The 57,671-nt window shown below is 61.5% G+C and carries 47 protein-coding genes and 6 pseudogenes (2 of these 53 cut by a window edge); 26 read left to right on the forward strand and 27 right to left on the reverse strand.

Annotated features, from left to right (window positions below; genetic code table 11):
- Together HAV18_RS17560 and HAV18_RS17565 are read right to left on the reverse strand one after the other, a co-directional pair.
- A protein-coding gene (locus HAV18_RS17560) for a hypothetical protein (protein ID WP_166958012.1) crosses the window boundary here: on the reverse strand, nucleotides 1-88 show its start. Its footprint begins 185 nt before the window's first position; only the first 88 of its 273 coding nucleotides appear in the window; its start codon is at nucleotides 86-88; the stop codon falls past the left edge of the window.
- Between the two features lie 548 nt (nucleotides 89-636).
- Complete coding sequence (locus HAV18_RS17565; protein ID WP_078041937.1) at nucleotides 637-813, reverse strand: CsbD family protein; 177 nt, start codon at nucleotides 811-813, stop codon at nucleotides 637-639.
- A gap of 423 nt (nucleotides 814-1,236) precedes the next feature.
- Between HAV18_RS17565 and HAV18_RS17570 the strand changes: the two genes are divergently transcribed.
- Entirely contained in the window at nucleotides 1,237-1,383 is a 147-nt protein-coding gene (locus HAV18_RS17570) for a DUF3096 domain-containing protein (RefSeq protein ID WP_006413561.1), read from the forward strand.
- 187 nt (nucleotides 1,384-1,570) lie between these two features.
- Here the strand turns inward: HAV18_RS17570 and HAV18_RS17575 are convergent, their stop codons facing one another.
- Nucleotides 1,571-2,860 carry a cation:proton antiporter gene (locus HAV18_RS17575; protein ID WP_166958014.1) on the reverse strand — a complete coding sequence of 430 codons (1,290 nt, stop codon included), beginning with the start codon at nucleotides 2,858-2,860 and terminating at the stop codon, nucleotides 1,571-1,573.
- A gap of 476 nt (nucleotides 2,861-3,336) precedes the next feature.
- Here HAV18_RS17575 and HAV18_RS17580 point away from each other — a divergent pair, with 476 nt between their 5' ends.
- On the forward strand, nucleotides 3,337-3,501 hold the full coding sequence (locus tag HAV18_RS17580; protein ID WP_166957921.1) for a hypothetical protein: 165 nt from the start codon (nucleotides 3,337-3,339) through the stop codon (nucleotides 3,499-3,501).
- Between the two features lie 23 nt (nucleotides 3,502-3,524).
- Here HAV18_RS17580 and tkt read toward each other — a convergent pair whose 3' ends face one another.
- The 3 genes from tkt to HAV18_RS39925 form a co-directional block, all read right to left on the reverse strand.
- Nucleotides 3,525-5,600 carry a transketolase gene (gene tkt / locus HAV18_RS17585; protein WP_166958016.1) on the reverse strand — a complete coding sequence of 692 codons (2,076 nt, stop codon included), beginning with the start codon at nucleotides 5,598-5,600 and terminating at the stop codon, nucleotides 3,525-3,527.
- An 81-nt stretch (nucleotides 5,601-5,681) separates the two neighbouring features.
- Nucleotides 5,682-6,467, reverse strand: coding sequence for a PRC-barrel domain-containing protein (locus tag HAV18_RS17590; protein WP_166958018.1), 786 nt, complete (start codon nucleotides 6,465-6,467; stop codon nucleotides 5,682-5,684).
- 332 nt (nucleotides 6,468-6,799) lie between these two features.
- Nucleotides 6,800-7,318 (reverse strand): hypothetical protein, encoded by a 519-nt coding sequence (locus tag HAV18_RS39925; RefSeq protein WP_243771682.1) that lies wholly within the window; start codon nucleotides 7,316-7,318, stop codon nucleotides 6,800-6,802.
- A 114-nt stretch (nucleotides 7,319-7,432) separates the two neighbouring features.
- Here HAV18_RS39925 and HAV18_RS39930 point away from each other — a divergent pair, with 114 nt between their 5' ends.
- Together HAV18_RS39930 and HAV18_RS17600 are read left to right on the forward strand one after the other, a co-directional pair.
- On the forward strand, nucleotides 7,433-7,615 hold the full coding sequence (locus HAV18_RS39930; protein WP_243771683.1) for a hypothetical protein: 183 nt from the start codon (nucleotides 7,433-7,435) through the stop codon (nucleotides 7,613-7,615).
- A gap of 225 nt (nucleotides 7,616-7,840) precedes the next feature.
- The gene (locus HAV18_RS17600; RefSeq protein WP_166958020.1) at nucleotides 7,841-8,272 is read left to right on the forward strand and encodes a PRC-barrel domain-containing protein; all 432 of its coding nucleotides are present in this window, start codon (nucleotides 7,841-7,843) and stop codon (nucleotides 8,270-8,272) included.
- A 108-nt stretch (nucleotides 8,273-8,380) separates the two neighbouring features.
- Here the strand turns inward: HAV18_RS17600 and HAV18_RS17605 are convergent, their stop codons facing one another.
- From HAV18_RS17605 to HAV18_RS17620, 4 genes and pseudogenes are all read right to left on the reverse strand, one after another.
- Complete coding sequence (locus HAV18_RS17605) at nucleotides 8,381-9,100, reverse strand: Crp/Fnr family transcriptional regulator (protein ID WP_166958022.1); 720 nt, start codon at nucleotides 9,098-9,100, stop codon at nucleotides 8,381-8,383.
- A gap of 330 nt (nucleotides 9,101-9,430) precedes the next feature.
- Nucleotides 9,431-9,730 (reverse strand): annotated as a pseudogene (locus tag HAV18_RS17610) (YSC84-related protein); the annotation flags it as partial.
- Between the two features lie 393 nt (nucleotides 9,731-10,123).
- Nucleotides 10,124-10,294: pseudogene (locus tag HAV18_RS17615) on the reverse strand (transposase); the annotation flags it as partial.
- A 112-nt stretch (nucleotides 10,295-10,406) separates the two neighbouring features.
- Nucleotides 10,407-11,270, reverse strand: coding sequence for an N-acetylmuramoyl-L-alanine amidase-like domain-containing protein (locus HAV18_RS17620; RefSeq protein ID WP_166958026.1), 864 nt, complete (start codon nucleotides 11,268-11,270; stop codon nucleotides 10,407-10,409).
- Between the two features lie 1,907 nt (nucleotides 11,271-13,177).
- On the opposite strand from HAV18_RS17620, the gene HAV18_RS17625 reads away from it, so the two are divergent.
- The 8 genes from HAV18_RS17625 to HAV18_RS17660 are packed head-to-tail and all read left to right on the forward strand — an operon-like array spanning nucleotide 13,178 to nucleotide 23,724.
- A complete protein-coding gene (locus HAV18_RS17625; RefSeq protein ID WP_347814766.1) occupies nucleotides 13,178-14,308 on the forward strand; it encodes a cytochrome P450 in 1,131 nt (376 codons plus the stop codon).
- Between the two features lie 56 nt (nucleotides 14,309-14,364).
- The gene (locus HAV18_RS17630; RefSeq protein ID WP_166958028.1) at nucleotides 14,365-15,126 is read left to right on the forward strand and encodes a bifunctional 2-polyprenyl-6-hydroxyphenol methylase/3-demethylubiquinol 3-O-methyltransferase UbiG; all 762 of its coding nucleotides are present in this window, start codon (nucleotides 14,365-14,367) and stop codon (nucleotides 15,124-15,126) included.
- Between the two features lie 45 nt (nucleotides 15,127-15,171).
- On the forward strand, nucleotides 15,172-16,683 hold the full coding sequence (locus HAV18_RS17635) for a radical SAM/SPASM domain-containing protein (RefSeq protein ID WP_166958029.1): 1,512 nt from the start codon (nucleotides 15,172-15,174) through the stop codon (nucleotides 16,681-16,683).
- Nucleotides 16,680-18,407 (forward strand): carbamoyltransferase C-terminal domain-containing protein, encoded by a 1,728-nt coding sequence (locus tag HAV18_RS17640; protein ID WP_166958031.1) that lies wholly within the window; start codon nucleotides 16,680-16,682, stop codon nucleotides 18,405-18,407. The genes HAV18_RS17635 and HAV18_RS17640 overlap by 4 nt, the downstream gene beginning before the upstream one ends.
- Nucleotides 18,401-21,022 carry a pyridoxal-phosphate dependent enzyme gene (locus HAV18_RS17645; RefSeq protein ID WP_166958033.1) on the forward strand — a complete coding sequence of 874 codons (2,622 nt, stop codon included), beginning with the start codon at nucleotides 18,401-18,403 and terminating at the stop codon, nucleotides 21,020-21,022. The genes HAV18_RS17640 and HAV18_RS17645 overlap by 7 nt, the downstream gene beginning before the upstream one ends.
- Nucleotides 21,012-22,265 carry a hypothetical protein gene (locus HAV18_RS17650; RefSeq protein WP_166958036.1) on the forward strand — a complete coding sequence of 418 codons (1,254 nt, stop codon included), beginning with the start codon at nucleotides 21,012-21,014 and terminating at the stop codon, nucleotides 22,263-22,265. The genes HAV18_RS17645 and HAV18_RS17650 overlap by 11 nt, the downstream gene beginning before the upstream one ends.
- Nucleotides 22,262-22,930 (forward strand): isoprenylcysteine carboxylmethyltransferase family protein, encoded by a 669-nt coding sequence (locus tag HAV18_RS17655; RefSeq protein ID WP_166958038.1) that lies wholly within the window; start codon nucleotides 22,262-22,264, stop codon nucleotides 22,928-22,930. The genes HAV18_RS17650 and HAV18_RS17655 overlap by 4 nt, the downstream gene beginning before the upstream one ends.
- Nucleotides 22,927-23,724 (forward strand): aspartate/glutamate racemase family protein, encoded by a 798-nt coding sequence (locus tag HAV18_RS17660; RefSeq protein WP_166958040.1) that lies wholly within the window; start codon nucleotides 22,927-22,929, stop codon nucleotides 23,722-23,724. The genes HAV18_RS17655 and HAV18_RS17660 overlap by 4 nt, the downstream gene beginning before the upstream one ends.
- Here the strand turns inward: HAV18_RS17660 and HAV18_RS17665 are convergent.
- From HAV18_RS17665 to valS, 6 genes are all read right to left on the reverse strand, one after another.
- A complete protein-coding gene (locus tag HAV18_RS17665; protein WP_166958042.1) occupies nucleotides 23,695-24,714 on the reverse strand; it encodes a cupin-like domain-containing protein in 1,020 nt (339 codons plus the stop codon). The genes HAV18_RS17660 and HAV18_RS17665 overlap by 30 nt on opposite strands.
- A gap of 44 nt (nucleotides 24,715-24,758) precedes the next feature.
- Complete coding sequence (locus HAV18_RS17670) at nucleotides 24,759-25,493, reverse strand: PIG-L deacetylase family protein (protein WP_166958044.1); 735 nt, start codon at nucleotides 25,491-25,493, stop codon at nucleotides 24,759-24,761.
- Nucleotides 25,494-25,575: 82 nt separating this feature from the next.
- Entirely contained in the window at nucleotides 25,576-26,538 is a 963-nt protein-coding gene (locus HAV18_RS17675) for a GNAT family N-acetyltransferase (protein ID WP_166958046.1), read from the reverse strand.
- Complete coding sequence (locus tag HAV18_RS17680) at nucleotides 26,531-27,730, reverse strand: aromatic ring-hydroxylating dioxygenase subunit alpha (protein ID WP_166958048.1); 1,200 nt, start codon at nucleotides 27,728-27,730, stop codon at nucleotides 26,531-26,533. The genes HAV18_RS17675 and HAV18_RS17680 overlap by 8 nt, the downstream gene beginning before the upstream one ends.
- 74 nt (nucleotides 27,731-27,804) lie before the next feature.
- Nucleotides 27,805-28,845, reverse strand: a complete 1,041-nt coding sequence (locus HAV18_RS17685; RefSeq protein ID WP_166958050.1) for a TauD/TfdA family dioxygenase — start codon at nucleotides 28,843-28,845, stop codon at nucleotides 27,805-27,807.
- Between the two features lie 74 nt (nucleotides 28,846-28,919).
- Complete coding sequence (gene valS, locus HAV18_RS17690; protein WP_166958052.1) at nucleotides 28,920-31,529, reverse strand: valine--tRNA ligase; 2,610 nt, start codon at nucleotides 31,527-31,529, stop codon at nucleotides 28,920-28,922.
- Nucleotides 31,530-32,387: 858 nt separating this feature from the next.
- Here valS and HAV18_RS17695 point away from each other — a divergent pair.
- From HAV18_RS17695 to HAV18_RS17705, 3 genes are all read left to right on the forward strand, one after another.
- The gene (locus tag HAV18_RS17695) at nucleotides 32,388-33,614 is read left to right on the forward strand and encodes an MFS transporter (protein ID WP_166958054.1); all 1,227 of its coding nucleotides are present in this window, start codon (nucleotides 32,388-32,390) and stop codon (nucleotides 33,612-33,614) included.
- Nucleotides 33,615-33,803: 189 nt separating this feature from the next.
- On the forward strand, nucleotides 33,804-33,941 hold the full coding sequence (locus HAV18_RS40280; RefSeq protein WP_347814767.1) for a DUF1016 N-terminal domain-containing protein: 138 nt from the start codon (nucleotides 33,804-33,806) through the stop codon (nucleotides 33,939-33,941).
- A gap of 360 nt (nucleotides 33,942-34,301) precedes the next feature.
- On the forward strand, nucleotides 34,302-35,672 hold the full coding sequence (locus tag HAV18_RS17705; protein WP_166958778.1) for an MFS transporter: 1,371 nt from the start codon (nucleotides 34,302-34,304) through the stop codon (nucleotides 35,670-35,672).
- A 157-nt stretch (nucleotides 35,673-35,829) separates the two neighbouring features.
- Here the strand turns inward: HAV18_RS17705 and HAV18_RS17710 are convergent, their stop codons facing one another.
- Nucleotides 35,830-38,595, reverse strand: coding sequence for a UPF0182 family protein (locus HAV18_RS17710; RefSeq protein WP_166958056.1), 2,766 nt, complete (start codon nucleotides 38,593-38,595; stop codon nucleotides 35,830-35,832).
- Nucleotides 38,596-38,917: 322 nt separating this feature from the next.
- Between HAV18_RS17710 and HAV18_RS40385 the strand changes: the two genes are divergently transcribed.
- Nucleotides 38,918-39,142, forward strand: a complete 225-nt coding sequence (locus tag HAV18_RS40385) for a DUF1810 family protein (protein WP_166958058.1) — start codon at nucleotides 38,918-38,920, stop codon at nucleotides 39,140-39,142.
- Nucleotides 39,143-39,320: 178 nt separating this feature from the next.
- On the opposite strand, the gene HAV18_RS17720 is transcribed toward HAV18_RS40385, so the two are convergent.
- Nucleotides 39,321-39,551: a hypothetical protein gene (locus HAV18_RS17720; protein ID WP_166958060.1), complete on the reverse strand. Its 231-nt coding sequence runs from the start codon at nucleotides 39,549-39,551 to the stop codon at nucleotides 39,321-39,323.
- Between the two features lie 200 nt (nucleotides 39,552-39,751).
- On the opposite strand from HAV18_RS17720, the gene HAV18_RS17725 reads away from it, so the two are divergent.
- Complete coding sequence (locus HAV18_RS17725; RefSeq protein ID WP_166958062.1) at nucleotides 39,752-41,194, forward strand: sensor histidine kinase; 1,443 nt, start codon at nucleotides 39,752-39,754, stop codon at nucleotides 41,192-41,194.
- A gap of 13 nt (nucleotides 41,195-41,207) precedes the next feature.
- Here the strand turns inward: HAV18_RS17725 and HAV18_RS17730 are convergent, their stop codons facing one another.
- Nucleotides 41,208-41,681 carry a thioesterase family protein gene (locus tag HAV18_RS17730; RefSeq protein WP_166958064.1) on the reverse strand — a complete coding sequence of 158 codons (474 nt, stop codon included), beginning with the start codon at nucleotides 41,679-41,681 and terminating at the stop codon, nucleotides 41,208-41,210.
- Nucleotides 41,682-41,925: 244 nt separating this feature from the next.
- Here HAV18_RS17730 and HAV18_RS17735 point away from each other — a divergent pair, with 244 nt between their 5' ends.
- Nucleotides 41,926-42,864: a response regulator gene (locus HAV18_RS17735; protein ID WP_166958066.1), complete on the forward strand. Its 939-nt coding sequence runs from the start codon at nucleotides 41,926-41,928 to the stop codon at nucleotides 42,862-42,864.
- 548 nt (nucleotides 42,865-43,412) lie between these two features.
- On the opposite strand, the gene HAV18_RS17740 is transcribed toward HAV18_RS17735, so the two are convergent.
- On the reverse strand, nucleotides 43,413-45,140 hold the full coding sequence (locus HAV18_RS17740; protein ID WP_347814768.1) for a cell wall anchor protein: 1,728 nt from the start codon (nucleotides 45,138-45,140) through the stop codon (nucleotides 43,413-43,415).
- 10 nt (nucleotides 45,141-45,150) lie between these two features.
- Between HAV18_RS17740 and HAV18_RS39940 the strand changes: the two genes are divergently transcribed.
- Nucleotides 45,151-45,489 (forward strand): hypothetical protein, encoded by a 339-nt coding sequence (locus HAV18_RS39940; RefSeq protein WP_243771726.1) that lies wholly within the window; start codon nucleotides 45,151-45,153, stop codon nucleotides 45,487-45,489.
- Between the two features lie 248 nt (nucleotides 45,490-45,737).
- On the opposite strand, the pseudogene HAV18_RS39945 reads toward HAV18_RS39940, so the two are convergent.
- A pseudogene (locus HAV18_RS39945) lies at nucleotides 45,738-46,070 on the reverse strand (hypothetical protein).
- Nucleotides 46,071-46,591: 521 nt separating this feature from the next.
- Between HAV18_RS39945 and HAV18_RS17750 the strand changes: the two are divergent.
- The 3 genes and pseudogenes from HAV18_RS17750 to HAV18_RS39950 all read left to right on the forward strand — a co-directional run.
- Entirely contained in the window at nucleotides 46,592-46,996 is a 405-nt protein-coding gene (locus tag HAV18_RS17750) for a host attachment protein (protein ID WP_166958070.1), read from the forward strand.
- Between the two features lie 39 nt (nucleotides 46,997-47,035).
- Nucleotides 47,036-47,302, forward strand: a pseudogene (locus HAV18_RS17755) (IS256 family transposase); the annotation flags it as partial.
- A gap of 68 nt (nucleotides 47,303-47,370) precedes the next feature.
- Nucleotides 47,371-47,550: pseudogene (locus tag HAV18_RS39950) on the forward strand (ISNCY family transposase); the annotation flags it as partial.
- A gap of 899 nt (nucleotides 47,551-48,449) precedes the next feature.
- Here HAV18_RS39950 and HAV18_RS17760 read toward each other — a convergent pair.
- From HAV18_RS17760 to HAV18_RS17770, 3 genes and pseudogenes are all read right to left on the reverse strand, one after another.
- Nucleotides 48,450-48,932: pseudogene (locus tag HAV18_RS17760) on the reverse strand (type VI secretion system tip protein VgrG); the annotation flags it as partial.
- A gap of 281 nt (nucleotides 48,933-49,213) precedes the next feature.
- Nucleotides 49,214-49,480, reverse strand: coding sequence for a hypothetical protein (locus HAV18_RS17765; protein WP_208102007.1), 267 nt, complete (start codon nucleotides 49,478-49,480; stop codon nucleotides 49,214-49,216).
- Nucleotides 49,481-49,495: 15 nt separating this feature from the next.
- A complete protein-coding gene (locus HAV18_RS17770) occupies nucleotides 49,496-50,275 on the reverse strand; it encodes a Fic family protein (protein WP_243771684.1) in 780 nt (259 codons plus the stop codon).
- 581 nt (nucleotides 50,276-50,856) lie between these two features.
- On the opposite strand from HAV18_RS17770, the gene HAV18_RS17775 reads away from it, so the two are divergent.
- The gene (locus HAV18_RS17775; protein ID WP_166958072.1) at nucleotides 50,857-51,171 is read left to right on the forward strand and encodes a helicase; all 315 of its coding nucleotides are present in this window, start codon (nucleotides 50,857-50,859) and stop codon (nucleotides 51,169-51,171) included.
- A 984-nt stretch (nucleotides 51,172-52,155) separates the two neighbouring features.
- Here HAV18_RS17775 and HAV18_RS39660 read toward each other — a convergent pair.
- Both HAV18_RS39660 and HAV18_RS17785 read right to left on the reverse strand, forming a co-directional pair.
- Entirely contained in the window at nucleotides 52,156-52,353 is a 198-nt protein-coding gene (locus HAV18_RS39660) for a hypothetical protein (protein ID WP_208102008.1), read from the reverse strand.
- A 28-nt stretch (nucleotides 52,354-52,381) separates the two neighbouring features.
- A complete protein-coding gene (locus tag HAV18_RS17785; RefSeq protein WP_166958074.1) occupies nucleotides 52,382-53,113 on the reverse strand; it encodes a GntR family transcriptional regulator in 732 nt (243 codons plus the stop codon).
- Nucleotides 53,114-53,240: 127 nt separating this feature from the next.
- Here HAV18_RS17785 and pcaB point away from each other — a divergent pair, with 127 nt between their 5' ends.
- From pcaB to HAV18_RS17800, 3 genes are read left to right on the forward strand one after another with little or no spacing between them, the layout of a single operon-like run.
- Nucleotides 53,241-54,614, forward strand: a complete 1,374-nt coding sequence (gene pcaB / locus HAV18_RS17790; RefSeq protein ID WP_166958784.1) for a 3-carboxy-cis,cis-muconate cycloisomerase — start codon at nucleotides 53,241-53,243, stop codon at nucleotides 54,612-54,614.
- Between the two features lie 27 nt (nucleotides 54,615-54,641).
- Nucleotides 54,642-56,051 (forward strand): cation:dicarboxylate symporter family transporter, encoded by a 1,410-nt coding sequence (locus HAV18_RS17795; protein ID WP_166958076.1) that lies wholly within the window; start codon nucleotides 54,642-54,644, stop codon nucleotides 56,049-56,051.
- A 26-nt stretch (nucleotides 56,052-56,077) separates the two neighbouring features.
- On the forward strand, nucleotides 56,078-57,466 hold the full coding sequence (locus HAV18_RS17800; RefSeq protein ID WP_166958078.1) for a lyase family protein: 1,389 nt from the start codon (nucleotides 56,078-56,080) through the stop codon (nucleotides 57,464-57,466).
- A gap of 163 nt (nucleotides 57,467-57,629) precedes the next feature.
- Here the strand turns inward: HAV18_RS17800 and HAV18_RS39665 are convergent, their stop codons facing one another.
- Nucleotides 57,630-57,671: the 3' end of a hypothetical protein gene (locus HAV18_RS39665; protein WP_208102009.1), read on the reverse strand. The gene runs 123 nt beyond the window's last position; 42 of the gene's 165 nt are visible here — the last part of the coding sequence; the start codon falls outside the window, past its right edge — the gene reads right to left on this strand; the stop codon is at nucleotides 57,630-57,632.

The following is a 57,671-nucleotide window of genomic DNA, read 5'->3' on the forward strand; positions in this document are numbered from 1 at the left end:
GAGCGTGGGGATCACCGAACGGCGGGAAGAGCATTTGCGAATAGACGCGGAGTTCGTGTCCGCGATACTCGAGCGTGGGGATGGTCATGGTGCGCTCCTGACAGAGCAACCGTTGGCGCCGAAGGATTCAAAGGCGCCGATGCCTCGACAACAAACCGGCAGATATCTCGACTGTGCGCGCTTGACACCGGTTTCGCAAGACAAACATCGGATGACGAAATATATTTCGATGCCGATAAGTCAACGGATTGCGGGGCGGCATCAACGACGGTATCGGAAGAACCCGCTTTCAAATAGTCGATACCGTACAGACGCACCCGTGTCGCCCGGTTCACGATGAAGTCAACACCGAGGAGGCCGCCATGTGCATCCCACTTTCACCCGAGGTCGTCGAGACCCTCAGATCGCTTGATCGAATTCCCGATTCCCAAGCCGTTATTCCCCGCGCCATAGCCAATGAACTCTTGACTCACGGGCTTGCATACGAGTCGCGCACCGGCGGCACGATCAATATGACGGCCGCTGGACGGCTGTGGCTGAATCGGTGCGCCGACTAGCGAGCACGCGTGACGACTATCCGTCACAGGAGTACGTCGCCCGATCGCGCGGCGCGTCGGAACCCTTCGCGCGAACCCTCTACGGCCGCCTCTTGAATTGCGCTTTCGCGTCACCGAATGACGCTTGTGTCTTGCCGACGACCTGCTCGACCTTGCCCTGCATTCTGGTCGTTCGATTGCCCATGATCCTGCCGACCATCTCCTTCAACTTGCCTTTTGCTTCCGCGATGCGGCCTCTCACCTGATCCCTGTTCATCACACTGCTCCTTGACATGGGTCGCCTGTTTCACCGGTGCGACATCCCGAACCATCGAGGCGTCGTATCGGACGCTTCAGCGCGGAACAACCAGCGCGCCCGAAGGCATCCTGCGCGCGATCGAGAGGGAAGTCGGTACGATGCCGTACGCGAATCGGCGCCGGCTCGCCGGCGTATGCACGCGGGCGGCGATCGGGTCGATCGCCGCGAAGAGGGGGGGCATGTGATCCGCATTGCGCGCTTGGTACGCTTTCGTACCGCATTAGCGTTCACCTGTGTGTAGCGTCAGGGATATCCACGAACAATCTGAGGGAAGCATGCTGCGACGAACATCGAAGGTCTCCAGGCTCAAGTCGCTGTAACACGCGGCAAAGGCAGGGAGGCTTTTTATCCCTGTGTTGTTTTCAATCTTGCGGAGGGCGTATGCACATTCTCACGAGCGCGGGCCCACTGGTTTCGCTGATCGCCGGCATTCTGATTCTTGTGGTGCCCCGTCTGTTGAATTACATCGTTGCGATCTACCTGATCGTCATCGGATTGCTCGGGCTGTTCGGAGGACATCTCCACTGAACCGTGTATCCCACGAAACAGCAGGTGACGAACCTCGCACGCGGCACCCGCGATGACCCGCGTGCGTCCGGTACGTTGCGGGACAGACTCCACGCCCGCGTCCGTCTACTTCGATATCGAAAGCGTCGATGCATGTCCCGAACCGTTCGCCCGACGCAGGCATCGTGCCACTGCGCCGGCCATGGGCTCATGCAAAACGGCGCATGAGCGGCGTGGCTGAAATGCCGTGCAGCACGATCGATACGGCAATGATGGTCAGTACCCAAGGAACCAGCGGCAACAGTTCCGCGCGCGGCCCTTGCTCGATCGCCAGCGTCAGGTAATACAGGGAACCCACGCCGCGAATGCCGAACCAGCTGATCAGTCGGCGCTGGTGGCGCGACGCCCGGGAGCCGATCAGTGCGAGCCGGGTGGCGGCCGGCCGGATGAAGAACAGCAGTGTCGCGACCACGGCCGCGCCTGCCCAGGTGAGCATGTCAGCCCAATAGCGGGACACAAGTGCGCCGATCAGCAGGATCAGCACCGCTTCGGCGACGTGTTCGAGCTCGATCGTGAATCCCATCACCGATTCCGCGACGAAGGCATGGGCTTTGTCAGGATCGGTGGCGGTGGCCTCGACATTCTCGCTGTCCACGACGCCGACCGTCTCTTTCGACGTCTTTCGGCCGCTCGTTCGATGCTCGACGCGCCGCATCGCGACGCCCGCGGCGAACACGGCCAGGAACCCGTAGCCATGAATGGCGAGCGCCACGCCGTACGACAGCATGATCAGGCCCAGCGCGAAGAACCCTTCGAGGCCGAGCGCCTGTCCGTGACGACTGCGCAGGAATGCAACGAGCCGGGCGGTGACGAAGCCGAGCAGCCAGCCGGCGCCCACACCGGACGCGATGCCCCATGCAATGCCGCCGACCATGCTCCAGTGAAGCGCCGACGTCGCGCCCGAACTGCACACAAGCAGGCCGAGCATCGCGCACGGGTAGGCCGTGCCGTCGTTGATCCCGCCTTCGCCGGACAACGAAAAGCGCACCAGTTCGACGTCACCCGCGTCGCGTACGCCGACGTCATGAGCGAGCACGGGGTCGGTCGGCGCGATCGTCGCGCCCAGCAGTACAGCGACGCCGAGACTCAAATGCAACACCAGCACGCCGAGCGCGGCGATCAACGCGACGGTGAAGATCATCGCGACCACGCCGAGCCGCAGCGGCAATATCCAGCGAGGATCGGCGGGCGGGACGCGCAGCCTCAGGCCGATCGCGAACAGCGAGATCAGCAGGCCGATTTCGGCGGCGATGCGCAAGCGCGTGACGTCATCCGGCAAGGTCATCGACAGCAAGCCGGTGCCGGCCGGTCCGATCAGGAAGCCGATCCCGAGATACACCATGGCCGCGCTCAGCGGCAGGCGCTCGAGCGACGATCCGATGAGTCCCATGACAATCAGCAGGGCTCCGAAGATGAGGCATCCGATCGTTTCAGTCACTTTGCATACCCGGCATGAATCGCGCCACGGAATGACGATACGCCGCTCGTACCACGTTCGCAGCGAGCCGATCCGGCGTCTGTCCGATGGCGGACAAAGGATCGGGCGCGGCCATTGCGATCGCAGGGACGCGTGCCTGCGGCTGAAGCGGCCGGGAAGGCTTGCCCGAAGCGGCACGCATGCTCTGTACGGTAGCGGGCAGAGTGGGGCTGCGTCTCGTCATAGAGTGCTCGTCGATCCTCACGACAACCGGAGCATTGCCATGGCCACCACCGCAATCGAGGGAGACCTGCGTTCACTTGAGCGACTCATTGAACGCGTCACGCTCGGTGAACCTGCGCCATTGGCACGCTGGCGAATTCGGCTGGAGTCGATTCTGGAATACGGTGGCCTGACGCCCTCGGAACGCTCGCATTTCGTCAGCATCATCGCCCTTATCCTCATGCTTGAGCGTCGAGCGGGCAGGCCGGCCGCACATGGAGCCTGTCCGGCCATCCGGTACCGAGGATCTCTACCGGATCCATGCGGAAAGCTTCAACGGCGATGATCACGGGGCGCGCATCGTGTCCGATGCCCGGTCGATGGTCGACGCGGGGCTCGATGCGGGTACGCGCCAGGCCGGTGGCGGCTCGAACGCCTGATACGCACACGTGCCGTACACGATTTAGGCTAGCAGTTTCAGCGCGCGGTCGCAGACGTTCTCGACCGTGAAGCCGAAATCGCGCATCAGCTCGGCGCCCGGCGCCGACGCGCCGAAACCCTCGACGCCGAGCACGTCGCCCCGATCGCCGACATAGCGGCGCCAGCCTTGCGATACGCCCGCTTCGATCGCCAGCCGCGCGCCGACCGACTTCGGCAGCACGGCGTCCTGATACGGCTGGGACTGGGCGTCGAACAATCGCCAGCAGGGCAGCGACACCACCCGGACCGCCACGCCGCGCGCGAGCAGTTCGACTTGCGCCGCCAGTGCGAGCGCGACTTCCGAGCCTGTCGCGATCAGAATCAGCGTGGGGTGGCCATCGGGGGCATCGGCCAGAACGTAGCCGCCGCGCCGCAAACCCTCGGCCGGCGCAAACCGCAAGCGATCGACGGTCGGCACGTCCTGGCGCGTCAGGACCAGCGCGGTCGGCTGTTCCCGGGCTTCGAGCGCCACCCGCCACGCAACGGCGGTCTCGTTGGCATCGGCCGGGCGAATCACCAGCAGGCCCGGGATCGCGCGCAGGCCGGCAAGCTGCTCCACCGGCTGATGCGTCGCACCGTCCTCGCCGACGGCCAGGCTGTCGTGCGTGAACACATAGATCACCTGCAGGCGCATCAACGCGGCGAGCCGGATCGGCGGACGCATGTAGTCGGAAAAGATCAGGAAGGTCGCGCCGAACGGCAGGATGCCGCCATGAGCCGCCAGGCCATTCAGGATCGCGCCCATCGCATGCTCGCGCACGCCGAAATGCAGATTGCGGCCGCTGCGGCTCCAGCCGCCGCCGTCGGAACCTTGCTGGTCGAGCGGGCTCACGCCGGCAGCCTCGAAATCGCCGAGCCCGGTCAGTGCAGTGAAGGTGGAGGGATTCAGATCGGCGGAGCCGCCGACCAGCGAAGGGACGCGGGAGGCGAGTGCATTCAGCACCTTGCCGGAGGCAACCCGCGTCGCCATGCCTTTCGGATCGGCCGGAAAAACCGGGATATCGCGGTCCCACCTGTCGGGCAGCGTGCCGCGCACCGTGTTCAGCAGTGCAGCGACCAGCTCGGGAAACGCGTTTGCATACGCTTCGAACCGCGCATTCCAGTGATCTTCCCGTGCGCGCCCCTCCGTCAGCGCGCGACGAAAATGCGCGAGCGCCGGTGCGGGGATATGAAACGCAGGGTCGGGCGGCCAGCCGAGGTTGTGCTTGGTCAGACGCACCTCGGCGTCGCCCAGCGGCGATCCGTGAGCCAGGTACGTGTCTTGCCGGTTGGGCGAGCCGTAGCCGAGATGCGTGCGCACAAGGATCAACGACGGACGCAGTGGCTCGGCACGCGCGTTGACCAGCGCCGCGTCGATGGCGGCCAGATCGTTGCCGTCGTCGACCGTTTCGGTATGCCAGCCGTAGGCGTCGAACCGTCGCGCGCGATCTTCGGTGAAGGTGAGGGCCGTGCCGGCGGACAGCGTGACCCGATTGTCGTCGTACAGGCAGATCAGCTTGCCGAGCTGGAGATGGCCGGCAAGCGATGCGGCCTCCGCTGCGACGCCTTCCATCAGGTCGCCGTCGCTGACGAGCGCGTAAGTGTGGTGATCCACAATCTCGAAGCCGGGGCGGTTGTAGCGCGCAGCGAGATGCGCTTCGGCCATCGCCATCCCGACGGCGTTGGCGAAGCCTTGGCCGAGCGGACCGGTCGTCGTCTCGACACCCGGCGTGAGGCCGCGCTCCGGATGACCGGGCGTGAGGCTGCCCGATTGCCGGAAGCGCTCGATCTGATCGAGCGGCAGATCGTAGCCGGTCAGGTGAAGCAGGCTGTACAACAGCATCGAACCATGTCCGGCCGACAGGATGAAGCGATCGCGATCGAGCCACGCCGGATTGGCGGGATGATGCTTGAGATGGCGCATCCACAACACATAGGCCATCGGCGCGGCGCCGAGCGGCAAACCTGGATGGCCGCTCGCCGCTTTCTGCACGGCATCGATCGACAGGAAGCGCAGCGTGTTGATGCAGAGCGCGTCGAGTGCCGAACCTTCTATTGACGGGAAATCGGTTGAGGTCATGCGACTGCTCCCTGGCGTCCGGTCACGCGATATCCCGCACGGGATCGTGGTGGCGTTGGTTAACCATTGCGCGGATCTGCGTTATCGGTCTCCGGACCAATAGCCGTGCTTGCCGTAGAACTCATGCAACGCGATCTCGTAGCTGCGATGAACGAGCTGCGAGTCGTCGTATCGGGGGCTTCGGCGGATTGCGTCGCGCGTGAGCGTGGCCGATACCGTTTCCGTGGGCCAGTCCACCTGGTCGAGCCAGTGCGTCGCGATCAGCACTTCGTTGCCGGTCGACCACCAGCTCGACGTGTCGATCGCCAGATAGCGGATCACCCACGCTTCATCGTCGTAAATGAAGTCGGATACGTGACCGATATGTCCGTCCGTGGCTTCGAGCCGATATCCGTCGACCTCGCCGGTGCTGCGCAGATGCGTATCCGCCGCTGCACTGGCCGGCGCGTTGTGCGAGAACAGCGGATTGCCGGCGTCGGGGTCCTGCGACGGCCCGGCGGGATCGAAAGCCGGGTACGCGCCCATCCCCCAAAGGTTCGGACCGCCCCAGTAGGTCGGGTAGTTGTAGTAACGCAGGTACTCGATCTCGTGCTGACGGGATACCGGCTTGTGCGTGTCCAGATTCGGGCTGTCTCTCACCTGCTGTTGCGTGAGGCTGACGTATAGCGTGCGGGTTTCGGGATCGGCGTGCGTGACGGAATACGGCGAGACCAGCACCTGCCTGTCGTGCAGCCAGTCGCCCGTCTCGACGACGAGGTAGCGGATGCACCAGTTGTCATCGTCGAAGTAGGCCTGGTGGATGTGCCCGATATCGCCGTCCTTCGCTCGAACCGTGTCTCCGTGCAACCTTCGGATGCTTCGTAACATGATGTCCTCGCCAGAGCGATGCTCGGCACTTCGGTGATCCGGCCGACCTGCCTGCCGTGCGGTGGCATCCAGCCGTTCGTCCGCCGATGCGGAGCGATTCCTGCCGAGCGCGTCCACCCGGATAGCCGGCATGTTTGAGACGCTACACGCGCCGCATGGCCGATGCGGTACGAAACCGTACAAAGCACGCATCGGGGCGAGCGCGGCGAGCGGTCCCGTACGGCCTGTCGCGACACATCCTCTCAAGCATCATCATCAGGATCGCGAAGCAGTGAGGATTGCCATGTCGACGTACTGCCGGACGAGCAGGGCTGCCTGACCCGGTTCGTGCGTCAACGCAGCCGCAGCGGCATGAACAGCGAGACGCCCGGCGCCGGTGCCGGCGCGTAAACCATCGGAGGCGGGCCATAGGGATTAACATCGCCCCCGTCATAGCCGCCGCCTGCATACCGGCGATGATCGTAATGATGACCGCCCTGATGCGACATACGCTCGTGATTGCCCTGGTCCCCGCTGTGATTCATTCTCTCCGCATGCAACTGCGGTGCGGCGACCAGGCAGCCGAGCGCAACGATCAGGCCGACGATTCGCATGCCCGATCCCGGCACCATCGTGGTTCGACGTGCATGTCCGATAGAAACGTCCAGCTCGGTAGCGTAGCTATACGCGGGACGTGCGGGCTCAGTCTGTCCGATGCCGGACGGTGTGCCGGTGCGCGTGGCGAGCGGAACCGGAACTGGCCCTGCGCTTGCGCGGACCGGCATGCGCGTTTGTCGGCGTTGCGAACGTGCTCGACTTTCGTTGTCCGGTGTCTTGCGGCAGATCACGATCGTGCTCAGCGGAATTTTCAAATCGAGCCTATGCTGGCGTCGTAATCGGCGGCATCCCACGCTGGCGGGCCGTCCGCACGTGGCCAGTCGAATCCGGGCCAGCCTCGTCCGACAATCCGTTCCACGGAGGCGGTTATGCGCAACAGGTATCGAGAGCAGCATACGAACGGCGGCAAGAGCGAACGCAATGTCGACGAGGCGGTCGAGGGGACGTTTCCCGCCAGCGATCCGCCGTCGATAGGCGGTGTTACCAGGATAATTGCCAGCCCGGCCCATCGAAAGCATCACCGGAAGTCGTCGCACATCAAGCACCGCTAGTGCAGGTTGCGCGGCGCGGGTCCGCACCTTGCGCAGACGACGGCGCCATGCCGTCGTGACCAGGTTCCATCGAGTCGAACCGATATTCCGGATGTGTCCAGGTACGGAACCGTACCGACTTCCGATGCCGGTGCGCGCAGCGTTTTCTCGTACGTCGAGTGTCATTGTCAATGTCGAGACCGTGCGCGAAATGGATATTCCGGGATCTTGTCCAAGGAGGACATCATGAGGATGCTCAACACCCCCGATCCATCCGGGGAGGGCAGCAAGGGGGCAAGCATTGTCGAAGGCGGCACCGTCGATGTGCCCGGCCGTATGGTGACGACCGCGGATGCCCTGAAGGGCAGTAAGATCATCGCGTCGGGCGGTGAGGATATTGGAAATGTTTTCGACATCGTGCTCGATCTGCACCACGGCAGAATTGCCTACGCGGTTGCTTCCAGCGGAGGTGTGGGCGAGATGCTTTGCGCCATTCCGTGGAGTGCGATGAAATACGATATCGACGATAAATGTTTCCATCTGGATGTGACCGCCGCGCATGTCAAAGGCACCCCGGGCTTCGACGACGAGCACTGGCCGGTGATGACGCAGTCACAGTGGGGATTGTCGCTTCACCAGTACTACAACCGGACGCCGTACTGGGTCGTTCGAGGCTAGCCAAGCGATAGCGTCGAAAACGGCAAGGTGTCGATCCTCCGCCTCCACGCGATCGGAAGCGTCAAGGGCGTCTGCGGGGACGGCCGGTATGCTGCGGCGCCGCAGCGGCTAGAGTCGCTTCAGGTCGGGAAGCAGGCGATCGAATTCGCGTTTGACCACGCTGTAGCATTCGCACACGCGCTTTTCGAGCCCCGGCCGGTCCAGCACCTCGATATGACCGTAGTTGTAGCGGATGAGGCCCGCGTCCTGCAGCTTCAATGCCGCTTCCGTCACACCTGACCTGCGCACGCCCAGCATGTTGGCGATCAGCTCCTGCGTCATGCGCAACTGGTTCGACGGCAGGCGGTCGAGACTGAGCAGCAACCAGCGGCACAGTTGCTGATCGATCGAGTGATGCCGGTTGCACACTGCGGTCTGAGCCATCTGCGTGATCAGCGCCTGGGTATAGCGCAACAACAGGCGCTGCATCGCGTTGCCGCGCCGGAATTCTTCTTTCAGGATGCTCGCGTCGAGCCGGTAGGCTTGCCCCGCGCTTTGCACGACGGCGCGACTCGGCGTCGTTTCGCCGCCCATGAACAGCGACACGCCGATCATTCCTTCATGGCCGACGATCGCGATTTCAGCAGACGAGCCATCCTCCATCACATACAGCAGCGACACGATCGACGTGGTCGGAAAATAGACGTGATGAAGCTGGCCGCCCGACTCGTACAGCACTTTTCCCAACGGCATCTCGACGAGCGTCAGGTGTGCGGTGAGGAGGGCGCGCTCGTTCTCCGGCAGCGCGGCAAGCAGGTGATTTTCGGTGATGGGCGGGTTGTCCTGCATGCGTGGCTCCTGCGCCTGCGCCCGGCTGACGATGAAGAATCCGGCCGATGTGGGCGCTGCGGGAATCGGCGGAAGGAGCCAACCATCATATCTTGCCGATCCGACGACCAGGCGGGACAGTGGCGGCAATATGTCCCCTTTCTTGATGAATTCGGGACGACCGTTCGAATACGAATCGACCTTCAAAAAATTATAGTGCCGACACATGTCTGATCAAGGTTCGCGCAATCGCGCATCGCTCGATGCGGAACCGATATTTCACGGAGCGGTTGACGGGAAATATCGGTCGGCAGGCAGGCTCGTTCGCCCAGCCGGCCTTGAGCGTGAGCGCTACAGCGCCGTCGGCTTCGTGGCCTTCGTTCCTTCAAGCGTCACGCCCGCCCTCAACCCGCTGTTCGTCAGCACGAACGCTTCGATCGGCACGGTCGCGGTGCTGGTTTCGACATTGCCGTTCGCGCCGACCGTCAGGACTGGCACCGATACGTCGGCGCCTGAAGACCAGCCTTCGCTGCTACGGAAGCGATCGAGCGCATCCGTGGTCATGAGCAGGAAGATGATGGCTTTCGATTGCGCACCGATCTGCAGACCGATCGAGCCGGTCGTGGTGCTGTAGTGCCCGACCGTGCTGCCGGGTGGACCATCCTGCTGACGTATCCACTGTTCTTCTGGCAGGCGTCGCAGGAGGTCGAGAAACTTCAGGCGAGAAACGGACAGCAGGAGCTGACGACAAAGCCGTCGCACGGGCCGGCAAACCTGAGCCATACGGGAACAGTTTTACGCAAAAGAGCGGCAGCGGCCCGTGGATTCCATTTTGAATCATTTTAACTTTACATAATGCTGATGATCAATTTTTTTATTTGTAGTAGCTAAGTTCAAATGTCCGCTTCGGGCTAAGTTCAGATGTCCGTTTTTCGACCTGTCGTAAGCTGCCCGACCGCTGGCAATCCAGCGCCGGAGGCTGCCACGATGACGATGCGCGAGCTGGACAGGTTCATGGCCATTCAGGACGTCGCGGACGGCAAGCTTCAGCCGGCGCAGCTCCGAGGGTGACAGCCCGCCGTACTTCGTCCGCCAGTTGTAAAACGTCGCGTCGCTGATTCCCATCTTGCGGCAGACCTCCGCGACAGGCGTGCCCAGCTCGGCCTGCTTCAACGCGTATGTGATCTGCTCGTCGGTGAACTTGCTCTTCTTCACGGCATGACCTCCTAGTCTCAACGATAACTTCATGCCGGAATTTTCCACTTTCAAATGGGACGGTTTTGTGGGCTGGGGTCAGCATGATGTGTCCGAGCGGACACGAAGGCGACTATTGAAATGACGCCGGGCCTTCGACGGGTCGGAAGACGGCCGCTCCACAGAACAGCTCGGGGTTACTGCAGAGGTATTCCATTACGGTTCGCGGATCGTGAGTCGCACACAGCGCCTGCGCCGCCTCGTCCCAATGCCTCAGCAACGACACACCTGCACACGGGCCGTCTTTGGCACCAACCGTCATCTTGGTGGAGTGGTACATTGTCAATTCACCTGCCGGTGTCCGGTATGCGATGCCTAGATGACCAACAATCCCGGGATATTCGTGTGGGGGTTTCGCCGAGACGAAGACAATGGTGTCTCCGTCGCACACGCCAGCCATTTCGCGCGTCCACAAGGCAGTCGGCGTGTAGCTAAAGCATAGCGATCGGCCACGATTCTGATCGCCGATTTTTTCCTGTTGTATGAACCAGTTTCTGCCGCCACGATCATCCACCAGCACACATCGCTCGCGGAGGTGATCAGGTTCCGTTAATCGGACTTCGTAAAGCACACCGCGTGCCTCGAACCGTCTGAGCACGTTCAGGGAGTAATGAATCAGAGTCTCGACTGATGGCGGTCCGGAGTATCGTACGTCGTGCAGTGTTTCCACAAACGCGTCGAGCGATCGGGCATTCACTAGAGCATTGACGGCATAGACGAAGGTCGCGCAGTCGAAAGAAGAGAAATCAACGCAGTGGCCAAGTAGCCGATGATCCTCGATGCGTTCCCTCGAATAACCTATGCCTGCGCAACAGAGCCACTGTGCCGCGAACACGGCCCGTGCCCCGGCCCCGGCCCCATCGATCGACTGCAGCGCCCCGACAAGCGCTTCCGCGAGGGATGTCGCTCGATCCCCCTTCTTTATCTCAACCATCATCGCGTTCTTCCCCTAATTCGGTCACGAAAGTGCCACGCGCCAATCACCGATATTTAGGTGCCATCGCACCTACATACGGGTTTTCTGAAGCTTTTCGAAAAATTACCAATCACGTTCTGCTACTTTTTCGATCAATAGAGGTTGCTCCAATCCTTTCGAGCCATTCCGGCCACGCGCCGAGCCAGGCCGTGGCGCTCAACACACTGGTCCACGAATTGCATTACGGGAATCAAGAAATGAATCGAATCCAGCGTATGTTCAGATAGATTGTCCAGACAGTCTTCTTGATAAAGCGATTCAGGCCCTGATTAACATCGACTTTATGAAGTTCGAACACCACAAAGCTCGCCCCTCTCGCAGTCGGAAGCAGCTGGGCAGCCAATGCGTTCAGCCAAGCACCATCGCACTGTGCGTACGATCAAATGCATCTTTGATAGGCAAATCAGAATTGATGACGTGATCGCTGCACATTTTCGCTTTCGTCTTCCACCTAGATCGTCACGCGCCCCCGCCCTCCACCCTTTGCGATCTGCTCGCATTTCTCAAACAGCCGGCGCTCGATTGACTCATCGTACGCTATCCAATAGCTAGAACAGCGGCGCCTGTTGGTTCGGTATGCGGTAAAGAATCGTCTTGCCCAATCAGATCGTCGGTCGCCGATTTAGGCAGACAGGTTCTGATCGCCGACTATGCTTGCTGGCGCCGAGCACTCTTAATCAGCCTCCCTGCATTGCCGCCCCCTACATACCCCCTTGGCCACTACCGCCACAACTTACGTCATTCAGTCGCACACAACCTACAATGCCTCCCTTATTTTTCCATCACTATATCGATCTCGTTCACGATTGCGTCAATCGGTTCAGCTTTCGCGTTTTTCATACTAAGGCAACGCATCACAAATCAATTGTGAGATGGCCGACTGCAATATTTATTGACATGCGTATTGTTCAGACGTATGTTAGTTTCGTCCCCTGAGCTACACAAGGTGAATTCACATCAATCTTGATTGACAGCTATTGTTGTCGAAATTGGTTTGACCGATGGATAAGTGGTAGAAATCTGAAACGATTACGGAGGATGTTGCTTTGAGGAGTGACAGTCCGATAATCGATACCCCATTGCCGAGCATGGGCAGGAAACGGATGGCAATCAAGCAGCAGAATTGGACATCAAGGGCGTGCCCTGTCTGAACTAGCTGAACCAGCAGAGCGTGACGGATTACCCAGCAAGCAATCGAGGTGGAGATTGCACCGATGCGCGAGCAGAGTTCGAACGTGAAGACGATCGACGATCGATCGTGTACAACAGCCTCTTGCCATAGCATCAAATCGTTTCGGTTGCAGGGCGGTAACGATCCAAGTTCCAAAGTTGAGAGACCCATCAAAGGTCACAATGCACTGCTCGCGTTCTACGGCTGCTCGGCTCGTTGGCAAGATATGCAGATCGAGAATCCGATCGAGTCGACGTTCTCGGTGGTGCAACATCGCACTGGTCGCTAGCTCAACTGTTTGTCGCGCGTGACCATCCTTAGTATGGCGTTCATGTTGATTGGCACGTCAGAGCAGTCCTAGCGAAAAATCCCTGGCGGCGACAAGATCGAACCGCTCTTGAAGTGCATTCCGATCAAAGAAGGAACCCCGGTGATCGATAGTACACCGGCTCCTCAACAAGTTGGCCGCCTCATAATACTGACCTACCCGCGTCACAAGGATTGACAAACGCTCGGCATGGAGCGGTATTTGCGAAATGTAGACTGCGCGAGCGTCAAATAAAGGATACCAACCGATATGGCAAGCATAGGAATATTAAATAGGAACCCTACAGAAATAGATCCATATGCGAAATACAGGGATTGGCGTTCTCAAGGACCAATCTATTGGACAGACGAGCTGTTCGGAGGTGCGTGGGTGTTGACCACATTCGACGCTGTTCAATCCGCCCTGAAGGATCCGAGACTTTCCGCCTGCCGCACGGGCGGCTGGGTCATGCGAGCTCCTCGCTCTCGCAGTGACGTTCGCGCGCAGTTGATCGACATGCAGCGACTCTTTGCACGTGCGTTGCTCTTCGTCGACAAGCCAACGCATCCGCGCCTGCGTCAAGCCATGCAGGTCGGCTTTCGCCCGGAAGCTATCCAGAAAATGAGCGCTTTTGTGGACGCAACAGTGAACGAGCTTGTTGACAACGTTGAAGCGTCCTGCGGTGACGATTCGCCATTCGATTTCATCGAAACGTTCGCACGGCAGTTGCCTGCGCGTGTCATCGCTCGTTTCCTGGGTTTCCGTCATGTCGATCAGCAAAGATTCCTCACGTGGTCGTCGGTTCTTGCGCAGTTTATCGGCTCAGTGCGTCCGTCCGAAGCTGACGCACTGGCGGCCCGCACGGGCCTGTTAGGCATGGCCGAGTACATCGAGACTTGTCTCGACACCGGTGACTTCGAGGAAGACAAACTCTTTGGAGTGCTCGTCCGTGCCCAACAGCGAGGCGAGATCGAAAGCGGGCCGGAGATGCTTTCGCAATGCGCGATGCTCCTATTCGCGGGCTATGAGACGACCCGTCACCTGTTGGGCACGGCCGTCTACTGGTTGCTGCGGGAACCGGGGATGTGGGCCGCGCTCGAAAACCCGGCGCGATTGCGATCAGCCGTGCGGGAGCTCCTTCGTTGGGACAGCCCGGTCCAATATACGGGCCGCCGCGCCAGCAGTTCTTTCACGCTCCATGGGAAAGACATTCGACGCGGAGACTTGGTACTTCCACTGATCGGTTCAGCAAATCGCGACCCTAGCCGATATGAGGAGCCCGATCGGATCAATCTCGACCGCAGCGTTGGCGTCCCACTGTCGTTTGGAAGCGGTCCACATGTCTGCATCGGGGCGGGCCTGACGCTCATGGAAGCGGAGTGTGCAATCGGGGTGCTTGTCCGCCGCTGGCCACGACTCCAGCTATGTGAGGCGGGCTCGGACTGGCTGGACATCCCCCTCTATCGGGGGCTCAAGACGCTGATGGTGCGTCGTTCCGGGAGCCCCCCCGCCACGGCTTGAGCGACCGTCGGCCGGGTCGCTACGTGCCCCCTCCTCTCTTCATGAAGGAAACATTCATGCAGAACGACTTCTACGACGCTCTGGCACCGTTCAATCATCTGCTTTTCGCAGATTGGAAGCGCTTCCAGCGCTGGCAACTCGACAAGCTTGCGCCGTTCCTTCCTCGGCCGGCACCGGAGGTTCGTGTCATTGACTGCGCGAGTGGCATCGGTACGCAGCTCCTACCGTTCGCGGCCGCAGGCTACCAGATGACCGGTATCGACTCGTCGTTACAGTCGGTCGAGCGATCCCGAAACGAGCTCGAATCCGTGGGCATGGTGGCAACGATCCTCCATGGCGACATCCTGACCCACGGCCCGGACGAGTGGGGCCTCAAAGGAAGCGCGCACGTGGCACTCCTGCTGGACAACTACCTCACGCACGCGGAAAACGATACCGAGGCCCTCGACGCGCTGTGCTTCGCGAGACAGTGCCTCACGACCCAAGGACAGGCCCTCGTGGCCCTCCGAGACTACGACGAGACGACAGACGTGCGACCGGCGACGACCGCCCCGGCATTCTATGCGGACGGTGGGCGCAGGCGGATAGTTCACCAAGTCTGGGACTGGCACGACGACGGGAGTTACGACTTCCATCTTCATTTCGTAATCGAGACCGAACTGGCGGCGTGGGAGACGAAGCACTTCGTCGGCCGCTATCGTCCGATCGCTCGCAGTCGGGTCGTCGAGCTCGCACGCGAGGCGGGCTTCCGCCAGATTGAACTGATCCCGCCCGCAGCGTCCACCTATCACCAATGGCTCGTCGATGCCCGGACCTGAGATCCGACGGCTTTGCGACACGCACATCAAGGAAAGGAGCCCGTTATGACAACAGCCATCAACGTCATTCGCCGCAGTGAGAACACAAGGCTGGTCACTTTTCGGAATATCGTCTACGGCGAATCGAACGCGTCCCTGATCAAACACACAGGCGGCTATCTTCTCTTCGACGTCACCACGTCGACCGCCCATGCGCTGTCCTCCGATGATGCCGCTCACGTCGAGCGATACGTTGACACCAAGGACGCCGCCGACCTGCTGGCCAGCCCGACGATTTCCCGGCTGATCGAGAGCGGAGCCCTCTTCGCCGCGGATGCTGCCCGCAAGGCTCATCGAAAGACTGATCGCATGCGTCTGCAGGACGTCGTGGTGCAGATCGCCTACGGCTGCAACCTCAAATGCACGTACTGCTACGCGGATGAGGGCGAGTATGGTGGTGGCAAGCAGGTAATGATGAGTACCGAGACCGCGGAGCGCGTCGTCGATTTCGCATTCGAACACCGAGGCTCGTCGTCGCTGGGTTTCGCGATCCTGGGTGGAGAGCCGCTGCTGAACCAGCGGTGCCTGCGGCACTTCGTGGAGTACGCGGCCGAGCGCGGTCGCCGCGACGGCGTAGAGGTCGAGTTTTCCATCACCACGAACGGCATCGGGATCAATGAAGAACTTCTCGCCTTCTTCGATACGTACAAGATCGCCGTCCGGCTGAGCATGGACGGCACCAAGGACATCAACGATCGATACCGAATCAACAACAAGGGCGGCGGCACCTACGATGCGGTCAACTTCAAGTATGGGGCGGCCCTCAAGGAGAGTCCGGTGAAGTTCCAGGTCCGTGCCTCCTATTTCGGAGAGCATGGGGATCGATTGTTGGACCAGGCACGGACGATGGTGGAGGAACTCGGCTACGACGACGTCAAGATGGACTTCATCTGGGGCGTTGATGGCACGGTGGGCGAGGTCACGCAGGACAATCTCGACCTGACGTTGAATGGCATTGATCACCTGAGCACGTGGTTCAACAGGAAGGTTCTCGATGAGAACTTCGACTGGCGCAACTTCAACCCTTACTCGAAATACATGGGCCGACTGGTCCAGAAGCCGGTGGCCACAAATATCTACCTGGAGGAAGACAAGGGTGATCTGGTTGCCGGCGGATCGATCCTGGAAAACAGTGGTGTCGAATGTGGAGCCGGCATCAATGTCATTTCGGTCTCGGCGAGTGGCGAGATCTACACCTGCCACCGGACCGAGGGTAACCCGAAATTCAAGATGGGGGACGTGTTCACGGGAGTGGATGCCTCGTTCATCGAGTACTGGAGCGACAACTGGCGGCTGACCCATCCCGACGCGGATTGTTCGCGCTGCTGGGCGCGCTTCGTATGCCTCGGGGGCTGTCCGGCCTTTGGCGTCTACAAGAAAGACAATCCGATGCAGAACGATCGCGTCCGATGCCAGCTACGCAGGCAGTTCATCGCGAACAGCATAATCTTGCACACCGAACTTGAGCAACGTCTTGGGAAGACCAAGGATATCGAAGGGCGGAACGTCACTCCATGATCACAATCGGAATCGCGGGACTTGCGCACGACGCAGCCGTGGCGATCGTTCGGGATGGCGAACTTCTCTTCGCCCTGGAGGAGGAACGGGTTACGCGCGGCAAGAACGATTGGGGGTTCCCTCATGGAGCCATCGATGTCGCCATGTCAGCGTGCAGCCTGGAGCCGGCAAACGTCGACAGGATCGCCTTTTATTGGAACGACCGGGCTGCGTTCCTTCGCGCGACACTCTGCGAAGTCGGCAGTATCCTGGACGTCCACAGGCCGACGCTCGCGAGGATCGCTCGTCGCTGGCGCGCGGTACGCAGTCATGCCATGGTGGAGGAAGCGTTGGCCCGCTCCTGGCGAGGTGCTGCGATGCCTTCGATCGACTACGTAGACCACCATCTCTGCCATGCGATCTATGCACACCGGGCCAGTGGATTCGATCGGGCCTTGGCGGTCGTTATCGACGGCCGCGGCGAATACGCCAGTCTGACGGCGTACGTGTTTGACCGTGACCAGGTGCGCCTGGTGTATCGAATCGCGATGCCAGCCTCCCTCGGATTCGTGTACGGCGCCGTCACGCAGCACCTGGGCTTTCAGCCGGCCGCGGACGAATACCGCGTCATGGGCCTCGCTCCCTATGGCCATGCCGACGGCGCGCTCGACGCGTTCTTCTCCAAACTGCTGCCGTTGACATCCAGCGGATTCACGGTTGACCTTCGATACACGCGCTACCAATATTGCGAAAACGTCCGCGATCGTTGGTTCCACCCTGCCGTTGACGAGGCGCTCGGGCCGCCGCGGTCGAAGGGTGATCCGTTGTCGCAGCATCACGCCAACGTGGCTCGTGCCATGCAGGCCCGCTACGAGACGATCGTGCTGTCCATGCTGTCCCGCCTTGCCCGGTGGCATCCAGGGCTGCCCCTCGTGCTCTCGGGTGGGTGCGCGATGAATTCCGTCTGCAACGGTCGTATCCTGCGCGAGTCGCGGTTTCCCGGTTTCTACGTTCCACCGGCCCCTGGGGACCAAGGGGCTGCCGTGGGCGCAGCCCTTTCGACTTTTCCCTACGAGTCGGCGGCCCGGCATGCGGAGTCCAATCGAAAAGCACACTTGGGCCCCGTCTTTGACCGTAACCAGATCGCTAGTGCGGTCCGTGAGCGAGGCCTCCGACCTGAGCGGGTCGACGACGCGGTCGGTCGAACGGTCGCCCTGCTCTGCGAGGGGCGGGTTGGCGGGATTTTCATGGGCGCACTCGAGTTCGGCCCGCGAGCCCTCGGTGGCCGCAGCATCGTGGCGGACCCTCGTCGATCCGACATGAAGGATCGGGTCAATGCCAAGGTCAAGCTACGTGAGTCGTTTCGCCCCTTTGCCGCAGCCATTCTGCGCGAACGAGTACGCGAATTCACCGGCCATGATTTCGAATCCGAATACATGAACATCGTCATGCCTCTCCTTGGCGACAAGCATGGCGTGGTGCCCGCAGTGACTCATGTGGACGGAAGCTGTCGCTTCCAGACGGTACGCGAAGGCGCCTCGCACGGCTTCCGCAACCTCGTGCACCGCTTCGCCGAGCAGACCGGTGTACCAATGCTCCTCAATACGTCCTTCAACGTGAATGGTGAACCGATTGTCATGACACCTGCCGATGCGATCGACTGTTACCTCAGAACCGATATTGATTTCCTGCTCTTGGAGGACGTGCTGCTCTGCAAGCCAGCGCACGCGTCAACGGCATGCTGAGGGCGTCGACGAGGCCGGAGAGCCCCACGCGCGTCCTGGCAGCCGATGTCGAACGGTGGGTTGAGCAAGCGCTCTCGACGGTTTCCGATGTTGTGGTGCGCACGCCCGTCAAGCGCTTGAAGTGGCTAGAACCGCTCGTAGGAGTGCCAGTCTACGCCAAACTGGAGTTCCAGCAGATATCCGGATCGTTCAAGTTCCGCGGTGCCTGGAACGCACTGTTGCACCGAACGCACGCCGATGTCATCGCCGCGAGCGCCGGCAACCACGGCCTCGCGATCGCCACCGCGGCGCACCGCCTCGCTTTGGCCGCGCGAATCGTGATTCCCGTTGGGGCGAGTCGCCTTAAACGGAGCAAGCTTGTGTTCGAGGGCGCACAACTCCTGGAACACGGCGATTCACTGGAAGCGGCCAGCGAACGCGCCCGAGAACTGGCGATGAGCTATGAGTGGGACTACGTGTCGCCCTTCGCGGACCGGCGGGTTATCGCCGGCGGTGCGACCGTGATGGTCGAGGCTGTCGACCAATGTCCCGACGCTCTCGCCGAAGTGATCGTACCGACGGGTGGTGGCGGCCTGCTCGCCGGAGCGACGTGGGCCGCGCGCAGTTTGGGGGCTAGCGTGAGCGTCGTCGGGGCAGAGCCGGAAAACTATGCGTCATTCAGTTCGAGCCTGAACGCCGGGTTCCCGACCCGCGTCCTCAACCAGCCCACTTTCGCCGATGGTCTCGCGGTGCAACTGTCGACTGCCGAATCGACGCTGCCCTGGTTTCTGGACGAGCCCGAAACGATGATCACATGTACCGAGGAGGAAATCGCAGCAGCAGCCGTCGCGCTAATCCAGAACGAAAGCTGGCTAGTCGAGCCCTCGGGAGCTATCGGTGTGGCTGCCGTGGTCAAACGGGCGCAGCAGCAGGTGCTCAGCGGCCCGGTCATGATCCTCCTGACGGGCGGGAACGTCCAGAAGTCCACGTTGAACCGATTGCTGTGCTTTCCCTTCACCGAGCAGACGCCGCTGTCGCGTTTCCTCGGTCTCACCGGAGAGACGCCCGAGGAACGAGCGAAGCCTCGCCAGATCGTGTATCGCGTCGGCGCTCGTACGGAGTCGCCGCCCGAGGATACGTCGACGGCAATTGCCCCGCACTCGAGCGATGAAGCCATTCATTTAAAAGTGGCGCACGGCGACTGGCTTGCACGCCATGCGCTGTCGACTCGACTTCTCTCGGAATACCAGCGTTACTGCAGCGGCCACGGCATCGTGATACCAAGCGGGCTCGTGGATCTGGCCGAAAAGATCCTTGAGTTCGCGTCACCCACCTGCAGCGACAATCTCATTGCCGCAGGCGCCGATACTTTCACGACTGAGGCATCGCTGCGAGGACTAAACATCCTGTGCAGCGCCGTGCCGCGGATGTTCGACTGGCGCTCCGCGGCCTACGACCAGTCGTTGGTCCCGCAGTTCTTCGAATTGCGCAGCCAGGAGAACTCGGACGTTAACTACGATCGATACGGAAATCCGGCGGTTTTGCGGATCGAATCACAACTGCGCGAGGTTTTTCGCGTCGACCGCGACGACGTGACATGCATGGTGACCTCGTCCGGCATGGCGGCCTATGCCATCATTGAAGCTTACCTGGTTCGCCATGCGTTGCCTCGTCAGGCACGCGTGGCGACGGCCCCTTACATCTACTTCGAGGCCGCGGAACAGTTGGAATCGCTGCCCGAGATCTCGATCGAGCGGCTCCGATCGTACGACGCACACGAAGTGGCCGACGCGGTACTCGAGGCCGGATTTGACGCCCTGTTCATCGACCCGATCGCGAACAACGTCGAACTCAGAGTCTGCGACGTTGCCCTGCTTGCACGGCTGCTATCCAGACGTCTGACGCGTCCCCTTCGACTGGTTGTCGACGGGTCCATGGCCTCGGCACAATTGCCATCAAAACTCTTCTGCGACGAAATTCTCGCGAACCCGAATCTCGAGATCCTCTATTACGAGAGTTGTTCCAAATACCTGCAGATGGGCATGGAGTACTCGCTCGCAGGCGTGGTCGTCCACCACACTTCGTCAAGACCATTTCTGGAGCGCCTGCGGCGCAACACGGGTGCGATCCTCTATTCGCCTGACGCAACCCTGTTCCCGAACTACAACGCCGACGCTTACGGTGCCCAGTTGGCCCGCATCGGCGCGAATTGTCGTCAACTGGCGCTGGCGCTGGCTGACAGCGCCAGCGTACGGCGGCACGTCGTCGTGCACTCGCCGGCACTGCCCACGCACGTCGACCATCACCAGGCGGCCGCGCTGACGTTCACCGGGGGATGCGTATGCATGCAGTTTCGGGACGACGGGCTCAACGTGGCCGACTCGATGAACGCCTTCATCGCCCTGGTTCTCGCGGAGGCCAGATCTGCACAGGTGCCCCTGATCAAAGGCGTGAGCTTCGGCTTCACCACCCCCCGGATCTCCGCCGCCGCCGCCATCGCAGACAGCGACCGACCTTTCCTTCGCTTGTACGTCGGCACGCTGGCGTCGCCGCGGCTCAATCGTCTGGCCCGCACCGTCGAGATCGCCCTCGAGCGCTTCATGCACGCCGTCGCAGAGGATGATCATGCGCACTGAGCCACTGTTCTGCTATCCGGCACTGGATGATGCGGCTTACCTGGCCCATCTGCGCGCCGTGTATGAAGCGTCCGTCCCCGATGTCTCGTCCGCAGGTGAACTCACCCCGGAACGCACGATCGACCTCGCCGAACGGTCGGTCGCCACACGTGCGGCCATCCTGACACGGGTCTACGCGGGCGACTACCACACCGACAGCTTCGACTTCGATCGCCTGGCCAAGCGGGTCCGCGGCGCCCGCGAGTTCATCTGGTTCTGGGGGCACCGGGACGTGATCGACGAGTGGTTGCACGATCCCGCGCCCTCCCCCCAATCGGGCGACCTCGGTACGGTGAGCGTGGTGGATTCGAGCGGAGAATTCGGACCCGGGATTGGGGAGATCTGTCGCTCGGGCTCAATATCCCCCGTGGGACTGAAGCCGTTCGCGGTGAAGCGGATCATCGACTTTCTCACCGGAGCACTTCCGGCGCTCCACGAATCGTTTCATACGTTGATGCTCGTACCGAGGGCTCGCGCGGCCGCACAGGGGATTCGTGGCGGGAAATCGGTCAACACGATCCACCGCAAATACATCCGCTCCCGGTTCTTCGGGTTCGCGCCATGGTACGTCATGCAAGGCGGCTTCCTCGAATGTCTGGAATACCGCGAGATCAGTCGCAGCCTCGACGACGTGCTGGAAGGCATGAACGCATCCCCAACGCTCCACTTCGCGAATCAAGATGACGCCACCTTCGCCGAAGCTCTCTTCGCCATGAACTTTCCATCACAGATAGATCGTCTTCGGTTCGTCACGAGCGATGGCACACGTAACGCCGTCCGCTATTTACTCACCAGTCAGGCCGACGGCGCCATCCGCCAGTTCAATCACCGATCCTTCGAGCTTGCGGGCCGCGCTCAAGAGGACCTAAATGGGATTCCGCTGTCCTCGGTGGACCAAGGGGCTCACGAAGTCTCCTGCACCGTTGTGCATCTCGATCTCGGCGATCCGGATTCCGTCGCCGCCCAGCGCGAGTTGCACGCAAGCGGCTATCGGCTCACTTGCGTCCGGCCGCCGCGAAGTGTTGCGTCTCCAGACGGCGGTGGCCGATCCAGCGTCTCGGCGTACGGAAGTTGGGCGAAACCGAACGCTCGATGGAAGGTGATCGAGCCGTACTACGCATCGCGCAACGCCAGCGATGTGAATGATTCGCGCGTGCTTGATCACCTGTCCGCGATTCTGCGCGATTGGGCTTTAGTCGCATGAGCTCGTTCCGCCGCCTTCCTTCATGGCTCGTTCGACTCCTGGCGATCGACCTGGTGCTCATCGCTGTGACGCTGCTCGGCGAGGCACCCGCGACTGGCCGCTATGTCGCCTTGGTGTTGTTCAATCTCTGGTTCGGCGTGGAACTCTATCTGGAACGACTGAGCGGCAGTTCGAGTGCCTCCGAAGAGGATCGAGGATCGAGGCATCTGCTTACCACTGTCCGGGACATCTGCATCATTGTGCCCGTCGGGATTTCCGCGGTGTTTGTTCCAGCCGGCAGCCTGCTACTTTCGCTTCTCGGCGGCCTGGCATACGGGGTTGGCCTGACGCTTCGACTGGCCGCCATGGCATCACTCGGGCAGCGATTCACGATGGCGCTCACGCAGCAACCGCAGCACACGCTCATCACGAGCGGTCCCTATCAGCGAATGCGGCACCCTGGCTATCTTGGGCTCGTTCTCATCTTCGGCAGCTTTTCCTTGATCTGTGGCACGGTGGTCACCGGCCTCGCGCTGAGCCTGCTCACGATAGCAGCATTGCATTACCGGATTCAGCTCGAGGAGCGCCTTCTGGTGAACACCTTTGGCGTGACCTATCTCGACTACAGGGCGAGAACGTGGGCACTCTGGCCAAAGTTCGCGCGCTCGAAACGGAGAGCGGCATGATAGTCGATGAGTTACGGCCGACGCTCGGCGTGGTCGGGGGCATGGGGCCCCTCGCCGGCGTGAAATTCGTTGAGAACCTCCTGGCTTCCACGCCCGTCGACAGCGAGCGCGATCATCTTCGCGTGCTCCTCGACAATGATCCGCTCATTCCTGACAGACTGACTGCCTATCGCGGCACAGGAGTTTCGCCCGCGGGCGCCATCCAGGCGCGCATCGAGGGCCTTGCACGCCTGGGCGTGACCGCGGTGGCCGTGCCATGCAATGCAGTGCACTACTTCCGACGAGAGATCGCTGACGTCTTGCCGGTGCCGTGGTTGGATATGATCGCGATGGTCGGTCGATCAGTGGCGCGCCGATCGAGCCGGCCACTCATCCTCGGCGCATTCATCACGGTTCAGGAATCCCTCTACACGCCCTACCTGCCGGGATGCACGTATCCCGGACCAGAACTGAATTCCGAGATCTTCCGGGCAATCGATGCGATCAAGTCCTTTCAGATCGGCAGCGATCCAACTGAATCCTGCGCCGAGGTGGCTCGACTACGTTCGTTGATCGAGTCCCAGGATTGCGATGCAGTCGTTCTCGCCTGTACCGAGCTGACTGTGATCCGTGATCTCCCGGGATTGCGTGTGCCCGTGATAGACAGCTCGCTCGAATATGCGCGCCTGGTTTCCGAGGCGCTGCGCGACCCGCTGGCGCACGGACTGCTCGGCGACTGCGGTCTGCCCCCGCAATCCGCTAACGCACACACACCATTCGATCAATCATTCCATCAACCAGTCGTTCGATGGTGAAAAGACGCTGGTCGAGTAGCCGCCGATCGCCGCAGCGATCAAGCGCACCCGATTGGGCCAGTTGACGAACCGCATCATGCTGCGTAGCGCATCGAGCCCGGCCGGTCGATGAAACCCGAATCGAAGCGCAGCGTCGTACGCGGCGACCACCGAAAACTGCAGTCCTTCCGAACGCGCCATAACGGCGTGCCAATACAGGTTCGGGAAATACAACGCATTCCCAGGTTCCAGCAATACGCGGGCCGGACGCAATTGCTTCGTTTCCGGCACTGTATCGACCAAGTCGCTTCCGTAGAGATTTCCGCCTCGAGCCCTGACCACGCTCGAGATTTTCTTGAAGATCTCGAACGTCAGGCGCCCGTCGGGCAGCAACAGGATTTCCTTCGTCCCGATCACCTGTACGAGCACCTGTTCAGAATACGGATGGAAGTGCCAATCCGTGTAGGTTGCCTTCCCGACAAATGCTCGCCATTCCGGAAACACCGTCAACTTCCGTGTAAGCCGCTCGCAGAACGGCAGGTCATGGATGTCAGGCAACAACGACGTGAACAAGTCACTCTCGATCGCGGGATAGAGTCCGGGCACAACGCGTCCAAAGACACCCTTGATGGACATCGAATCCGAGGTATCGCCTGTGCAGGCTTCACCGACCCGCGCGAGGAACGCCTCGAACGAAAGCGTCTGCCGCTGTACGTTGGGCTCGCGGGGGTCGCTTCCCGTGGGCTGCTCGCTTCGCGACTTCGGCTGGAGCGAGACGACCCCCAGACGGGCAAGGACCGGCTTCTCGCCGCATCGCTCGATCAAGTAGCTATGCTCGGGCCATTTCTGCAAGGCGGGCCAATGGGACGCTGCCCCCTCGATAAGGCAAGGCCGGCTTCGCACGACGAAGTCCCTATGGAAGCTCTCCGGCGTCAATGACGAAGCAGGTACTCGAGCAATCTCGGTCGCGGCGTCGTAGTTCGGAAATCTTGAAAGGTCCCAAGGATACATGGCGATCGAAAGTGAAAGAGGAAGAGGAATTTTCAGCCGATGATTCAGGAATCGATCAAGGGGTCCAGCAACCGCTTCGCCCGATCGTCAACCCAACACCGCTCGCCGCCTCGCTCCGCGACTTGGCGAGCGAGCTCGCCAAGTTCGGATGGTGAGAACTGCGACGCATAGCAGGAGAGGTCATCGATCCAGTCATCGGCGGCGAAACGCCCTGCAAGGCGGACGGGAACGAGTGAGCGGCATGCGTGCTCGGCGAGACGAGCCGCCTGGTTCGCAAGGTCGTCGGGGCTAGCCCGAAGCGCATAGGGCTGATCTTCGTAGCACAAGAGCGGGGCATCGCCTGCCGCCGCGATCCCTGCCCACAGGCATGCCAAGTGATCCCTGTGACCGACGGCCATCGGCACAGCCCAGATTTCACCGTCCCTTCGCCGCGCGCGCAACGCAGTGGCCAAGCGATCGACGAGCTCGCTGCCCGGCCCGTAAGCCCTCTGCACGTGCTCGCGGCCCTGGACGGACCAGTCGGCCCGGAGGGGACCATCCACGAAGTCAAGCGAGCAAACCGCCCCCGCCGTGCCGAACCGATTGATGAACGCTTCATCCTCTCGGCGTCGCATTTCCGACACGCCCTCGGTGGTCACCGACCCGGTGACCTGCGGCGCCCACGCAGTGATGGTGAAGCAGCTCAGGATACGGAAATTGCCGCCCGCAGCTACTACGCGCCGAAGGGTATGGGAGAGCGACAGCGCGGCGTCGTCACGGTGGGGTGACACCACGTCCATCGAAATCACTTGTGAGCACACGCTGTAGGCTCCCAGGTTGTTATGCACTCGGCGGCACTACTGTCAAGTGCAGTTGGGGGCGTCACCCCGCCGATCCGGGCTCGTGAACATGCTTCACGGGGATGACGTACTGATCACAAACGAATCCATCAAACCAGCGCTTGTAGAAGGCAAGGGACCGTGAGTCTGCCCATTGCATCCGTGCGAACCCGTGACCACGTTGCCTGAGCGACAGCATGCAGGCATGGACAAGGGACCTGAAGACGTCTCCGCCCCGGTGGGACGACGAGACGGCCGCTGGGCCGACCGCCCCCAGCGGAGCGTTGAATGAACCAGCGACACAGAACCCGACGATTGTGCCCAGATCGTAAGCGACATGCGCGATCGGGTTGGCACGGCGAAGCGCCGATTCGACCTCGGCCACGAAGCCCGGAACCTCCCGGCGAGTGAACGCACGGAGTTCGTCGCATGCGGGATCAACGGCGTGATCGAGCGCTCGCAGCAGAACACCTTCCGGAGGCCGAAGATCTCCCAGGCGCAACAGGTCGACAGCCATGTCGTGCGTCGACACACGTCTCGCGTACCCAAGCGCATCCGCGAAATGTGCGATCGAGAGATCATGGGCCGCGGCACCGGGGTACAGGTAGTTGGGTACCGAGCAGTAAAGCCAGATCCGATCAACCCCTCGCGAGGTGACGCTCTTTTCCACCGCCTCGACCAACTGCCTTCCGACTCCACGCCTTCGGAAGGTTGGATCCACGAGGATCGTCCGGATTCCACCGATGCGTCGCTCGCCCGTCGTATGGATGTCAAACGAGGCTGCGGCGACGAGCTCGGCGCCTCGCATGGCGATCATGAGCCTCTCGTCTGGCCCGCGATATCGCGGAAACAATTTTTCTTCGATCAATTCGGGATGGCTCCGGAACGCCGGAACACACCGCCTCGCCAGCCTGTTCACGCCATCGGCCTGCGTCGTCGATGGTGGCCCATGAGCAATCTCATGGAAGACAAGGAACTCCTGCGGTGCGCGAGGCGATTCATTCATCAGATGTCACCGTCCCGCGCACTGAGTGGGGCGAACTGGCGCCCGAGCTGGCGCTCAGGCATCGCCGTATTTCGTCGTGATACGCCTGTAGCACGGATTCGTTCCGCCCAAAGATAAAGCCGTCGCTGGCCCCGGCCGAGATGCCGCGCTGGACGCGCTCCATGGCCCTGAAGTCCTCGTCGTAGACCGCCTGCGAGATGAGGTCCCAGTTATTCTGCCAGTGTCGAGTGGCTCGATCCGCGACGCGACCATCCGGACGGAGCAGCGCCGTGCGCACCTGGCATTCACCCGGATGCCGACCAGGAAAGAACGAGTAGACCTGAACATGTTCTCGCTGGAAGAGATAAACGGTATTCGGGAACAGGAGGTAAATGAACACGCAGTGGTCTGTGAGTGCCCATTCGTTCGCCGACTTCGTCGCCACATCGGCGAAGGAAGGTCGTGCTGCCGTGATGCGATAATGCGATCCGAGTTTCTCGGACGTCATGAGCCCATCCAGGAAGTGTGCGGCGATGGACGTACGATGTAGTGTGGAGATATGAAAAATCTCCAGAAAGGTCTCAACACCGAGCTTCCAGTTGAACGCGTGGGTCGTCACGCGCTGCGCGAACACACGGGCGCACGATCCGGCGAACCCGGCCAATTCGTCGTCAAGCGTCGGCCCTAGAAATGCCTCGACCGACAAATCCTGACCTGGCGTGAGGAGCACCCAGACAAGCCCGTGGCGCACCTCCACGGGAAGGCGCCTCAGGGCGAAGTCGTTGAGGGAACATCCAGCGAACGCGGTCGGATGTCCGAACGAACGACATGTACCATCGTTGCCGTAAACCCAGCCGTGGTACTGGCACACGAATGCCTTTGCATTCCCGGCAGGCGACTCACAGACGACATTTCCGCGATGCCTGCACACGTTCAGGAATGCCCTTATGGCACCCGAGCGGTCGCGCACCATCAGGATCGGGACGCCGACGATCTCGCGGGTTACAAAATCGCCGGGGTTTGACAACTCCTCCGCATAGCCGGCCACTAGGGGATGCCCACGAAACAATTCGTGGCGCTCACGATCATGCAGGTCCGCACACTTGTAGATGTTGGCCGGATGAAGACGGGGCTGCTCGGCGAGTTCCGTTGATCGCGCCGCGAGCAATGCCGACAATTCATCAATGATCCGTCGCTGCGTCGAAGGGTTCATGAATCGTGCCGGTTATGGCAGGCAATAGTCACCGTTGAGGAAGGGGCGTTAAATGAGGTGTCATCAATGGCCGTTCAACGAAAGATCCGCTCGATCAGGCCAACCTGCAATTGACGCGTGCCAGAGAAGGATTCGCGCCCATGCATGACCGCGTAGTTATCGAGGACCATAATGTCGCCGACGTCCATTGTAAATACCGTTTCGGACTGGACCAGCGCATCCCAGATCGACAGCAAATACGCAGGCGGAATGGCACTGCCGTCAGCGAAGGTCACCTGATTCAGGTGATCGTAGTCACGCCGCTCCATGAGCCTGAGGATGTATCGCGCCTGCGAGGTACGGCCATCGCGCTCTGCCCACCGGAGCATACATTCGGGAGAATAATAGTGCGCTTGGTTGAACCAGACCGGCTCCCCGGTTTGCGGATGCTGGCGATAGGCGGATGTCGCTCCGTGCTGGAGCCGCAATGTGCCGTCGTCGCACCAAGATGGTACCCAATGGCGTTCCCGGCAGACAATTTCCACGCGAGCAGGATCGTCGGTAGCAAAGACATCCTGCCACGGACGCGACATGCCAGAGGCAAGGTAGATCGAATGTCGGGGCGGGAGCGATCGCGTCACCAGCACACCTCTCTCGCGAAAGGCGCCCTCGACCTCCGCTGGCAAGGCGGCACGAACCCGTCTGGAGGCTGCTAGAACACTTCCACCTCCGGTCGCCGACTGCTGGGCACAATAGAAGCATATTGCCTCTGGTGCCTGCGGCAGGTAGGACATCTCATGGTGCAAGGCGATGCTGTATTCGCCCGGGAGTTCCGTCGCGGAGTAAGTGACGGAACCCAAGCGCGTTCGGGGCGTGCTACCGCCGAGGTAATCCTTCATCGGGGTCCCCAGGCTACGAAGCAGCGCGGGAAAAACGTCCGCCGGCAGGCCTGCGGAGAAGCCTCTCAGCAGAACGACACCGGCCGACCGCAAGTCACACAGGATCGAGTCCCGATGCCCCGACAGCCAGTCTTGGCATTCGTCCATCGAGCGGAACGCCCCCCCTTCGTTGAGGTACATCACGCCGGGAAAATTCGATCGTGAAACAACGCGGTAGGGGCGGCTGCTCATCTTCATCCGATATCTTCAGCGAGGTGAGTGGATTTGGTGGCCGAACGACGACTAGCGACAGGGCCATCCCTGCCCGGCACTCATGCGAGGGTCACTTCCAGACTCGGCGACTCGCTCGGTCGATACTCGATCTGCACGACATTCCCGGCATCACGCAGGCTCGATTCCGTGAGACGGAGCAGTTGGAGCCGAGCCGGGGTATCGGTGATCGTGAGCCGGGTCACCTCGGCCTTCATAGAGACAGCGGCCTCCGATTTCGCCCGCCGCACTTGGCTCAGCAAATCACAGGTGACCTCAAGCAACTCGGCGCGCTCGGGGGCGGGCTCGAATCCCTCCAAGATTTCCTGCGCCGTGGGCCAAGGCGACAGATGCACGCTGGACGACATCCACCACGACCAAGACTCCTCCGCCACGAAAGGCAGAAACGGTGCGAAGAGCCGCTGGATGGTCGAGAGCGATCGTGCGATCGCATTTCGGGCCGAACCGGCATGTTGCCGGGATTCACCCGCGTTGTAAGCCCGCACTTTGACAAGCTCGACGTAATCGTCGCAGTACCACCAGAAAAAGTTCTCGATCCGTTCCATGGCTCGGCTGTACTCGAATCGTTCGAGGTCGTCGGTCGCCTTTGAGATGACCTCGGAGAGCCGTTGGAGCATGGCCAAGTCGATGGGCTCGCCAATCGCACCGTCGGGGTCGCCCTCAAATGCCAATCCGAACTTCGAAACGTTGAGCAGCTTCAACGCTAATCGCCGCCCGATTTTCATCTGTTTCTCTTCGAACGCAGTGTCTGCTCCCGGGCGCCCAAGCGCGGCCCAATAGCGAACGCCGTCCGAGCCGTATTGTTCGAGCAGGGCCTGCGGGGTGACCACGTTGCCCTTGGATTTCGACATTTTCTTCCGGTCCGGATCGAGGATCCAGCCGGACAGGCAGGCGTTCTTCCAAGGCACGCAGTCATGCTCGAAATGACTGCGCACAACGGTGGAGAAGAGCCAGGTCCGGATGATGTCGTGAGCCTGTGGGCGCATGTCCATCGGAAAGACCTTCGAGAACATTTCCGTGTCTTCTTCCCACCCACAGGCAATCTGCGGCGTCAGTGAACTAGTCGCCCAAGTGTCCATGACATCCGGATCACCGACGAATCCGCCAGGCTCCCCGCGCTGGGATGCGGCAAAGCCCGATGGGACGTCGGTCCGAGGATCGATAGGCAGCGAGGCCTCGTCAGGACATATCACGTCCCCATAGTCGATCTCGCCGGCCGCATCCACCCGATACCAAACAGGAATGGGCACACCAAACACACGCTGTCGACTGACGAGCCAGTCTCCATTCAGGCCACCTACCCAGTTTTCGTACCGCGAGCGCATGTACTCAGGCTGCCAAGTAAGCTCCGTTCCGCGCTTGAGCAGGCGATCGCGCAGGACGCCATCACGCCCGCCGTTCCGCACATACCACTGCCGGGTTGCAACAATTTCGAGCGGGCGATCTCCCTTCTCGAAATACTTGACGTAATGCTGGATGGGTCGGGGCTCGCCGATGAGGTCGTTCGTCTCACGCAGTGCGGCCACGAGGATCTTTCGCGCCTCGCCGACGTACTTCCCCGCGACGGCCACGTACCGAGAGCGAGCCGCCGGGCTCGTCAGCCACTCCGGAGTGTCCGAGGCAAGCCGTCCATCCTTGCCGATGAGCGATCGGGTCGGCAGGTTAAGTTCGCGCCACCAGACGACGTCAGTCAAATCGCCGAAGGTGCAGACCATGACCGCGCCACTGCCCTTCGCCGGATCCACGAGATCGTGGACTAGCACGGGCAACGGGACGTCAAATAGCGGCGAGCGCACCGTCGTGCCGATCCGTTCGGTGTAGCGCGCATCTTCCGGATGCACCAGAATAGCCACGCAGCTGGGAAGCAGCTCAGGTCGCGTCGTCTCGATTACAAGTGGATCCGTGCCGTCCGCGACGAAGCGCAGACTGTGAAACATGGCCGAGGATTCACGATCCTCCAGCTCCGCCTGAGCCACCGCCGTCTGAAAAGTGATGTCCCAGAGGCAGGGGGCCAACTGCGTATACACCTCCCCGCGGTCGAAATTGCGCAAGAACATACGCTGGCTAACGCGCTGGGAACGCTCGTCGATGGTGGCGTAGGTCAAGCCCCAATCGACGGAAACCCCGAGCCTCTCCCAGAGTTGCCGGAATGCCTGCTCGTCTACATGAGTCAGCTTGTGACACAACTCGACGAAATTTCGGCGATTGATCCGTACGAAATCGCTGCGCCTCTCCGCCGCCTTTCCCGGTGGAACGAATTGGGGTTCATACGGGAGGTCCGGATCACTCAACACTCCGTAGAAATTCTCGACGCGCCGTTCGGTCGGCAATCCATTGTCGTCCCATCCCATCGGATAGAAGATCGTCTTCCCCCGCATTCGTTGGTAGCGGGCAATGATGTCCGTGTGTGTGTAACTGAAGACGTGGCCGACGTGAAGTGAGCCGGAAACGGTCGGCGGGGGTGTATCAATCGAGAAAACGTCGGCGCGGTCGGCATGCCGGTCGAATGCGTAGACACGCTCCTGCTGCCACACCTCCGACCATTTCATTTCCAGCGATTCGAGCGCCAGCCTTTCCGGGAGGATGGGCTTGATTCGACGAACGAGATTGCGTCCGGAAATATCTCTTTTCTTTTGCGATGAATCGAGCATGGGATAGGGGCGAGTTAGTCAGCGATGAGATACGGCCGCCATGTATGTTTCGAAAAATGCAACACTGCGCTTGTGCGGTACTGATATTCGTCGCTGAGTGTCTGTGTAAGCACACCAATTCCGCGAAAACATCTTTCTATTAAGTTATCATAAAATCTTAGGATATCCACAAGTTTTGTGTATACGGACTTTGGGTCGCACTGGCGATAGCAAATGCAGCATAGGACGTTGATTTATAACGTTGTATGGGCTGCAATGCGCCGGTTCGATCATGGCGGCGATAAGTAGTGACCTTCGAGCTGCGGAAAACTCGGCTCTCGATGATTAGAGCGTACACGTGGCAGATATCGCGCGAGTGTAGAAATATGACTCAATCGAACTGGAGTTCAACAGGAAAACCAGAGTGTGCGAGAGATTCCGGATTCATGCATGGACAGCTGGCACTAGCGTGCGCGCCGATGGCGCATCTAGGCCTAATTGTTCATGGGAGCACGGCCCACACGAGCGCCCACCTAATCTGTTCCAATGCCGGGAGAGAACAATCAGCATAGACGTTATGCAAAATCCGTCATTCCTTCGCAGCGGCGCGCTCCGAATGAACACCGTACCACGTCTTGTCAACGAGCTGCGATACGATTGGTTTCGAGCGATGTTTGGAAACGCGCCGGGCCACGCGTGGTCAGCGTCGACCTCAAGCCTTGTCGTACGTTTTGCATATCTCGCTAACAGGTCGGCGTACGTGTGCCCAGTTGGCTCGTTCGTCCCGAGAACGAAGGTCGACGCGTCCGCGCTACGACTGCACCTCACACGGCACTTCAGTATGCTACATGGCAGCAATGATCCGAAGCGGGTGCAGCCTTGAGCGCGCCGGCGGCAGGTGCGTTTCGCGCGCTTTACGGCTTCAACTATCGTGTGTGGGCGATCGGTTCGCTGGTGTCGAACATCGGCACATGGATTCAGCAGATTGCGCAGGACTGGCTAGTTCTGACGCAGCTCACCCATCACGACGCATCAGCCGTCGGCACGGTGATGGCACTGCAGTACGGACCACAGCTCCTGCTGTTGCCATGGACCGGCTACTCCGCCGATCGCTTCGATCAACGCAAGCTGCTGATGGTAACTCAAACGTTGATGGGCGCTACGGCACTGGTGCTCGGCACATTGACTGTGATTGGCGTCGTGCAGCTCTGGCATGTGTACCTGTTCGCATTCCTCTTCGGCTGCGTATCGACATTCGATGGACCGGTACGGCAGACCTTTGTAGCAGAGCTAGTCGGTGACCGCGAACTCGCAAATGCGGTCGCGCTCAATTCGGCGTCGTTTAATGCGGCGCGGATGATTGGCCCTGCAGCTGCGGGGCTTGTGATCGCATCGGTCGGCCCTGGTTGGGCGTTCCTCGCCAATGGGCTCAGCTTCATCGCGGTACTGGTGTCGTTGATAATGCTACGAACCAACGATCTGCGGGCAAACACACGCGCGAATCGCTCTACGGGCGGCATGCTCAACGGGGTTCGCTACGTGTCGCATCGAGCTGATCTGATGGCGATGTTTCTGATGTTGTTCCTGATTGGCACCTTCGGCCTCAATTTCCAGTTGTTCATTTCGACGATGGCAGTCAGCGTATTCCATGTTGACGCTCGCGGCTTCGGAATGCTGTCATCGATGCTGGCGATCGGCACGATTTCCGGCGCCCTACTCGCTGCGCGACGCGAACAGCCCCACTTCCGGCATCTATGGATCGGCGCCGCGCTTCTCGGGCTCGGCTGGACGCTTGCCGCGCTGGCGCCGAGCTTCTGGCTTTTCGGTGCTGCACTCGTGCTTACCGGGATCGCCGCGATCACCTTCATGAACTCCACCAACACCCTCATGCAACTGTCATCCAAGCCGGAGATGCGGGGCCGCGTGATGGCGCTGCGCCTCGCGGTCGCGAGCGGCGGCATACCGTTCGGTGCGCCGATCGTAGGCTGGACCGCAAACCATCTTGGACCGCGCTGGGCGCTCGTTGTCGGTGCGGCATCATGTTTTGCCGCGGCGGCGGTCGCTTTGTATTATGTTAAATTATCGTCAAAATGGGGTCGGTGTTAGAATTGCCGCTTCACACCGGCCTCACTTGTCGGTTGCCGGTTCCGCCGAGATAATTTCCCATCCGGCGCCAACTGGTGCCTGCCAACGGAACACATGACCAAAGAGCTGGGCCCGCCCGTGTGAGCTGATGATTATCGTCACTGGGTCGCCGAGCTCAAGCAGCGCGTCGAGCGTGCGCGACAGGGTGCCATGACCAGCGCGAATCGCGAGGTGGTCTCGCTGTACTGGCAGATTGGCCGCGACATTCTCGACCGGCAGCAAAAACAAGACTGGGGTGCCGGCGTCGTCGATCAACTCCACGGGGGATCTCAAGGCAGCGTTTCCTGACATGCGCGGGTTTTCTCCGCGCAACCTCAAGTGCATGCGCGCCCTTGCCCAAGCTTTTCTGCAGCCCGAATTTGTGCAACAGCCCGTTCACAATTACCTTGGTCGCACGTCGTGACACTGCTTGACAAGCTTGACGACGCCCCTCAGCGGCATTGCCTTATATCGTGGCGGCGCGAGTAACCATCAACTGCCCAGAAGATCTGGCGCATCGAGCCTTGAGCCCGATAGCGGGATATACATCAGGACTTCTGACTGAAAGCCCCGGACGCCCTGCAACCCATTCGTGGCTTTTACTTGTCGGAACCCATCGCCGGGCGTATGGTTTATTCGTCTTCCGACCTTTTTCCGAGAGATATCAAAATGGCTGCCATGCAATCCGCGGCCACGCCCCTCTCCGACGAGGAAGCCCGGCGCCAGTTGCGCCGCGCCGTCATCGCCAGCACGATTGGCACCACGATCGAATGGTATGACTTTTTCCTCTACAGCACGGTCACCGGCCTGGTCTTCGCAAAGCTGTATTTCCCACAGTCCCACCCGCTCGTCGGCACGCTGCAGGCGTTCCTGATCTATGCCGTCGGCTTTGTCGCGCGGCCGGTCGGCGCGGCGATCTTCGGCCACTACGGCGACCGCATCGGACGCAAGGCCACGCTGATCGTGACCCTGTTGCTGATGGGGCTCGCCACGTTCGCCGTGGCCTTCGTTCCGACCTATGCAGCGATCGGCATCTGGGGCGCCGTTTTCCTCACGGTGCTGCGATTCATCCAGGGCGTCGGCGTCGGCGGTGAATGGGGCGGCTCGGTCCTGATGTCGATGGAGTGGGCGCGCACCAATGCGCATCGCGGCTTCATCGCGTCGTGGCCGCAGTTCGGCGTGCCGGCGGGATTGTTCCTCGCCAACCTCGCCGTGCTGGCCATGAGCTGGTTTTCCGGCAGCAGTTTCCTCGTGTGGGGATGGCGCGTGCCGTTTTTCCTCAGCATCGTGCTGGTCGCGATCGGGCTCTATATCCGCCTGAACATTCTCGAGACGCCGATCTTCGCGAAGCTGCTGGCCGAGCGCCGGATCGAGAAAACGCCGATGCTCGAAGTGCTACGCAAGCAGCCGAGGGATATCGTGCTGTCGGCGTTCGCGCGGATGGCCGAACAAGCGCCCTTCTATATCTATACGGCGTTCGTGTTCACTTACGGGATCACGGCGCTGGGCGTGTCGCGCGAACTGCTGCTGACGGCGGTGCTGGTGGCGTCCGTGGTCGAGTTCTTCACCATTCCGCTGTTCGGGCACGTGTCGGATCTGATCGGGCGGCGGCGGATGTACATGATCGGTGCGGCTGCCGTCGGTGTGTTCGGATTCCTCTACTTCGCGATGGTCGACAGCCGGAATCCGGTATGGATCTTCGCGGCCATCGTGCTGTCGCTGGTCCCGCATTCGATGATGTATGGGCCGCAGGCTGCATTGATTGCCGAGTCGTTTACCGGGCGGTTGCGATACAGCGGTGCGTCAATGGGTTATCAGCTCGCTTCGGTCATTGCGGGTGGCCCGGCACCGCTGATCGCGACCGCACTGTTTGCCTACTACCATTCGGGGTATGCGATCGCGGTGTACGTGCTGGTGTGTGCGGTGCTGAGCGTGGTCGCCGCATCGAAGCTCGGGGACTACACGAACAAGGATATTTCGCGGGAATACGACGACGCGCGAGGGCTGCAGGATCATGGGCACGCGCCGCCGCTGACCTGACGGATTGGCCGGCTCGTTCGATGTATAAGGTGACGAAGCGGCTGCCGGCCCGCCTTCCGCAACCGGTCCCGATTCAGGACAACGTGTGCGCCCGCAACACCACGGCAGCGGCTTGATGACGGGCATCCACGCCCACGCCCGCTCAACCGCGCGTCACTCATTGCTTGTGATCCGCGTGAACGGCGCCCAGCGCTTCTAGCAACGGTCGGAGCGCATCGAGTTCCGCGCCGAAGCCGGCCCAATCCCCCGCCTTCAGCCGCTCGATCGCGCGATCATAGTGGGCCAGCGCTTCGCGGGCGCGCGCATCCGCTGCGGCACCGGCCGGCGCCGCAGCCGGCGTCGTTCCCGGCCCCGTCTCCTTGAAGAGCGCTGCGAGCGCCTCGCTCAGGTTCTCCTCCATCACGACGCGATCGCCATAAGCCGCGATCACCCGTTTCAGCTCGGGCAATTGGCCCGATGCCGCGCGCAGATAAAGCGGCGACACGTAGAGAATCGAGTGCTCGATCGGAACGACCACGAGATGTCCGCGGATGACGCGTGAGCCCATCTGGTTCCACAGCGAGATCTGCTGCGAGATTTCGGTGCTCTGCTGGATGCGCGCCTCGATCTGGTACGGCCCGTAGATCAGCTTTTCCTTGGGGAACGCGTAGACGATCAGCTTGCCGTACCCGGGCGGATCGCAACGCGCGGCCAGCCACGCGATCATGTTCTCGCGCTGGCTCGGCACCATCGGCAGCATGAGCACGAAGCCGGCCTGCGCATCGCCGGGCAGCCGCATGATCGTGTAGTACGGCGCCATCTGCGTGTTCGCGGCGTCGCCCCCGTCGATATCGCCCGGCGCGCGAGGAAACTGCCAGAGGTCCTCGCGGTTGTAGAACACTTCCGGTGCATCCATGTGATACGCGCGGTAGAGGTTCGCCTGGATCAGGAACAGATCCTCGGGGTAGCGGATGTGCTGTTGAAGATCCTGCGGCATCGCGTCGAGCGGCTTGAACATGCCGGGGAAGATGCGCGCGTAAGTCCGCACCAGCGGATCGGAAGGATCGCTGACGTAGAAGTCGACCGTGCCGTTGTACGCGTCGACCACCACCTTGACCGCGTTGCGGATGTAGTTGGCGCCATCGCCGACGCCGGGCGGCGCATACGGAAACCAGTGGCTGGTCGTATAGGCGTCCTGCATCCAGAACAGGCGTCCGTTGCTTGCCACGACATAGGGGTCGTGGTCGAGCGCGAGAAACGGTGCGATCGTGCGTATCCGGTCCCGGATGTTGCGATGAAAGAGGATCCTGCTCTCGTTCGTGATGTAGTGCGTCAGCAGGATGTTGGGATCGCCGAACTGCCACGCGAACAGGCTGCGCCGCACCGCGCCGCCGATCGCGACACCATCGCGCCCGCTGTAGGACGTGTAGACGTTGCTGTCGCCCTTCGGGTAGTCGAATTCGGGCACACTGCCCTTCACGATCACATAGCCCTGCCCGCCTTCACCGAAGTAGATGCGCGGTTCGTGGATCGCCGGTCCGCCATCGGCGACGGGCGGGATGTCGCGCAGATAGAGCGACGGCAAGCCTTCCGTGGATTTCTCCGTGACCGGCGACATCACGATGCCGTTGCCGTGGGTGAACAGCAGATGCAGGTTCACCCAGGTTCGGGCGTTCTCCGGCAGCATCGTCTGATCCAGATCGCGCGCCGACAGCATGACCTGCCGGTAGCCGGAGTCGAGATGGTAGCGATCGATATCCACGGAAAGGAACTTGTAGTAAGTCCTGATCTCCTGCAATTGCGCATAGGTATCCATCAGCGGCTGCACATCCCACAGGCGGATATTGTCGACGGTCGCGCGATTGGCCTGCAGCGACGCAAGATTCAGGCCCTGCTCGGCCGTGAACGGTTTGACCTCGATCTGCGCGAGACCGTAAGCCTGCCGCGTCAACGCGATGTTGTGCTGGATATAGGGCGTCTCGAGCTGCAGCTCGCTCGGCTTGACGTAGAAGCGCTGGAACAGCGCGGGATAGACGATACCGAGCGCAAACGAAGTGCCGAACACGAGCAGCACCGCAGCGGCCGGCAACCGATAGCCGGGCCGGCGCATGTTGACCAGCATCGCAACGGCCGACGCAGTGGCGAGGCCGACGAGCAGCCACAGCACCGGCAGCATCACGTGGACATCCGTATAACCCGCGCCGACCACGACACCGTTGTTGTCGTAGAGCAGCAGAAAGCGTTCGAGCCACCAGGAACAGGCTTTCAGCAGGAAGAAGAGCGCCAGTAGCGCCGACCCGTGAATCGCGGCGGCCGACGAAAGCCCCTTCGGCGGGCGGAGCATGATGTCGCCGCGCAACCAGTAGACGCTGACTGCGACGATCGCGCTGCAGACGACCCCTTGCAGCAGCAGGTTCTTCAGCACGATCCAGGCGGGTAACGCGAACAGGTAGAAACCGATGTCCTTGCCGAAGATCGGATCGTGCGCGCCGAACGGCACCCGATATAGAAAACGAAGCACGACATCCCAGCTGGACATCGCACCGGCGGCGATCGCCAGCCCGAGAATGACGGCACCCGCGGCGATGACCGCCCGCCAGGGAATGCGCGACGCGACCTCCCCTGCCAGCGCCCGCAAGACATCCTCCGCACGCGTCGACGAAGTGTCCGCGACCTGCCAGACATCAACGGGCCTGGCATAACGATGCGCGAGCCACCCCGACGCGCCGATCGCGGACGCCGAGACGGCGAACACCGCAACGAACAGCAGTACCCTCGCGGACAGGATCGTCCAGAAGACGCCGGCATAGCCGATCGACGAGAACCAAAGCCAGTCGACCAGGAGGCCGGTGATGCGCCCGACGACGATCAGGCAGGCGATGACGATCGCAGCCGCGATCCCGTAGCGTCTCAGGCGTGGGACGGACGTTGCTTGCGAGCGCATCGAGGCTCCTTTGCCGGGCCGTCATGCGTGGCCGGCTGCGGCCGGACCGGGGTATGCCGTCGATCCGTCAGTGAGAATCGCGGCCGGCCGCCTGTCTGAATGCTACGCCCGTTGCCGACACGTCGCCATCGGGCGGCATGCGCGACGTCACTTGGGCGATCGAACGCGGTGCACTGCATCGCAGCAAATTCGATCACTCCCTCCGCGGAACGCCGTGTGAAGCCAGGGGAGCGCACGGCCAAGGGGCGTTTGCACGCCATCCGGGTAACGCTCGCAATGCGTGCTCGGGCGGCTTGCCGCGCCGGAACGGACGGAAGGCGAAATGGACGATCCCCATGATCTTCAGGGCTTTGTCGACGCACAGGATGCGGGGTATGCCCGGGTGTGCGACGAGCGAAGGCACGGACACAAGCGAAGGCACTGGATGTGGCTCGTGTTTCCGCAGATATCGTCGTTCTATAAAAACCGCCGCTTGCCTTTCATTCATCAGGGGCGCACCCACTGCCGACGCTTTCCGAAATATCGGCGCGTAGTGCATTTGTTTTAGTGGTCGATGCAATTGTCGAGCGGTGCAAAATATTCGCGAAACTCCGTGTTAAAGCGTAGCGAGCGGTGCTTGAAGCAAGCATGCATCTGCTATCCGTCCGATGTTGTTTTTTTATGACAGGGAACGCGGGTTCCCGGATAGGTATATCGAGTCGGTCGATTATTCGAGGTTTCGTGTTCTATTGATGCGATTGATTCGAAAATTCATTTGCAAATCGATGACGACTCCCCTCCCGTCGGGCAGTTCGCCGGGGCAGGATGTTGTCCTGTTCGAGTTCCCGCTTCACACGATCGACTGCAGCTTGTGTTGCGGCGCGGCGCTTGGCATTCGACATGGAGATAGTTCGTGCGATCGCGATGACGAATGCAATCGTGGGGGCTTGGCCTGTAGCGGCAAAGCTGTAATCCATGGCCAGTTCCTGATCACGATGGCGATCGATTATCCTATTCAGGACCCGTCACGCGCGTGATCAACGATTGAAATGCGCGGAGCCCCCGTCGACAAACCCGCCGCGCTCGCTCGCCTGCCGCTGCGTGCTACTCTCGCAAACGGCACCGGCCAGGACAGTTCTGTGGTGCGCGACCAGTGAACATTGTGGATTCACGCATCATGTACTCGATCTTGCCCGCGTTTGTATCTGCGTTGTTTCTCGGGTTTGGCCTCTACGTGCTGGCCACCAAGGGCCTCACGCGGGTATCCGTCCCGTTCGCCTTGATGTGCGCGACGACTTTCGTCTGGCAGGGAACGTGGGCCTTCCTGTTCCAGACGACCGACGCCGACGTCGCCGACGTGTTGGTCAAGGCCGGCTATCTGTTCATCCTTTTCCTGCCGACGACCTTCTATCATTTCATGACGGAGATCGTGTCGCGTCGGGACGAACAGCCGATCGTGTTCGCATCCTACGGCCTCTGCGTCCTGCTGGCTGTGCTGCTGGTCACGAGCAACGGGGTCGTCGATGGATTCCGCCTGCATTTCTTCGGCCCGTATCCCAAGGCGGGCCCGCTGCATCCGTTGCACGTCGTGCAGACTGTGCTCCTGGTCGGCCGCAGCGGTTGGCTCCTGATCGAGGCTAGACGAAAGGCGCGAGCGCGAGACGTCCGGCAGCTGCTCACGCTATGTCTCGTCAGCCTGGGCCTCTACTCGCTCGCGGCCACCGACTATGCGGTGAACTACGGCGTCGAGTTCTATCCGGTGGGGGTGCTGTTTATCGCGGTCAGTCTCGGGATTCTCGCGACGTCGATCGTCCGCTATGGCCTGATGGGCCCCTATCTCCTGGCCGCGACGGTCGCGCACGAAGTGGCCACGCCGCTGGCGGCGATCGGCCTGCACGCGGACGAGCTGCGCAACGTCCTGCCGGTGCTGCTGCGCGGGTATCGGTTGGCGGTGGAGCACCGGTTGTGTGCCGACGGCTTGTATCCTGGGCAACTGGAGCGGCTGCCGGCGCTCGCGTCGTCGATCCGGCGCCAGGTCGACACCACGAGTACCGTGGTCGAAATGTCCCTGGCATCCTTTACGCTGGACCGACTCGATCGCCACGGCTTCGCGGCCTATCCGGTACGGGCGTGTGTCGACGCCGCGGTGGAGCGCTTTCCCTTCCGTCCGGGTGAGCGAGACCGCGTATCGGTCGACGCGATCGATCCGGACCTTCGGTTCTCCGGATCCGACTCGCTCGTGATCTTCGTCATCTTCAATCTGCTGAAAAACGCCCTGTACGCGATCCACGCGAACGGCCATGGGCAGATCGAGATCGACGCCTATCGCAGCGAAGGTTACTGCGTGTTGCGCTTCAGCGATACGGGCCCGGGCATCGCCCCCGATGTGCTCCCTCAGATCTTTGACGCCTTCTTCTCGACCAAATCGCACGGTCGCGGTGCCGGCATGGGCTTGAGCTTCTGTCGCCGCGTATGCGAAGCGCTCGGCGGCACCATCACGTGTGAATCCATCCCCGGGGTCCGGACTACGTTCACGATCCGGCTGCCGGAGCCCGGTTCGCCGGCGGATCAGGCATTGCGCGATCCGCCGGCGCCCACCCGGCGCTATCGCATCGGGTAAGGCAGTCTCACATTCAGTTCGCGGCGGACGGCAGGATCAGTTCATACGCCCTGACCCGCTCGATGATGCCCGCCGGAAAGCGGCTGATCCGCTTGTCGGGACCGGCAAACACGATCTGCTGATACCCCAGCGACACCTGTTGTCCGTCAACGTAGAAGCGAAACAGCAGATAGGCCGAACACTGCCGAACCTCGAACGTATTGAGATAGCAGTCGACCCGCTGGAACGGAAACGTCTCGTGGACGTATTCCTGATGCGCGCGCTTCGTCACGAACGAACCGCCGGCCGCCAGCAGGTTGTTGTGGATGCATTCGTGAAACCAGCGTTCACGGCACACGCCCTGCCATTCGAAATATCTTGCGAAATAGGTGTTCATAAAGGCATTGGAATCCTTGAGGTAAATGTCGACCACGTGGTGGAAAGTTTTCTCGGACTGATGGGCCGTTTCGTTGGAAAGGACGTGAAGAATCGCGTCTTGCGTCAGCATGGATAACTCCTTGAGTCGCTACTGGCGGTAGCGGCGCATTCCTTCAAAAAGAAGGAATGGCCCGATTCTCCCCGTGCAATTCCGTTGAGTGGCGTGGTCAAAACGTGTCGAATTCGAGGTTGACAAACAGTTGATATGCATCCCACTTTCGCCGGATAATTGGCGCGGTCGTGAAACGCGGCCATCATTTGCGGAAATGCGTCTCCGTTACCGAATCCTCTTCTGCTGATTTATCGACACTCGTATGCAAACCTTCGTCAGGCAGCCGGTGCTCTATCCCGTGTCCGTGGTGTTTGTCGACGACAATCCGGATTTCCTGCAGGCGCTGCGGGGCGCATTCCCGGACGAACACCTGAACCGCTTTTTTACGCACCCCCAGGCGGCGCTCGACTTCGTGTCGTCGCGTGACGCGGAGATGCCGCCCACGGCCGCGGACTATTTCGGTGCGGAGGAAAAAGGCGGAAATGCGATCGGCCAGGACGCGCTCACCGATCCCGCCCGATTCGAGGCGGTGGGCGCGGTGGTCGTCGACTTTTCAATGCCGGAGGTCGACGGCATCCAGTTTCTGTCCTCCATCCGCAACGCGAACTGCATGAAAATCCTGCTCACCGGCATCGCCGACGAGCGCGAGGCGGTGGACGCGTTCAACGCGGGACTGATCGACTGCTATCTGAAGAAGACCGACGTCGAGATGGCGCGCAAGCTGGCAACCGTGCTGGACAACGCGAAACGCAAGTACTGCGCGGCCCGCGGGCACATCAGCCTGCATGAAGTGGGCGCGACCTACCGGGATCCGCGGATCGTCAAACTGATCGATGAGGTGGCCGCGCGGGAAGGCATCGTCGAATACTACTGGCGCCCCAATCAGGACGCGGTGCTGATGTTCGACGCCGCCGGCGCGCCCAGCGTATTTCTCGCCTGGAGCGAAGAGGACTGGTCGTTCCACTGCGATATCGTGTCCGACGCGGACGGGCCGGCCGAATTGCGCCAAGGCATGGAAGCGCGCCGCATCATGCCGCTGTTCTGGCCATCCCAGGCCTATCGGCCGGGCCTCGCGGACGTTCACTGCGCGGCCCCGCTACCCGTGCCGGGATGGAGCGGCACGTTTTATAGCTGGACCCGTCTGGATGATGCGGCCACCGAGCGCGAACTGCCTACGTTGGCAAAATGGCGTCACGCGTAACCGGTCATCCGCGTATCCCTGAACGGAATGGGTCGGCGAGGCGGTGCTGTCGTCGGCTCGCCAGCAATTCGAATGGGAACAAATCCTGTCAACATTGACAGTTATCAGCGGCACGGACTTTTGTTCCAATAGCACCCTATTCCGGGGGCCACCCACTATTCCAATTAGACGGCACATCCATTCGAGGCAGGCTTTAGAAGCAAGAAAAAGGTCAGCCAGCAAGCGACTCATACAGTTGAGTATTGTTTCAGGCGCTGATTGATAAGCCTTGTCGGATCTGGATCGACCTACGCCGTTAAACCGCAGCACAATCCAGGGGCCTTTTAATATCCCCTCATGACCTCGATCGATCGGCGGCACGTTCCCGGCTCAGCCACATGAATGCGGCGTTCGCGGAGCAGATCGCACTCGACGCGATCGATGACCGTATCGACCGACACACCCCACGAAAAAGGGACGCCGCGACGAATCGCGGCGTCCCTTTTGTTTGCACGCTTGCGCCGGGCGCGAATCCCGAAGCCTTCGGGATCCGCAGCCCTGCGTAGCGATCAGTTGTTGTACTGCCAGGTGTTGATGTAGTAATCGCCACCCGCCTGCCAGCCAAGCTGGACCTGAACTGCCGATTCCGCGTTCGCGTTGGCCGTCGAGGTCAGCTGATCGACGAAGCCGCTCAACGTGCTCGAGTATGTCGTCCCGTTGACCTTCGGCGTGGCCCAATTCATCACGTCGTACGGCTGGGCCTGATACGTCTGGACGCCGTTCGTGAACACCCCGGCGCCCTGCGAATTGATCGCAACCCACGGATTCGGATAGGCGAGGCTGGCCGTCGGCACCGTCCAGTCAATATTGGCCGTCGGCATCGTCATGGACGAGGCGGTCGACGTACCCGAGCCGCCGGCCGTCAGCAGGTTCGCGATCACGTCGCTGCCCAGCGTCTGCCACGAAACGGTCGTCCCGGCTGCGGCATTCATGTTCGACGCGATGTTGAGCACCTTCTGCGGCGTACCGATCTGCTGACCGTTGGCATCGTACAGCGTGATCGTGTACACCCCGTGCTGGCGAATCGTCGATACGTCGACCGGCGCCGGCGTGTATTCCGGCGTGGTCGGCGTGAACGCGCTGGCGCCGCCGGACAGCGAAGCCCACGACCACTTGTACTGCGTGCTCATGCCGACGTCCGGCCAGGACGGCGTGCTCGTCGAGACATGGGCGGGCGGCGCAGTGACGGCCTTCAGCGGGAACGCCAGATAAGGTCCGATGCCAGCACTCGGGCTGAGCATGTAGACCCCGCTTGCCGGCAGTCCGGGACCGGTCACGAGCGCCGATCCGACGTACTGGGTGAGACCGTTGACCTTCATGTTCACCGGAATCTGGATGTTCAGGCCGGATTCGAGGCGACCGTTGCCGGCGTCTGCCGAGTTGGTGAACTGCGTGCGGCCGACGAACGACGCAATGTAGATGTCGTATTGCGCCTGGTTGCCGATGATGTCCCATGTACCGTTCGGAAGTTTCTGCACGACGTCGCTTGCGAAGTTCGGCGTGCCGTCAGCCTCCGTGACGAGGAAATACACCAGCGCGGCCGGGTTGCTGATCGCAGGCAGCGTGCCCGCCGGCAGGAACGCGACGGTCTTCACGCCTTGCAGCGTCGTTCCCTTCGTGAACAGCGTGTGGCGCGTGCCGAAGCTCTTGTAGCCGTCGTTCAGGTAACTCGCATCGATGGCCGACGCGCACGCCGCGTTGGTCGTGCCCGGCGTAGCCTGCATCGCGTTCATGCACTGGCCGAGTTGCGAGACGAGCGTCGCCAGGTAGTTCGCGGGCTGCGTCGGCACGGACAGTGCCGCCGGGGCCGTGGTGCCCTGATTCAGCGCGATCGGCGTGTCCGGATCGGCCAGGCTCGTGAGCTGCAGACCCGTGCCTTTGGCCGACGGCGCCACGGCGACCGCATCGATCACGGCGTCAGCGCCGCTCTGGTTCGGCGTGAAGGCGCCCCCGACGGGATCGAACGACGAGGCGGACAGGCCGTTCGCATTCAGAATCTGCGCGAGCGCCTTGTCGAGCGTGGCGATTGCCGTCGACACGGACGACGACGTGACGGCGGTCAGACCGCCCGATTGCGTGAGCGTGAGCGGGTTGCCGCTCGCCGTGAGCAGCGCTGCGACTGCGGTCGTCAGCGGCGTGACGTTGGCCGTCACCGGTGCGCCCTGGCTCGTCGCCGCGCTGGCCACGACCGAATACAGCGTTCCGGACGCGCCCGACGGATCGGTGGCGGTAATCACGAAGGGTGCCGTGAGGCCGCTGATCGATACGCTATACGTGCCGTTGCTGCCCGATGTCACCGTCGTTGTTTTGCCGGTGGCGTCCATCACCGTGACCGGCGCGCCCACGAGCGCGTTGCCGATCGCGACCGTGCCGCTCATCGCGCTTGCGGCCGTGGTGTTCGAATTGCCGGGTGAGCTGGACGAGCCGGAGCTCGATCCGCCATCGCCTCCGCCGCCGCATGCGGCGAGCACTGCGGTGGCGGCAATGCACAGCGTAAGCCGTGCGATCCCCGAGGAGTCTTTCTTTTTCATATTCTTGTTCCGGTTGAAATGGCGGGTTTCGATCGAAACCCGAATGAGCAACTGACACGCCGCTTGATGCATCCGGTCATGAGCAACTTGTCGTGCTTGCTCGACGGATGTGCGCGGCCCACGAGTGGCGTGCCAAATGATCATCCGCCGCTATATCGGCGCCGGAACGTATTGCTGAAGAGTCTTTAATTCAATTAATTGTTTTTTGTTGAATTGAAAATTAATTGTTGGGGTTTTGCAAGGCGATGTTATTGGAAACTGGGGAATGTCGAAGCTTCCAAGCGTGCTGCATTCTGCCGGTGGCTAGTTAGAGCCATGTTCGCGGGCATCGTCGATTTCAATGCAGAGATAGCGAATCGTGTTTCCGGCTTCATATATCCGGGCAGCAATTGCATCGCCCGAGGATTCTTCGTTCACCTGTAAATTGGCGAAGCTTTTATGTGGCGCATCGTGTGCGTGCCGTATGCGGTATCGTCGAGGCCAATCGGCCACGTGGCTTCCGTGATGGACGTCCTGCATCTGCAACCGCGTAAGATCGCGCGCTCGAAGCTTGCTATCCATTGCAAGATTGAACATCGCGAGCTCACGAGCGTTCGACGCCATCCGACGCCGCGTCGGGATCGTCCGGTTTTCCACTCGATTGTCAACAAGCTTGTTGGGCTCGCTTGAAGACTGGTTGCCGGGGCGAGGAGCATTTTTCGTACCGTCAGCGATATCGTCTGATCAACTGAGCAGTTATTGAGCATGCCGCCCCAGTCATCCTTTGCATGCAAGGGGCCATTTCGATCTTTACATCATCGCTGACATTTCATCGAATCCACCTGCCCCGCTCCTGGAAGCAGGTGGCCGACATGGGCGTGCTCAGCGCCAACGGCGACAAGATCTACCCGTACATGAACGTCGACCGGATCGCGGACTTCAAGGAAGTGGCCGATACGCTACAGAGGTAAGCGTGCTGCGAGGCCACGGCGTACGATGATGCGCGCCGTAGAACCATGTAATGGCGCCACGGGCTCGATGCTCGCGGCGCCATTTTTTTATGTGGCGTCAGTGCGGGGCCCCTTCCGAAAGATGTATCCTGAACCTGGCGCGGTTTCGCAACGGCGCGTCGGCACCGGTCGCGCTTATGTTCTGTCAAAACCACTACAGGAGTGGCGATGAGCAACGTAACGTGGATTGTGGTGGCTGGAGAGGGTCGCGCACGCATCTTCGCATCGGGCAATGGGTCGTCCGCGCCGCAGCAGATCGACGATATTTCCAACGCAAATCAAAGTGCGGTATTGCTCACGGACAAGCAGGCCGAGGCGCTTTCCGAGAGCGAACGCAAAGAGAAAGAGCGGGACAAGTTTGCACTCCAAGTCGCGAAGTACCTGGAAGACGGGCGACTGCATCAACAATTCGGCAATATGAGGATCATTGCGGAACCGAAGTTTCTGGGGATGTTGCTCAGCTATCTGGATGAGCAGACCAAGAAACTCGTGTCCAGCCACGAGAGCAAAGACTATTCGAGTTTGAGCACGAAGGAGGTCGAGGAGATTCTTGCGCGGGGGGGCTGTCAGTAGTTTCGTGTTCAAGGCATATGATGCTCCGAAGGAGACTATATGCCTCGCAAACCGAAAGCCAAACCGATAGACCTGCCGGCGATTCCCGCCGAGTTGCTTGAGCAATTCGGCAGCGGTCCGATGACGGCTGCAGCAATCAACGCCGCAACGCTGGCCCTCAAGAAGGCGCTGATCGAGCGAGCGCCGGGCGGCGAGATGAGTCGCCATCTCGGCTACCCGCCTGGCGCGGCCAAGTCAGGTACCGTAACCAACCAGCGCAATGGCACGGGCCCCAAGACAGTCCTGACCGAGGACGGCCCGATCCGTCATCAATCTAACGGTGTCCACGTGTCCTGAGTTACAGGGGCAACTCCAGTGGCCACGCGAGCAACCATCAGTTACCCGAAGATTTGGCGCTTCGTGCCTTGAGCCTGATCCGTGAGCGCTACGTCGATTTCGGGTCAACGTTGGCTTGCGGGAAGCTTTGGGAGTGCCACGGTATTCCGTTGGCCAATGAGACGGTCAGGAAGCTGATGACGGACGCTGGGCTCTGGATTCCGGGCCGGCGACGGCCGACCTCAGGCGGCGTGTGTCCGGATGGCGGCATAGGCCAAGCGACTACCCACTTCAGTTGCCTTCATTCGTCCGCTTGCCGAACAAGTTGACATTACCAGCCCAATCACTGAGAGATGCATAGCGGAATGGCTCCGACGCCGTTCGTGGCTGGCATCTGACCCACCACGACCTCCCCCGGACCCGGACCGCCGCAAGGATGAGGGGGCCCGTGATTAATCTGATTGGACATTCCCGGGGGGCGAGTACCAAGCTTAGCAATATCTCCCGACCTTTCGATAACGTCGTGCCGCGCCTTATCGTATGTCTTATGCGCCGCTGTATCGACTTCATCCAGTTTCTTCAGCATTTGCGCCGTTTGTTCGGGCGTAGCTTTGGCCTCGGGCGGCCGCTGACCATCTTTCCAAGGGTACATCCATGCCCAGTCGATCAGTTGATTGTCGAGCAAGGGCCCCATCTTTACGAATCCATTTTCCAGCGTCAACTCTCCGACTGGACCGCAGGAGAACTTGGCAAACTGCGGCACCAACGGATGATTCCCGCGCTCGACAATTCTTGAAGTCCGTCCATCGCGGTAGATGGTGACATTCGCAAGCTCGGAATACTGATCTGTGGCGCAGTTGACAAGAAGCTGCCTCACTACCGAATAGGGTTCTTTGGGCGCTTCATAAACGATCATTAGATCGACGTGCCTGACCGGATTTGGGGAGAGCGCATCGATGACTCTTTGTGCGAAATAAAGGGTGCGGGTTGGCTTGTCGCCTTGAGCCCAGATCAGATACCGTGCTGTCGGCTCTGGGCGCTGGTCAAGAGTTTGCGAATCGACCGCACTACAACCAGTAATCACTGTGCAGGCCACAGCCGAAAGAAGCAACGACAAACGACTGGCCCATGAAGAACGACGCACGAGCGTCGACAGGCGCGCCTGTTGGTCGAACCGGATCTTGATCTGCTGGCCGGTCAGGTCCTCGGGGCGAAGGTCATGGCGATGGGACAGCAGGTCGCGGTGGATCTCGGGCATCCGGTTCACGTGCTCGTCGACGACGGCGGCGCTGACAGGCAGCACGTCCGGGCCGAGCGGCCTATCGAGCGTCACGTAGCGGTTGAGCCGGGGCAGGCGAGCAGAGTTGGCGGCGCCGTTGATCGCCTCGGCGACCGCGCCGGGCATCTTGTCCATCAGCGAGAAGCCGGTTTGCGCGAGCTGCATCGCGCGCTGGACGGTGTCGACGTGCCAGGCCAAACCAGCCAACGAGCCAAACTGTCCGGCGACACCGGAGGCGAGCGAGCCGCCGAGGCCGCCCAATGCACCGCTAATCGGTGTCAAGGCGCCCAGCGGGCTGCCGCCGAGCCGGGGCGGACGACCGCCATTCGGAGCGAAACTCATTTTTTTGTTCATTCCTTCTCAGGTTCTGCCCGACAGGCCAGCCGGCCCGAGGCCCCGCTACTGTAGGAGAAAGGCCGACAAAACAAAAGACACTATCTGGCCCCTGATTCCATCGATGAACCGATAGGCTATGAGCAGCGGCGGAAGGATTTGTTGACGTCTGGTCTGTCCGCTCGCCCTCGCGGTGAACCGCAAAAATCGGCCCGCATCATTACCACCCGCCGCGCCAACTGGCCCGGCAGGTCTTTCTTTTCCTCTCGGTTTCCCTTGTCGTTGCGCGGTCAGCCGCGCCAACCGGTAATCGTGATAGGCGATGCGATTGCGTCTTGATACAGATTCTTTCTCGAGCCTCTGCCGCGATAGGGGGCGATACCTACAGGCATTCTCACTGGCGCGATCCCCGGCGTGTATCCGCGTGCCTTCTCGCTCACTGTCATCCCTCCGATGATGCGACCGTCGGGATTCGGTGCCTCAATCAAGACGCCAAAAGAGCATTCTTCGACGGTCCAACCGGTGGGGAGATCGACGGGTAGGTTCAGATCGCTCACGACGATTTTCCTAACTTACGTCCGAAAATCCGGTGACGACGGAACCGTATCCGGTGCGGATGCATGACTCAGCCCGAGCACGTCGAGATACGTGTCGAGCGAGCGTTGCGCTGATTCGGCAACCAGTCGCGTGATGTCGCCGTAATCGCCACGAACGCACGCTTTGTCGAGCGAGTCATAGTAGGCAAGCCGATCCTCTTTACGGATGATTGCTGGCGGATAGCCAGCCTTCATCAACTCGAAGTTGAGCAGCAGCCGCCCCGTCCGCCCGTTGCCATCGATGAACGGATGGATCTTCACGAATCGTGTGTGCAGTTCCGCCGCCCGCTCGATCGGATGCGTGTCTCCAGCCGCCTCGTACCAGTCGATCAGCCCGGCCATTTCGGCAGGCAGATGCATGAAGTCCGGCGGCGTCGTACTCGCACCCGCGTTCACCACGTTTTCGCGGCGATACCGGCCTGCTTCTTCAGCGTCGATGCCTTTCAACGCGAGACTGTGGATGTTGCGGATCTGCCATTCCGACAATGCTTCCGTTTTCGCCATGATGTCTTCGACATAGACAATCGCGTCACGATGGTTTGTCGCCTCGACGTGCTCGCGAAGGGACTTCCCGCCGACCGTAATGCCTTCGAGCACCACCTTGGTTTCTCGCAGCGTCAGCGTGTTGCCCTCGATCGCGTTCGAGTGATACGTCCAGTCAAGCAACAACTTTTCGCGCAGCGAGGCAACCGTGTGCTGCGGCAGCGGACGCGCGGCGTCGAGTGTCGCCTTGTCGGCATCGATCGTGTTCAGCATCGCGGAGGTTTGATTCGGCATTTGCTTCTCAAGGCGAGGTTCACTATTCGCCAGCATATATCCCAATGGAGATGGTCAAGCGGGTTTCCGCATTTTCTGCCATTGCAGGATTTCCAGCACATATGATCGGCCCATATCGGGCATGGTGCGCGAGTCTGGCGAGTCTGCTGGCAGAAGCCACTTGTCCAGCGTCCGCACGGCAATGCTCAAGCGCGCGGCAAACTCGGCTCGCGTCATACCCAGTCGATCCATCGCTACGCGCAGCAGCTACTGCCGGGGAAGTGCTGCGAGATCTTCTTTCGTTGTCGTGCGATGAGCGGCACGGTAGGCATAAGTCCCTGCCACTTGCTCCGGTCGAGCGCTGTTACTTTGCCGCGCTTCCAGCGCCATTCGATGTACCGGTCCAGGGCAGCGACGGTTTTCGGATGACTCAGAGAGACGCAACGGGCATTCGAGCCTTTGACGATCGCGCCTCGAACGCTCACTGCCTCGCAGCGCCCACGGCCATCGCACGACAAGGCCGATTTTCGGCCGATCCTCGCGCGGCGTTAGAATAGCGCCCCTTGTCATGGGAGACGAAAATGTCCTGGTTCGTTTACGAAGTACCCGAATACCACGAAGATGCTGCGCGCATCGAGCCCTTCAGCGACCTGCGTAGCCGTGTGCTGAAAGATGCCGGCGTTGCCATGGCCGAAGAACTGGAAAGCGTTCGCGAGAACGCCGCGGCGACGGCGGACACGCCCGAGCGCCCTCTGCGCACTCCGGAAAATCCGCATGTCTTTCCGATTCCTTACGCCGAGTCCATGATCCTGGTCGGGTTCATCTTCGATCTGAAACGCGAATTCCGGCAAGTGGTCGTGTCACCCGTGGAAATGCCCTGGCTGAACGAAGCGTAAAAGGTCGCCAGAACGGAAGCCGGCGGGAGCGTCGTGCCTGTTCTGGAGCCGTGTCCGAATATCCGGTGTACGCTTTCGGATACACACACCGCGAGTTGGAACCGCGCGTCGGACTAAATCGCGCCGCGCAGTTGTTAAAGCAGGGGTAGTTGCCGTGGGTCTCGAGTGCGTACCGAGACGCCTTCGACATCTACACGTTGCATAGAGGCGACCACGGGGACGTGCGTCCCATCAACGATCAAGTCGAGTCGAAGGCAGACGCTTCAAACCCCTCCCGCACAAGATGCGTCCGAGGCCGCCACGCCTGTGTCCAACGCGCGCTGGCAATTGACGATTGGTCAGGCCCGGCACGCACTCACGGACGAAACAGGTACAGGCGTCGGGCACCGGCGCGGCAGGGAACGTCGGCGGTAACGCGAAGGCCGACAGTCGCAAGGTGCCGGTCATCCACGGCTCGCTACAACAACGACAACTGAGCCGGTATGCTTGCGCGGCCTGCCTGATCGCTTTCCTTTACCGCTGAGCTCTGCTGGTCCGTGGACTGGGTATTCCCGTCATCCGGTCGATACTTCCGCACCCAATCGACGCCAAGCACATCAGATGAGAACACAACGCCGGGCGCAATCCGAACAAGCTGGCTCATCTGCGGATTCTCCTAAGCAGTCTGAACGTCGAAGTGCGCGGCTGCATAGCGCGCACTGCAGTTCCACACTTCGACGCCGTCACGGGTGAAGGATGCCCATCCGTCTTTGACGATCACCTCTGCACCGGGAAATACGTCACCGTATCCGTTTGCCGTAGCAGCGAAAACCGTCCGCTCGCGACACGTCACCCAGTATTTCCCATCGGCTAGCGTTAGTGGCTTTGTGCTCAACCGTCAACTCGACTCACTGTTTGATCAAAAACGATCGCGGTTCTTTGCTCCCGCAATCCGTTGAAGGCCCTTCCACGCCCGCTTCATGTTACGCCAGTCTTCGGGGCGCGTTACTTCGGCGCGACCGGCGCGCTCGTGTTCGTCGCAACCGCATCGCGCCGCCCGAAAAGTTGCTCGGCCGTGATGCCATATTCGGTGCACTGATCCAGATCGACGATAGCGGCGACCGTGCCATCCGGGCATGCAGCCACCATGCCTTTGAACGTCCAGTCGAGATCAATTGTTCCATTCACGCAATCGCCGAACACGCTACGCGATTTCGACAGGATCCAACACCTACCCCGCCGATCGCTTCAACCGCATCGACAACGAGAAACTGTCCGCCGGGTGCACCGTCACGGAGAATTCGAACGCGTCACCGGCGGCGTCCAGGTAGCGGCGCGAAATCTTCAGCACCGCCGCGCCGGGCTCGAGCCTGAGTCCCTTTCCGATGCGCTCGTCCGCGAGCGTCGACGCGCGCACCTCCTGCTCGATCTCGGCGATCTGCCGGCCATAGTGTGCTTCGATCAGCGCACTGACCAGGTCAGTCGTCTTGCGCACCCGCTCGCCGATATCCGCGTACGCCGGATCGATATAAATGTCCGTCCAGGCCATCGGAGCGTCGGCCCGGCCTTCCTCGAGACGGATGCTGGAGATCCGCAGCAAGGGCGTCCCCTCCGGGCAGCCGATCTCGCGCGCCAGTTCTCCTTTCACCTTGACCGTTCCCACCGATTGCACGTGGCGGGAATGCTCGACGCCGAACTGGACGAGATCGTCCACCGAGGCAAGCGTCGGCCGGAACCGGGCCTGGGGCCGCGACGCTTCCACGCGCGTGCCCACGTTCTTGCGGCGCGACACGAGCCCCTGGTCCTGCAATTCCTGCAGCACGGCGCGGATCGTGTAGCGGCTCGCGTTGAACTGCTCGCACAACTCGAATTCAGTGGGGAGCAGCGTGCCGACCGGGAAGCGCCCGCTGGCGATCCCGTCAAGAAGTTGTCCGGCAATCTCCGCCGCGTTGGTTTTGCTCATCTGGTTGGCCAACATCAGTTTTCATTCGAATTGGGTAAACCCGGATTTGCTAATTATGTTCGAACATATCCAATGCCATTTGTTCGAACATATTAGCCAACCCGGCTTCCCACCACAAGGTCGCACCATGCTCCACAACGCCATCCCCGCCGCCAGCACCGTCGTCGATTCCGCGCTCTTCCGGGATGCCTTCGGCACGAAGAAGATGCGCCAGATCTTCTCCGACGGTGCGCTCGTGCAGCGCTACATCGACGTCGAGATTGCACTGGCGAAGGCCGAGGCGCGCGTCGGCGTGATCCCGAACGAAGCCGCGGAGGTCATCGCGAGCGAGTCGCGCATCGACCGGATCGACTTCGACCACTTACGCGAGGAAACCGACATCGTCGGCTATCCGATCCTGCCGCTGGTGCACCAGCTCGTGGCGATGTGCGGCGAAGCCGGCCGCTACGTGCACTGGGGTGCGACCACGCAGGACATCATGGACACCGCCGTCGCGCTCCAGGTGCGCGACGCACTCGACAGTATCGACGCCGACATTCGCGAACTGCGCGGCATTCTCGCAGATTTGTCGACGAAGCACCGCGATACGCCGATGGCCGGCCGCACGCACCTGCAACAGGCGCTACCGGTGACCTTCGGCTACAAGACCGCGATCTGGCTGGCGATGTTCGACCGGCACCAGCAGCGACTCGCCGAACTGCGCCCTCGCGTGGCCGTGGTGGAATTCGCCGGCGCGGCCGGCACGCTGGCATCGGTGGGCGAGAAAGGCTTTGCGATCCAGCAGGCGCTGGCCGAGGAGCTGGGCCTGGGCGTGCCGGCCACCACCTGGCACGTGGCGCGCGACGGCTTCGCCGAGGCGGTCAACCTGCTTGCGCTGGTCACCGGCTCGCTCGGCAAGATCGCACTCGACATCATGATCATGGCCTCGACCGAGTTCGCGGAAGTCTACGAGCCCTTCGTCAAGGGGCGCGGCGCCAGCAGCACGATGCCGCAGAAGCGCAACCCCATTTCCAGCGAACTGATGCTGGCAGCCGCCAAGGCCGTGCGCCAGCACGCCGGGCTGATGGTCGATGCGATGGTGCAGGACTTCGAGCGCGCCACCGGCCCGTGGCACGCCGAGTGGATCGCGATTCCGGAGAGTTTCATCCTGAGCTCGGGCGCGCTGCACCAGGCGAAATTCGCGCTGGGCGGGCTGATCGTCGACACCGCCCGGATGCGGCACAACCTCGGTATCTCCAACGGCCTGATCGTGGCCGAAGCCGTGATGATGGGCCTGGCGCCGCATATCGGCCGCCAGCAGGCGCACGACGTGGTGTACGACGCCTGCCGCACCGTCAACGAAGCCGGCGGCACGCTGGCCGACGCGCTCTGCGCAGTGCCGGTCGTCATGAAGCATCTCGACCGGGCAGCCATCGAGCACCTGTGCGACCCGGTCAACTATCTCGGGCTCGCCCCGCAGATGGTGGATCGCGCCATCGAACTCTCGAACAAGGTGGCCTGACCACAGGCCCCGGTGGAGGTAGACATCATGCAAGACCCGATCATCCAGACTCCCGCAGCGCCGCCAACCGCCCCACGGCTTCCCTGGTATCGCAAGCTCGGCATGCAGGTGCTCGTCTCGCTGCTCCTCGGCATCGGCGTCGGCTTCGTGTTTCCGGCCTACGCCGCGAAGCTGAAGCTGCTGGGAGACATGTTCCTGTCGCTCATCAAGGTCGGCGTGGCGCCGCTCGTGTTCCTGACCATCGTGCACGGCATTGCGTCGGCAGGCGACGTGAAGAGCGCCGGACGTGTGGGCTGGCGGTCGATCGTCTACTTCGAGATCATTTCGACCATCGCGCTGGTGGTCGGCATGCTCGCGGGCAATCTGCTGGAGATCGGCAAGGGGATGGCCTACGTCACGGGCAGCGCCGTCACGCCGGCGACAAAGGCCGTCGCGCCGCAGGGCTTCCTCGAATTCATGATGCACATCGTGCCCGACAACTTCGTCGGCGCATTTGCCAAGGGAGAACTGCTGCAGGTCGTGCTGCTGGCGGTCATGGTCGGCATCGGGATCCTGGCCATTCCGGAGGCGCGCCGCGCGACGATCAACAATGGCCTCGACACCCTCTCCGACGTGCTGTTCTCCTTCATCAATCTCGTGATGAAGCTGGCGCCGATCGGCACCTTCGGCGCGGTGGCCTATTCGGTGGGCATCAACGGCGCGGCCGTCCTGGTCGCACTGGCGCAATTCGTGTTGAGCTTCTACGCGGTGGTGGCGCTGTTCATCGCCGTCGTGCTCGGCATCGTGGCCAGGGTGGCCGGCTTCAGCCTGTGGCGCTTCCTGCGGTACATCAAGGACGAGATCCTGATCGTGCTCGGTACGGCCTCGTCGGAAAGCGCACTGCCGCGCCTGCTGATCAAGCTCCAGCGGCTGGGCTGCGCCAAGCAGACCGTCGGCCTGGTGCTGCCTACCGGCTACGCTTTCAATCTCGACGGCACGTCGATCTTCATGGCGATGGGCGTGATGTTCATCTCCCATGCGTACGGGGTGCCGCTGACGCTGGACCACCAGCTCGGCATCCTGGTGCTGATGCTGCTGACGTCGAAGGGCGCGGCCACGGTATCCGGCGGCTCGTTCGTGGTGTTTGCGGCGACGGTGACGTCGACCGGGGTGCTGCCGGTGGAAGGGCTGGCCGTGATCTTCGGCGTCTACCGCTTCCTGTCGATGGCCATCTCGACCTGCAACACGATCGGCAACAGCGTGGCGACGGTGGTCGTCGCGAAATGGTCGGGCACGTTCGATGCCGAGCTGGCGAAGCGCCACCTGTATCCCGAGCGCTATCCCGACATGGCCGCGGCGGACGCCGTGCTCGACGACGGCGCCCTGCCGGGCGGCGCGGCCCATGCGGCCGATTCACATGCGTCCGGCACCCCGCTGCAACGCAGCACGGCTGCCTGAACTGAACGACCTTCGCTGAATTCATCATGACAACGTATCGTATCGAGAATGACTCGTCCGGCCCGGCGGACATCCCCGCCGACCGCTATTGGGGGGCCCAGACGCAGCGTGCGCTGGCCGTGTTCGCGGTCGGGGAGGAACGCTTCCCCGATTGCCTCGTCCATGCTTTCGGCCTGCACAAGCTGGCCGCCGCCCGCGCCAACCTGCGCTGCGGCGTGCTCGACGCGTCGCTCGGCGAAGCCATCGTGGCCGCCGCGGAAGAGCTGCGCAGCGGCCGATTCGACGATCACTTCCCGCTTTCCATCTGGCAGACCGGCTCGGGTACCCAGACCAACATGAACGCCAACGAGGTGATCGCGAACCGGGCCAACGAGCGGCTGGGGCAGCCGTTGGGCACCCGGTCCCCCGTCCACCCGAACGATCATGTGAACGCGTCGCAGTCGTCCAACGACAGTTTTCCGTCGGTCATGCACATGACCGCTGCCATCGAACTGGAAGACCGGCTGGCCCCGGCGCTTCGCCGGCTGCGCGACAGCCTGCACGAACGCGCCGTCGCGTTCGCCGACGTGCTGAAGATCGGCCGCACCCACCTGATGGACGCGGTCCCCACCACGCTCGGCCGTACCTTCGACGGCTTCACCGCGCAGATCGAGAATGCGCTGGCGCGCGTGCACGACACGATGCCCCGCCTGCTCGTCCTGCCGCAGGGCGGTACCGCGGCGGGGACCGGCCTGAACGCGCCGCCCGGCTTCGACCGTGCGTTCTGCGAGGAAGCGAGCCGCCTGAGCGGCCTGGCATTCCGTCCGAATCCGTGCAAGGTCGAAGGCATGGCCGCACACGACGCGTTGCTCGAACTCTCGGGTGTGCTCAACGTGATCGCCGCGTCGTTTACCAAGATCGCGAACGACCTGCGCTGGATGGGCTCCGGCCCGAACTCCGGCATTGGAGAATTGCTGCTGCCGGACGACGGGTTGACGTCCTCCATCATGCCGGGCAAACGCAATCCGACCATCGCCGAGGTCATGGTGCAAACGGCGATGCAGGTGGCCGGCAACCACGTGACGGTGACGATGGCCGCCTCCTCCGGCAGCTTTGAACTGAATGTGGCCAAACCGGTGCTGATCTACAACGTCCTGCAGTCGATCCGGCTGCTGGCGGACGGCGCGAACATGGTGGCCACCCGCCTCATTCCAGGCCTCCAGCCGGCGGGAGAACGGCTGGCGCGTGACCTGCAAAACCCTTTGCTTGCCGTCACCGCCCTCAACCCGGTGCTGGGATACGACAAGGCCGCCTCCATCACCCGCCATGCCGCTTGCCGCAGGATCGCGCCGCGCGAAGCGGCGATCGAACTCGGCCTGCTGGATGGGGAGACGTTCGACAGGCTGGTGGATCTCCGGCGCATGGCGGGGGCATGACGCGGCGTTGAAGCCGGGCAGGCCGGGGGTATCGTCGGCCTACCGGTCGGCTTAAAAGGCAGGATTCCGGACTATATCGGAACTGATCCGCTCGATATTTCCGGGCCATCATGCACCACGCACACCTCACCGAGCAGGCGAGCGCGAACGATCCAGTCTTCACTCAACGGATCAGCATGATGCACTCGTCGTCGAGCCTCGATAC

This window comes from Burkholderia sp. D-99 (assembly GCF_011605345.1).
Lineage (GTDB): Bacteria > Pseudomonadota > Gammaproteobacteria > Burkholderiales > Burkholderiaceae > Burkholderia.

Bases quoted from the DNA above. Each gene is read 5' to 3' on its own strand.
- HAV18_RS17675 (WP_166958046.1), bottom strand. From the start codon at position 26,538: ATGAATGAATCGCCTCGCGCACCGCAGGAGTTCCTTGTCTTCCATGAG.
- HAV18_RS17720 (WP_166958060.1), bottom strand. From the start codon at position 39,551: ATGGATTACAGCTTTGCCGCTACAGGCCAAGCCCCCACGATTGCATTC.
- HAV18_RS17800 (WP_166958078.1), top strand. From the start codon at position 56,078: ATGACAACGTATCGTATCGAGAATGACTCGTCCGGCCCGGCGGACATC.
- HAV18_RS17770 (WP_243771684.1), bottom strand. From the start codon at position 50,275: ATGCTGAACACGATCGATGCCGACAAGGCGACACTCGACGCCGCGCGT.
- HAV18_RS17670 (WP_166958044.1), bottom strand. From the start codon at position 25,493: ATGGACGTGGTGTCACCCCACCGTGACGACGCCGCGCTGTCGCTCTCC.
- HAV18_RS17635 (WP_166958029.1), top strand. From the start codon at position 15,172: ATGACAACAGCCATCAACGTCATTCGCCGCAGTGAGAACACAAGGCTG.
- HAV18_RS17630 (WP_166958028.1), top strand. From the start codon at position 14,365: ATGCAGAACGACTTCTACGACGCTCTGGCACCGTTCAATCATCTGCTT.
- HAV18_RS17665 (WP_166958042.1), bottom strand. From the start codon at position 24,714: ATGTATCCTTGGGACCTTTCAAGATTTCCGAACTACGACGCCGCGACC.
- HAV18_RS17710 (WP_166958056.1), bottom strand. From the start codon at position 38,595: ATGCGCTCGCAAGCAACGTCCGTCCCACGCCTGAGACGCTACGGGATC.
- HAV18_RS39930 (WP_243771683.1), top strand. From the start codon at position 7,433: ATGCGCAACAGGTATCGAGAGCAGCATACGAACGGCGGCAAGAGCGAA.
- HAV18_RS40280 (WP_347814767.1), top strand. From the start codon at position 33,804: ATGACCAGCGCGAATCGCGAGGTGGTCTCGCTGTACTGGCAGATTGGC.
- HAV18_RS17685 (WP_166958050.1), bottom strand. From the start codon at position 28,845: ATGAAGATGAGCAGCCGCCCCTACCGCGTTGTTTCACGATCGAATTTT.
- tkt (WP_166958016.1), bottom strand. From the start codon at position 5,600: ATGACCTCAACCGATTTCCCGTCAATAGAAGGTTCGGCACTCGACGCG.
- HAV18_RS17725 (WP_166958062.1), top strand. From the start codon at position 39,752: ATGTACTCGATCTTGCCCGCGTTTGTATCTGCGTTGTTTCTCGGGTTT.
- HAV18_RS17580 (WP_166957921.1), top strand. From the start codon at position 3,337: ATGGAGCCTGTCCGGCCATCCGGTACCGAGGATCTCTACCGGATCCAT.
- HAV18_RS17795 (WP_166958076.1), top strand. From the start codon at position 54,642: ATGCAAGACCCGATCATCCAGACTCCCGCAGCGCCGCCAACCGCCCCA.
- HAV18_RS17660 (WP_166958040.1), top strand. From the start codon at position 22,927: ATGATAGTCGATGAGTTACGGCCGACGCTCGGCGTGGTCGGGGGCATG.
- HAV18_RS17705 (WP_166958778.1), top strand. From the start codon at position 34,302: ATGGCTGCCATGCAATCCGCGGCCACGCCCCTCTCCGACGAGGAAGCC.
- HAV18_RS17570 (WP_006413561.1), top strand. From the start codon at position 1,237: ATGCACATTCTCACGAGCGCGGGCCCACTGGTTTCGCTGATCGCCGGC.
- HAV18_RS17640 (WP_166958031.1), top strand. From the start codon at position 16,680: ATGATCACAATCGGAATCGCGGGACTTGCGCACGACGCAGCCGTGGCG.
- HAV18_RS17600 (WP_166958020.1), top strand. From the start codon at position 7,841: ATGAGGATGCTCAACACCCCCGATCCATCCGGGGAGGGCAGCAAGGGG.
- HAV18_RS17735 (WP_166958066.1), top strand. From the start codon at position 41,926: ATGCAAACCTTCGTCAGGCAGCCGGTGCTCTATCCCGTGTCCGTGGTG.
- HAV18_RS17785 (WP_166958074.1), bottom strand. From the start codon at position 53,113: ATGAGCAAAACCAACGCGGCGGAGATTGCCGGACAACTTCTTGACGGG.
- HAV18_RS40385 (WP_166958058.1), top strand. From the start codon at position 38,918: ATGGACGATCCCCATGATCTTCAGGGCTTTGTCGACGCACAGGATGCG.
- valS (WP_166958052.1), bottom strand. From the start codon at position 31,529: ATGCTCGATTCATCGCAAAAGAAAAGAGATATTTCCGGACGCAATCTC.
- HAV18_RS17680 (WP_166958048.1), bottom strand. From the start codon at position 27,730: ATGAACCCTTCGACGCAGCGACGGATCATTGATGAATTGTCGGCATTG.
- HAV18_RS17750 (WP_166958070.1), top strand. From the start codon at position 46,592: ATGAGCAACGTAACGTGGATTGTGGTGGCTGGAGAGGGTCGCGCACGC.
- HAV18_RS17565 (WP_078041937.1), bottom strand. From the start codon at position 813: ATGAACAGGGATCAGGTGAGAGGCCGCATCGCGGAAGCAAAAGGCAAG.
- HAV18_RS17620 (WP_166958026.1), bottom strand. From the start codon at position 11,270: ATGATGGTTGAGATAAAGAAGGGGGATCGAGCGACATCCCTCGCGGAA.
- HAV18_RS17730 (WP_166958064.1), bottom strand. From the start codon at position 41,681: ATGCTGACGCAAGACGCGATTCTTCACGTCCTTTCCAACGAAACGGCC.
- HAV18_RS17650 (WP_166958036.1), top strand. From the start codon at position 21,012: ATGCGCACTGAGCCACTGTTCTGCTATCCGGCACTGGATGATGCGGCT.
- HAV18_RS17775 (WP_166958072.1), top strand. From the start codon at position 50,857: ATGTCCTGGTTCGTTTACGAAGTACCCGAATACCACGAAGATGCTGCG.
- HAV18_RS17645 (WP_166958033.1), top strand. From the start codon at position 18,401: ATGCTGAGGGCGTCGACGAGGCCGGAGAGCCCCACGCGCGTCCTGGCA.
- HAV18_RS17590 (WP_166958018.1), bottom strand. From the start codon at position 6,467: ATGTTACGAAGCATCCGAAGGTTGCACGGAGACACGGTTCGAGCGAAG.
- HAV18_RS17605 (WP_166958022.1), bottom strand. From the start codon at position 9,100: ATGCAGGACAACCCGCCCATCACCGAAAATCACCTGCTTGCCGCGCTG.
- pcaB (WP_166958784.1), top strand. From the start codon at position 53,241: ATGCTCCACAACGCCATCCCCGCCGCCAGCACCGTCGTCGATTCCGCG.
- HAV18_RS17655 (WP_166958038.1), top strand. From the start codon at position 22,262: ATGAGCTCGTTCCGCCGCCTTCCTTCATGGCTCGTTCGACTCCTGGCG.